At 71.1% G+C, this 57671-nt stretch carries 52 protein-coding genes (1 of these 52 running past the window's edge); 22 read left to right on the forward strand and 30 right to left on the reverse strand.

The features are described from left to right. Positions 1–432: 432 nt before the first annotated feature. A complete protein-coding gene (locus tag BIU90_RS01430) occupies positions 433–1731 on the forward strand; it encodes a sodium:proton exchanger (RefSeq protein WP_254786902.1) in 1299 nt (432 codons plus the stop codon). A 500-nt stretch (positions 1732–2231) separates the two neighbouring features. Here the strand turns inward: BIU90_RS01430 and BIU90_RS01435 are convergent, their stop codons facing one another. After that, a complete protein-coding gene (locus BIU90_RS01435) occupies positions 2232–2921 on the reverse strand; it encodes a metal-dependent transcriptional regulator (RefSeq protein ID WP_071298471.1) in 690 nt (229 codons plus the stop codon). A gap of 21 nt (positions 2922–2942) precedes the next feature. Between BIU90_RS01435 and BIU90_RS01440 the strand changes: the two genes are divergently transcribed. The 3 genes from BIU90_RS01440 to BIU90_RS01450 all read left to right on the forward strand — a co-directional run bounded on the left by BIU90_RS01440 (position 2943) and on the right by BIU90_RS01450 (position 6786). Next, positions 2943–3887: a CPBP family intramembrane glutamic endopeptidase gene (locus BIU90_RS01440; protein WP_175470105.1), complete on the forward strand. Its 945-nt coding sequence runs from the start codon at positions 2943–2945 to the stop codon at positions 3885–3887. A gap of 140 nt (positions 3888–4027) precedes the next feature. Further along, on the forward strand, positions 4028–5788 hold the full coding sequence (locus BIU90_RS01445) for a phosphatase PAP2 family protein (RefSeq protein WP_217640884.1): 1761 nt from the start codon (positions 4028–4030) through the stop codon (positions 5786–5788). A gap of 125 nt (positions 5789–5913) precedes the next feature. Then, positions 5914–6786 (forward strand): L,D-transpeptidase, encoded by an 873-nt coding sequence (locus BIU90_RS01450; protein ID WP_254786903.1) that lies wholly within the window; start codon positions 5914–5916, stop codon positions 6784–6786. A 54-nt stretch (positions 6787–6840) separates the two neighbouring features. On the opposite strand, the gene BIU90_RS01455 is transcribed toward BIU90_RS01450, so the two are convergent. From BIU90_RS01455 to BIU90_RS01465, 3 genes are read right to left on the reverse strand one after another with little or no spacing between them, the layout of a single operon-like run. Beyond that, positions 6841–7464 carry a nucleotidyltransferase domain-containing protein gene (locus tag BIU90_RS01455; protein ID WP_071298474.1) on the reverse strand — a complete coding sequence of 208 codons (624 nt, stop codon included), beginning with the start codon at positions 7462–7464 and terminating at the stop codon, positions 6841–6843. A gap of 23 nt (positions 7465–7487) precedes the next feature. Further along, entirely contained in the window at positions 7488–8276 is a 789-nt protein-coding gene (locus BIU90_RS01460; RefSeq protein WP_071298475.1) for a trans-aconitate 2-methyltransferase, read from the reverse strand. Position 8277: 1 nt separating this feature from the next. Next, a complete protein-coding gene (locus tag BIU90_RS01465; RefSeq protein WP_071298476.1) occupies positions 8278–9075 on the reverse strand; it encodes an HAD-IIA family hydrolase in 798 nt (265 codons plus the stop codon). Positions 9076–9167: 92 nt separating this feature from the next. On the opposite strand from BIU90_RS01465, the gene BIU90_RS01470 reads away from it, so the two are divergent. The 3 genes from BIU90_RS01470 to BIU90_RS01480 all read left to right on the forward strand — a co-directional run bounded on the left by BIU90_RS01470 (position 9168) and on the right by BIU90_RS01480 (position 11313). Further along, positions 9168–9866, forward strand: a complete 699-nt coding sequence (locus BIU90_RS01470) for a TetR/AcrR family transcriptional regulator C-terminal domain-containing protein (protein WP_175470106.1) — start codon at positions 9168–9170, stop codon at positions 9864–9866. Between the two features lie 64 nt (positions 9867–9930). Beyond that, complete coding sequence (locus tag BIU90_RS01475; RefSeq protein WP_139195057.1) at positions 9931–10599, forward strand: hypothetical protein; 669 nt, start codon at positions 9931–9933, stop codon at positions 10597–10599. Between the two features lie 39 nt (positions 10600–10638). Then, entirely contained in the window at positions 10639–11313 is a 675-nt protein-coding gene (locus tag BIU90_RS01480; RefSeq protein WP_071298478.1) for a TrmH family RNA methyltransferase, read from the forward strand. A gap of 200 nt (positions 11314–11513) precedes the next feature. Here BIU90_RS01480 and BIU90_RS01485 read toward each other — a convergent pair whose 3' ends face one another. The 5 genes from BIU90_RS01485 to BIU90_RS01505 form a co-directional block, all read right to left on the reverse strand. Next, a complete protein-coding gene (locus tag BIU90_RS01485; RefSeq protein ID WP_083403625.1) occupies positions 11514–12512 on the reverse strand; it encodes a LacI family DNA-binding transcriptional regulator in 999 nt (332 codons plus the stop codon). Between the two features lie 69 nt (positions 12513–12581). Continuing rightward, a complete protein-coding gene (locus tag BIU90_RS01490; RefSeq protein WP_071298480.1) occupies positions 12582–13385 on the reverse strand; it encodes an NAD(P)-dependent oxidoreductase in 804 nt (267 codons plus the stop codon). 226 nt (positions 13386–13611) lie between these two features. Next, the gene (locus tag BIU90_RS01495) at positions 13612–15681 is read right to left on the reverse strand and encodes a YhgE/Pip domain-containing protein (RefSeq protein WP_071298481.1); all 2070 of its coding nucleotides are present in this window, start codon (positions 15679–15681) and stop codon (positions 13612–13614) included. Further along, on the reverse strand, positions 15678–16406 hold the full coding sequence (locus BIU90_RS01500) for a hypothetical protein (protein ID WP_071298482.1): 729 nt from the start codon (positions 16404–16406) through the stop codon (positions 15678–15680). The genes BIU90_RS01495 and BIU90_RS01500 overlap by 4 nt, the downstream gene beginning before the upstream one ends. Further along, positions 16403–17080, reverse strand: a complete 678-nt coding sequence (locus BIU90_RS01505) for a TetR/AcrR family transcriptional regulator (RefSeq protein WP_083403626.1) — start codon at positions 17078–17080, stop codon at positions 16403–16405. Before BIU90_RS01505 ends, BIU90_RS01500 begins: the two co-directional genes overlap by 4 nt. A 156-nt stretch (positions 17081–17236) precedes the next feature. On the opposite strand from BIU90_RS01505, the gene BIU90_RS01510 reads away from it, so the two are divergent. The 5 genes from BIU90_RS01510 to BIU90_RS01525 all read left to right on the forward strand — a co-directional run bounded on the left by BIU90_RS01510 (position 17237) and on the right by BIU90_RS01525 (position 23696). Beyond that, entirely contained in the window at positions 17237–20818 is a 3582-nt protein-coding gene (locus BIU90_RS01510; RefSeq protein WP_071298484.1) for a S8 family serine peptidase, read from the forward strand. A gap of 139 nt (positions 20819–20957) precedes the next feature. Beyond that, entirely contained in the window at positions 20958–21128 is a 171-nt protein-coding gene (locus BIU90_RS18555; protein ID WP_175470107.1) for a hypothetical protein, read from the forward strand. A 166-nt stretch (positions 21129–21294) separates the two neighbouring features. After that, a complete protein-coding gene (locus tag BIU90_RS01515; RefSeq protein ID WP_071298485.1) occupies positions 21295–22584 on the forward strand; it encodes an adenylosuccinate synthase in 1290 nt (429 codons plus the stop codon). A 2-nt stretch (positions 22585–22586) separates the two neighbouring features. Beyond that, complete coding sequence (locus BIU90_RS01520; protein ID WP_071298486.1) at positions 22587–23144, forward strand: hypothetical protein; 558 nt, start codon at positions 22587–22589, stop codon at positions 23142–23144. A 219-nt stretch (positions 23145–23363) separates the two neighbouring features. Then, a complete protein-coding gene (locus tag BIU90_RS01525; protein WP_071298487.1) occupies positions 23364–23696 on the forward strand; it encodes a hypothetical protein in 333 nt (110 codons plus the stop codon). Positions 23697–23708: 12 nt separating this feature from the next. On the opposite strand, the gene BIU90_RS01530 is transcribed toward BIU90_RS01525, so the two are convergent. From BIU90_RS01530 to BIU90_RS01545, 4 genes are all read right to left on the reverse strand, one after another. Then, positions 23709–24677, reverse strand: coding sequence for a GDP-mannose 4,6-dehydratase (locus BIU90_RS01530; RefSeq protein WP_071298488.1), 969 nt, complete (start codon positions 24675–24677; stop codon positions 23709–23711). Continuing rightward, entirely contained in the window at positions 24677–25666 is a 990-nt protein-coding gene (locus BIU90_RS01535) for a GDP-mannose 4,6-dehydratase (RefSeq protein ID WP_071298489.1), read from the reverse strand. The genes BIU90_RS01530 and BIU90_RS01535 overlap by 1 nt, the downstream gene beginning before the upstream one ends. A 60-nt stretch (positions 25667–25726) precedes the next feature. Further along, the gene (locus BIU90_RS01540; RefSeq protein ID WP_071298490.1) at positions 25727–27103 is read right to left on the reverse strand and encodes a PP2C family protein-serine/threonine phosphatase; all 1377 of its coding nucleotides are present in this window, start codon (positions 27101–27103) and stop codon (positions 25727–25729) included. A 124-nt stretch (positions 27104–27227) separates the two neighbouring features. Beyond that, entirely contained in the window at positions 27228–27950 is a 723-nt protein-coding gene (locus BIU90_RS01545) for a CPBP family intramembrane glutamic endopeptidase (RefSeq protein WP_071298491.1), read from the reverse strand. 156 nt (positions 27951–28106) lie between these two features. Here BIU90_RS01545 and BIU90_RS01550 point away from each other — a divergent pair, with 156 nt between their 5' ends. Further along, positions 28107–29549 carry a polysaccharide biosynthesis tyrosine autokinase gene (locus BIU90_RS01550; RefSeq protein WP_071298492.1) on the forward strand — a complete coding sequence of 481 codons (1443 nt, stop codon included), beginning with the start codon at positions 28107–28109 and terminating at the stop codon, positions 29547–29549. A 966-nt stretch (positions 29550–30515) separates the two neighbouring features. After that, positions 30516–31997, forward strand: a complete 1482-nt coding sequence (locus BIU90_RS01560) for a sugar transferase (protein WP_254786904.1) — start codon at positions 30516–30518, stop codon at positions 31995–31997. Here the strand turns inward: BIU90_RS01560 and BIU90_RS17775 are convergent. The 10 genes from BIU90_RS17775 to BIU90_RS01605 form a co-directional block, all read right to left on the reverse strand. Then, positions 31983–32381 (reverse strand): hypothetical protein, encoded by a 399-nt coding sequence (locus tag BIU90_RS17775; protein WP_083403594.1) that lies wholly within the window; start codon positions 32379–32381, stop codon positions 31983–31985. The genes BIU90_RS01560 and BIU90_RS17775 overlap by 15 nt on opposite strands. A 156-nt stretch (positions 32382–32537) precedes the next feature. Continuing rightward, on the reverse strand, positions 32538–33002 hold the full coding sequence (locus BIU90_RS17780) for an acyltransferase (protein ID WP_175470108.1): 465 nt from the start codon (positions 33000–33002) through the stop codon (positions 32538–32540). Between the two features lie 122 nt (positions 33003–33124). Then, positions 33125–34414, reverse strand: coding sequence for a hypothetical protein (locus BIU90_RS01570; protein ID WP_217640885.1), 1290 nt, complete (start codon positions 34412–34414; stop codon positions 33125–33127). A gap of 1 nt (position 34415) precedes the next feature. Further along, positions 34416–34940 (reverse strand): DapH/DapD/GlmU-related protein, encoded by a 525-nt coding sequence (locus tag BIU90_RS01575; RefSeq protein ID WP_071298496.1) that lies wholly within the window; start codon positions 34938–34940, stop codon positions 34416–34418. Then, complete coding sequence (locus BIU90_RS01580; protein ID WP_071298497.1) at positions 34937–36169, reverse strand: hypothetical protein; 1233 nt, start codon at positions 36167–36169, stop codon at positions 34937–34939. The genes BIU90_RS01575 and BIU90_RS01580 overlap by 4 nt, the downstream gene beginning before the upstream one ends. Further along, positions 36166–37401, reverse strand: a complete 1236-nt coding sequence (locus tag BIU90_RS01585) for a glycosyltransferase family 4 protein (protein WP_175470109.1) — start codon at positions 37399–37401, stop codon at positions 36166–36168. The genes BIU90_RS01580 and BIU90_RS01585 overlap by 4 nt, the downstream gene beginning before the upstream one ends. Further along, positions 37398–38324, reverse strand: coding sequence for a glycosyltransferase (locus tag BIU90_RS01590; RefSeq protein WP_071298499.1), 927 nt, complete (start codon positions 38322–38324; stop codon positions 37398–37400). Before BIU90_RS01590 ends, BIU90_RS01585 begins: the two co-directional genes overlap by 4 nt. Next, entirely contained in the window at positions 38317–38853 is a 537-nt protein-coding gene (locus BIU90_RS01595; RefSeq protein ID WP_217640886.1) for a DapH/DapD/GlmU-related protein, read from the reverse strand. Before BIU90_RS01595 ends, BIU90_RS01590 begins: the two co-directional genes overlap by 8 nt. A 172-nt stretch (positions 38854–39025) precedes the next feature. Beyond that, positions 39026–40087, reverse strand: a complete 1062-nt coding sequence (locus tag BIU90_RS01600; protein ID WP_083403598.1) for a glycosyltransferase family 1 protein — start codon at positions 40085–40087, stop codon at positions 39026–39028. Next, positions 40084–41274, reverse strand: coding sequence for a glycosyltransferase (locus BIU90_RS01605; RefSeq protein WP_368086266.1), 1191 nt, complete (start codon positions 41272–41274; stop codon positions 40084–40086). The genes BIU90_RS01600 and BIU90_RS01605 overlap by 4 nt, the downstream gene beginning before the upstream one ends. 113 nt (positions 41275–41387) lie before the next feature. On the opposite strand from BIU90_RS01605, the gene BIU90_RS01610 reads away from it, so the two are divergent. Continuing rightward, entirely contained in the window at positions 41388–43202 is a 1815-nt protein-coding gene (locus tag BIU90_RS01610; protein ID WP_071298501.1) for a DUF4012 domain-containing protein, read from the forward strand. A gap of 427 nt (positions 43203–43629) precedes the next feature. Next, a complete protein-coding gene (locus BIU90_RS01615; RefSeq protein ID WP_071298502.1) occupies positions 43630–44172 on the forward strand; it encodes a hypothetical protein in 543 nt (180 codons plus the stop codon). 60 nt (positions 44173–44232) lie between these two features. On the opposite strand, the gene BIU90_RS19130 is transcribed toward BIU90_RS01615, so the two are convergent. Continuing rightward, positions 44233–44364, reverse strand: a complete 132-nt coding sequence (locus BIU90_RS19130; RefSeq protein WP_302847381.1) for a hypothetical protein — start codon at positions 44362–44364, stop codon at positions 44233–44235. A gap of 272 nt (positions 44365–44636) precedes the next feature. Here BIU90_RS19130 and BIU90_RS01620 point away from each other — a divergent pair, with 272 nt between their 5' ends. Next, positions 44637–44963: a hypothetical protein gene (locus tag BIU90_RS01620; RefSeq protein WP_071298503.1), complete on the forward strand. Its 327-nt coding sequence runs from the start codon at positions 44637–44639 to the stop codon at positions 44961–44963. A 27-nt stretch (positions 44964–44990) separates the two neighbouring features. On the opposite strand, the gene BIU90_RS01625 is transcribed toward BIU90_RS01620, so the two are convergent. Continuing rightward, positions 44991–45908, reverse strand: a complete 918-nt coding sequence (locus BIU90_RS01625) for a VanZ family protein (protein WP_217640888.1) — start codon at positions 45906–45908, stop codon at positions 44991–44993. A 272-nt stretch (positions 45909–46180) separates the two neighbouring features. On the opposite strand from BIU90_RS01625, the gene BIU90_RS01630 reads away from it, so the two are divergent. Then, a complete protein-coding gene (locus BIU90_RS01630) occupies positions 46181–51565 on the forward strand; it encodes an Ig-like domain-containing protein (RefSeq protein ID WP_139195059.1) in 5385 nt (1794 codons plus the stop codon). 215 nt (positions 51566–51780) lie between these two features. Here BIU90_RS01630 and BIU90_RS01635 read toward each other — a convergent pair whose 3' ends face one another. The 4 genes from BIU90_RS01635 to BIU90_RS01650 all read right to left on the reverse strand — a co-directional run bounded on the left by BIU90_RS01635 (position 51781) and on the right by BIU90_RS01650 (position 54708). Continuing rightward, a complete protein-coding gene (locus BIU90_RS01635) occupies positions 51781–52440 on the reverse strand; it encodes a peroxiredoxin-like family protein (RefSeq protein WP_071298657.1) in 660 nt (219 codons plus the stop codon). Between the two features lie 124 nt (positions 52441–52564). Continuing rightward, positions 52565–53350, reverse strand: coding sequence for an SOS response-associated peptidase (locus BIU90_RS01640; protein ID WP_071298506.1), 786 nt, complete (start codon positions 53348–53350; stop codon positions 52565–52567). An 83-nt stretch (positions 53351–53433) separates the two neighbouring features. Further along, positions 53434–54021: a hypothetical protein gene (locus BIU90_RS01645; protein WP_071298507.1), complete on the reverse strand. Its 588-nt coding sequence runs from the start codon at positions 54019–54021 to the stop codon at positions 53434–53436. A 6-nt stretch (positions 54022–54027) separates the two neighbouring features. Beyond that, entirely contained in the window at positions 54028–54708 is a 681-nt protein-coding gene (locus BIU90_RS01650) for a hypothetical protein (protein WP_139195060.1), read from the reverse strand. A 121-nt stretch (positions 54709–54829) separates the two neighbouring features. On the opposite strand from BIU90_RS01650, the gene BIU90_RS01655 reads away from it, so the two are divergent. From BIU90_RS01655 to BIU90_RS01665, 3 genes are read left to right on the forward strand one after another with little or no spacing between them, the layout of a single operon-like run. Beyond that, positions 54830–55255 (forward strand): organic hydroperoxide resistance protein, encoded by a 426-nt coding sequence (locus tag BIU90_RS01655; protein ID WP_071298509.1) that lies wholly within the window; start codon positions 54830–54832, stop codon positions 55253–55255. A gap of 26 nt (positions 55256–55281) precedes the next feature. Continuing rightward, complete coding sequence (locus BIU90_RS01660) at positions 55282–55665, forward strand: YchJ family protein (RefSeq protein ID WP_083403600.1); 384 nt, start codon at positions 55282–55284, stop codon at positions 55663–55665. A 14-nt stretch (positions 55666–55679) separates the two neighbouring features. Further along, positions 55680–56630 carry an SDR family NAD(P)-dependent oxidoreductase gene (locus BIU90_RS01665; RefSeq protein ID WP_071298510.1) on the forward strand — a complete coding sequence of 317 codons (951 nt, stop codon included), beginning with the start codon at positions 55680–55682 and terminating at the stop codon, positions 56628–56630. A 37-nt stretch (positions 56631–56667) separates the two neighbouring features. Here BIU90_RS01665 and BIU90_RS01670 read toward each other — a convergent pair whose 3' ends face one another. Beyond that, complete coding sequence (locus tag BIU90_RS01670; protein ID WP_071298511.1) at positions 56668–57558, reverse strand: shikimate dehydrogenase; 891 nt, start codon at positions 57556–57558, stop codon at positions 56668–56670. 58 nt (positions 57559–57616) lie between these two features. Here BIU90_RS01670 and BIU90_RS01675 point away from each other — a divergent pair, with 58 nt between their 5' ends. Further along, positions 57617–57671: the 5' portion of an iron-siderophore ABC transporter substrate-binding protein gene (locus tag BIU90_RS01675; RefSeq protein WP_254786907.1), read on the forward strand. The gene runs 959 nt beyond the window's last position; 55 of the gene's 1014 nt are visible here — the first part of the coding sequence; the start codon lies at positions 57617–57619; its stop codon lies off the right edge, out of view.

The following is a 57671-nucleotide window of genomic DNA, read 5'->3' on the forward strand; positions in this document are numbered from 1 at the left end:
CGGGCGCCGTGCGGGCGCCGGCGCCGGCGCGATCTGCGCGCCGGAACGACAAGTGCGCGCGTGGGAACGCGCGCACTTGTCGTCGCGACGCTCATGTCGCGTGGGGTGCACGGGACGGGAGGCGCGTGGCGGGGTCGCGCCGGGCCTCCAGGCCGACCCGCGGCGGCACGGGGCGGGCGCACCAAGACCCGGATTCGGCGCGGCGAACAGGCCGGATCGGCTTGCACATGCGGATCGGAGCGCGCCAGAGTGGGTGCCGAAGGGGAGTAGCTCCCAGCGCGCGCATCGACACAATGGCCATCACGACGATCGGCCCGGTGCGCCACTCCGACCGGCCCGTCTGCGGTGGTCGGAGCGAGCGAGACCTTCGGCCGTTCCGCTGTGGCCGAAGCCTCCCGTGTGCTTCGTCATGGCTCGACCACGAGGACCACCATGACCGACACCATCGCCGTGCAGCGCGCCGATACCGGTGCCCCCGCACCCGCTCCCCGCATGGGCGCCAGCGCCTGGGCCCGGATCGCGATCTGCTTCGCCATCGCCCTTCCCGCCGTCGTCTTCCGGGTGACCGGCTTCGCCCCGAACCCCGTCGTCGACCTGCTCGTGTTCGGTGCGGCCGTCGTCGCCGCGTCGTTCCTGCTCGCGTGGGCCGCGGAGGCCGCCCAGAAGGACATCGCCGGCGCGCTGGCCATCGCGATCCTGGCGCTCATCGCCGTGCTGCCGGAGTACGCCGTCGACCTGTACTACGCGTTCCGCTCGGGTTCCGACCCCGCGTACGAGCAGTTCGCCGCCGCCAACATGACCGGCTCCAACCGGTTGCTGCTCGGGTTCGGGTGGCCGCTCGTCGTCGTCATCTCGCTGCTGGTCGCCCGCCGGTTCGTCCGCGCCGGGACCCTGCCGTCGTCGGCCACCCGGGTCCTCGAACTGTCACGGTCCGCCCGGGTCGACGTCGGGTTCCTGGCGCTGCTCGCACTGCTGGCGTTCCTGATCCCCGCGATGGGGTCGATCCCGCTGTGGTTCGGCTTCGTGCTCCTCGCCGCGTTCGTGCTGTACCTGTGGCGGGCATCGGCGACCGGGGACGACGACGATGACGACGAGGAACTGGTCGGCATGGCCGGCAACCTGGCGTCGATGCCGCAGCGGCAGCGCCGGTGGACGATCCTGGCGCTGTTCGTCGTGGCCGCCGCGGTGATCCTGGCCTCGGCCGAACCGTTCGCCGACGCCCTGGTGCAGTCCGGCAGCGCGCTCGGGATCGACAGCTACTTCCTGGTGCAGTGGCTCGCGCCGCTGGCGACCGAGGCGCCCGAGTTCATCGTCGCGGCGCTGTTCGCCCTGCGGGGGATGGGCGGCGCGGCGATCGGCACGCTGATCGCGTCGAAGGTCAACCAGTGGTCCCTGCTGGTCGGGTCGCTGCCGATCGCCCACGTGCTCGGCGGCGGGACGACGGGCGGGCTGCCGCTCGACGGTCGGCAGGTCGAGGAGTTCATGCTGACCGCCTCGCAGACCGTGCTCGGAGTGGCGATCATCATCGCGCTGCGCTTCCACCGGTGGTCGGCGATCGCGTTGGTGGCGCTGTTCGCGGTGCAGTTCGTCGTGACGGACACCAGCGGGCGGTGGATCCTCAGCGTCGTGCACCTGGTCGTGGCCGTCGTGGTGCTGTGGATCAACCGGCGCGACATCGTGCCGACGCTGGCGGCGCCGTTCCGCCGGCCGTCGCGCGCCGCGGCGGAGTAGCGCAGCGCGACTTCGCACCGTGCGCGGTTCTGCACACGGTGCGAGGGCCGCGTGCTCGCACCGTGTCCGCAACCTCGCACCGTGCCGGACGGGAGGCGCGTGGCGGGCCCGCCACGCGCCTCCCGTCGGGTGGCGGTGGCGCTGGCCCGCGCCGCGTGCGTCCGCCGCTTTGCCCGGGTCGCATGACGCGCCGCGTGCGATGCGCCGCGTGCGATGCGCCGAGGTCGCATGGTCCGTCGCTGCCGCACGCCGGGGGCGGCGCCTTCCGCGACCTGGGCGGACCTGAGCGGCATGTTGTGCGACGGCGGGCACCGGCGCGCACGGGCGGGCACCGGCGCGCACCGGCGGGCACCGGCGCGCACGGGCGGGCACCGGCGCGCACGTGCGAGGTTCTGCACACGGTGCGGGAGCCGCGTGCTTGCACCGTGTTCGCAACGTCGCACCGTGCCAAACGCGACGCATGTCGCGCACGCGGCGGGGGCACGGGCCGCGGGCGCGGGTCAGTCGGCGTCGGGCGCGAGCCAGATCGCGGCGGCGGCGGCGCTCGGCAGGTCCACCAGGGACTCGGTGCCGTCCGGGGAGCGCCGGGACACCGCGATGACGCCCGCGTAGTCCCGGACCTGTTCGACGCGCAGGTGAGTGCCGAGGCCGACACCGAGCTCGTCGAAGTAGCGCAGCAACGAGGGGTCGTCGTCGGAGACCCGGTCGACGGTCCCGCACGACCCGGGCTCGACGGTACCGAGGAGCGTCCCGGGGGAGTCCGGCACGGTGCCGTCGGCGCGCGGGATCGGATCCCCGTGCGGGTCGTGCGTCGGGTGCCCCAGGTCGGCGTCGACCCGGTCGAGGAACGTCTCCGACACGGCGTGCTCGAGGGCCTCGGCCTCGGTGTGGACCTCGTCCCACGTGTAGCCCAGGCGGGAGACCAGGAACGACTCGATCAGCCGGTGTCGTCGGACCATCGCCACGGCGACCTGCTGCCCGAGCGGGGTGAGCACGACGCCGTAGTAAGGGGTGTGCTCGATCAGGCCGTCGCGGTCGAGCTTCCGGAGGTTGCCCGAGACGGTCGAGGCCGAGACCTTCAGCGCAGCGGCGATGTCGCGGGTCGCGATGCCGGCGTCACCGCGCTCCCGGGCCTTCCAGATGAGCTTGACGTAGTCCTCGGCCATCGTCGAGAGCGAGGGGAGGCGCATACCGCAATGGTACAAACAGGCATGCCGTCACGCAGACCCCGCTGGCCGGTGCCGCCCTCGCTGCTGATCGGGGTCGCGCCGCTCGTGGCGTTCGCCGCGGTCAGCGCCTGGCGTGCACGCCCGAGTGACGACTACCCCTCGCTGGGACTGACCGTCGACAGCGTCGTGCGGGCCCTCGTCGTCCCCGAGGGCATTGCGGCCCTGGCGCTCGCCGTGGTCGTGACCGCGCTCGGCTGGTGGCGGATCGCGACGGTCGACTCCACCCGTGGGCGCCCGCGCTGGACGTGGACCGCCCCCGCGCTCATCGCCGTCGTGTGTCTGGCACGCCTGCCGCTGGTCGACTGGACGGCGCTGCCCTGGCACTACTTCGTGCTGCTCGGCGTCGGTGTGCTGTTCGTCGGGGTGTTCGAGGAACTGCTGACCCGCGGCGTGCTGCTGGTGGGCCTGCGCCGCCGCCTGCCCGAGTTCGGCGTGTGGATCGCGTCGTGCGTGCTCTTCGGGCTGCTGCACCTGCTGAACGCGTTGGCCGGCGCGGGCATCGGCCCGACGCTGATCCAGGTCGTGTTCGCGGCGTCGTTCGGGTCGACGCTCTACGTCGCCCGACGACTGACCGGCAACCTGCTGCTGCCGGTGCTGCTGCACGCGGTGTGGGACTTCGGCTCGATCGCGGTGTCGGCGACCTCGCGTCAGGGCTTCGACGACATCGCGGTCGCCGGCGCCCTCGGGTTGTTCGCCTTCGCCGTCCTGGCGCTCGGCGTGGTCGCGGGCGGGCTCGTGGCCTGGCGCGACGATCGACCCTGGCGCCTCCGTCGACGGTGGCGCGGCGTCCCCACGAACGACACGACCGACCCGGACACCGACTCCGACTCCGACACCGACGAAGCGCCTGCCGGACACCGCGAACCCGTTCCGGGCCGGAACGACCTGCGAAGCCGCACAGACACACCGACCGGTTCACCTGGCTGACCCGAGCCGTTCCTCGGACCGTCACCGAGCCTCCTTACCGTCGCCCGCGATCCCGCCCGGACATCGACGCCGGCCGGCAACAGGAAGGAGCGCCGCCCCGCCCGGGGCGGCAACCACGCATGCGCACATCCGCACGCGCCATGGCCACGGGGGTGACCGTCGCTGCGATCGCGACGTCCCTGGTCATCGGCAACCCGTTCACGGCGAACGCCGCCGACTACCCCAGCACCACCACCAAGCCGGACCTCGTCTCCCTGCTGAACGGGTACGACTCGTTCTGGAAGTCGAGCGGCTCGAACGACCTGCACGGCACCGTGGTCAGCGGCGCGACGCTCGCGCAGAACGACCAGCTGACGTCGTGGATCAACCAGAACGCCACGCCGGCGCAGCAGTTCACGGCACTGCAGGACTCGGAGTACAAGAACGCGCCGACCGGGTACGACCAGTCCTCGACGGTGGGCCAGGGGCTCGGTGACGCGCTCGAGAAGATCTACCTGCAGGGCCGACAGAGCGGCGCGCTGCCCCTGACCGAGGCGCTCATCAACAGCAACACGGGCACGACCGGTGCGTACGTCAGCACCGGCGACGCGAAGACGCACTACAGCTACCCGCGTCCGTACCTGCCGACGGACGCCTCCGCAACGCTGCCCGCGACCGACGACCAGGTGAACTGCACCCCGACTACGTGGAACGCATCCTCGCTCGCGGCGAACCGCACCGGCAAGACGTGGGCGGATGCGAAAGGCAACCTGACGATCACGCGAGTGCCCGTGCAGACCGACACCACGCACGAGTTCTCGCCGAGCGACGTCGTGCTCGACGCCGGCTACGGCACCAAGGGCATCTGCCAGGGCGGCTCCTACCCGAGCGGCCACACCACGACGGCCTACCAGGCGGGCATCACCCTCGCCACGCTCGTCCCCGAGCTCGCGCCGGAGATCCTCGCCCGTGCCTCCGAGGCCGGCAACGACCGCATCGTCCTCGGCGTGCACTACCCACTCGACATCATGGGCGGTCGCATCGACGGCGAGGCCGCCCTCGCCGCGCGCTGGTCCGACACGCAGTTCCGCACCGAGGTCCTCGAGCCCGCGCGTGCCGAGCTGACGAAGTACCTGGAGCAGCAGTGCGGCAACACGCTGGCGGCCTGCATCGCCGCCGAGCAGCCGTACCGGAACAGCCCGTACGGCGGGAAGGCGGTGCCCGGCGGCACCGCCCAGGTCGTCACCGACCGGGCCTCGGCCGTCGCCGTCTACCGCGAGCGCATGGACTACGGCTTCGCGAAGACCGGCACCACGGCGCTGGCAGCGAGCGTCCCGACCGGTGCCGAGAACCTGCTGCTCAGCACGTTCCCGACCCTGACCGACGCGCAGCGCACCGCCGTGCTGGCCCAGACCGAGATCGCCTCGGGCGACCCGCTCGACCAGTCCGGCACCACGAACGGCTCGTGGGAGCGCATCGACCTGGCGGCCGCGACCAGCGCCACCGTCGCCGTCGCCGCTGACGGGTCCGTGCAGGTCGTCGCCACCGGCGGGACCGCGAAGGTCGTCTCCGGCGTGCTCACCGCTCCTTCGGGCACCACCGTGCAGGCCGGCGCGCAGCTCGCGCTCACCGGCACCGGGCTGACCGCGGGGGCGACCTACCAGGTCGTGCTCCACAGCGACCCGACCGTCGTCGGCGCGCTGACCGCCGACGCGACGGGCAGCGCCACCGGCAGCGTGACGATCCCGGCAGCCACCGCGGCCGGCGCACACACCGTCGACCTGGTCGACGCGTCCGGAGCGACCGCCTTGGTCACGCCGCTCGCGATCACGGTGACGGCGGCACCCGCCACCGGCGGGACCGGCACGAACGGCACCAGCGGCTCGACGACCGGCATCCACCTGCCCGTCGTCAGCGGCTGATCGGTGGACCGGCCGGCGCGCAGGCGTCGGCCGGTCCTCCCGCCACCACCCACCGGACGGGAGGCCCGGCGCACCGCCGCCACGCGCCTCCCGTCCGCCCCGTCCCACCCAGGAAGCACACCCTCTTGCGCAAGCGCACCCTCTGGACCTCCGTCGGCATCGCCGCCGCAGCCGTCGTCGCCGCCGGTGTGATCACCGTCCCCCTGCTCGGGAGCGCACCCGACGCTGGTCGACCGGTGTCCGCGACCCCCACTGCCTCGGCGACGGCGACCCCGGCGGTCCCGTCCGTCAGCGCCGCCGCGCTCGCCGCCCTGCCCGAGGCCCGGTACTCCGCCGTGGTCCCCGGCCTGATGCCGTTCGCGAGCACCGTCACGCGCGACACCGTGTTCCACCTGTCGGCCGACGCGCCGCTCTTCGGCCAGGACCGCACGACCCCGGTCGCCCGGTTCGCCGCCCGGGACTTCCTGCAGCAGCCGAGCACCGTCGTCGGACTCCGTCGCGAGGGAGCGTGGGAGCTCGTCCTGACGCCGGCCCGCCAGCAGCTGCCCTCTGCCGCGGGTGAGTCAGGGGCGGCTGCGCAGACCTCCGCCTGGGTGCCGGTGTCGGCGTTGACGGCGGCTGCGACACCGACGTCGCACGTGGTCATCTCGACGGAGCACCAGACGGTGTCGATCGTCGACGCGTCCGGCGCCGTGGAGCACTCGTTCTCGGCCGGGGTCGGCACGGCGCAGACCCCGACGCCGACCGGCGTGACGGGGTACCTGGAGCAGCGGTACGTCGACGCGTCCCAGGGCACGGGCGACCACCCGATCCAGCTGACCTCGCTGCACTCGAGCGCCGCGGACGAGCCGTACGGCGGTCACGACGGCGGGCTGATCGGCATGCACTGGAACGCCGCTACTTCGGGTGCGGTGTCGCACGGCTGCGTGCGGCTGGACGCGGACGCCGTTGCCGCGGTCGACGCGCTGCCGCTCGGGACGCTGGTCACGGTCGAGTAGGGCGCGGCCGTCGGATCAGGTCCCCCTGGGCCCGGGTCTCGCCGACCAGATTGGTCAATCGGCGCGATGCAGGTCGCCGTCCGCTGGGTCAGCGGCCCAGGGCGAGTCCGGATGGGCGGTGCGGATCGACCGGGCGAGCCACTCGGCGGCCGCGGGGCCGAGCCGCGGCATCACCTGCCGACGGTCGTCCTCGTCGGTGGCGGTCGGGCTGCGGCTCTTCCACAGCAGCTGGACCTGCGGTGCGACGGTGCGGACGCCGTCCACCACGAGGACCGCGTCCGACCAGGGCAGGGTCACGGCGCTGTCGCGGCGGTACACCCAGGACGCGTCGTCCCCGACCTCCGCGTTGACCTGCAGGGACCAGCGCCCAGAGCGGTCGTCGCGACACCAGACGTTGACGACACCGGCGAGCGACGGGAGTTCGTCGAGCGGGGTGAGCCACCCGTCCTGCGCGGCGAACGGCCGGAGCGACACGGGGAGCGTCGACAGGAACGACGGCAGGTGCCCCCGCGTCACGCTGACGTCGACGTCGCCGTGCTCGCGGGTGACCCGCCCGAGCCAGTGGTCGAGCGCGACCCCTCCGGAGAGCCAGGCGGGAGTTCCTGACAGGAGTTCGGCGACCGCCGGCACGGAGAGCGGACTCCAGACGTCGACCGCGGGATCATTACGGCGGCGCATCGACGGGTCCGGGTCGGGGCGGGTCAGCGCCGGTGGGCGACGGCGAAGACGCGGCGGAACGGGAACACGGTGCCGTGCGGGCCGGCGGGGTAGGCGTGGCGCAGTCGTTCGGCGTACTCGGCCTCGAACGCGGCGGTCGTGGCTCCCGAGGGGTCGGCCGTGTCGAGCGCGGCCAGCACCGGCCGGAGCCCCGTCCCGCGCACCCACTCGAGCACCGGGTCCTCGCCGGGGAGCAGTTGGGCGTAGATGGTCTCCCACGCGGTTGCCGCGAAGCCGTTGTCCTCGAACAGCTCGAGGTAGCCCGCGGGGTCGAGCACGGGATCCGCGCGCAGGACGCCCTCGAGCGTGGACGCCCACGGACCCTCGGCCGCGACGGCCCGCATGAGCGCGTGGGACGGGGAGTCGAAGTTGCCCGGGACCTGCATCGCGAACCACGACCCGGACGGCATCGCGGCCAGCCACCCGGGCAGCAGCTCCGTGTGCGTCGGGACCCACTGCAGCGCGGCGTTCGTGACGACGACGTCGTCCTCCGGCGTGGGGGCCCAGTCCTCGATCGCGCGGCGTTCGAACGACAGACCCGGGTGCCGGTGCGTCAGGGGCTCCGCCTGCGCCAGCATGTCGGCCGAGGAGTCCATCCCGACGACGCGGGCCGACGGCCAGCGCTCGGACAGGGTGGCCGTGAGGGCCCCGGGACCGCAGCCCAGGTCGACGACGCGGCGCGGGGCCTCCCGTCCGATCTGCGCGACCAGGTCGTGGAAGGGACGTGATCGCTCGTCGCTGAAGGCCGCGTAGCGGGCTGGATCCCAGCGCACGCTACATCTCGACTTCGATGGGCTCCGAGCGGACCAGCTCGTGCACGCCGGAGATGACCTCGCTGGGGCGGAACGGGTAGCGGTCGATCTCGGCCTGGTCGCTGATGCCCGTCATGACGAGCACGGTGTGCAGGCCCGCCTCGATGCCGGCCTGCACGTCGGTGTCCATGCGGTCGCCGATCATGCCGGTGTTCTCGGAGTGCGCGCCGATGCGGTTCATCGCCGAGCGGAACATCATCGGGTTCGGCTTGCCGACCACGTAGGGCTGCTTGCCGGTGGCCTTCTCGATCATCGCGGCGATCGCACCGGTCGCGGGCAGCACGCCCTCGGCGCTCGGGCCGGTGGCGTCCGGGTTCGTGACGATGAAGCGGGCGCCGTCGCGGATGAGTCGAACGGCCTTGGTGATCGCCTCGAACGAGTAGTTGCGCGTCTCGCCGACGACGACGTAGTCGGGGGCGGTCTCGGTCATGATGAAGCCGGCCTCGTGCAGGGCGGTCGTCATGCCCGCCTCGCCGATCACGAACGCGGAGCCGCCGGGCATCTGGGACTTGCAGAAGTCCGCCGTCGCCAGGGCACTCGTCCAGATGCGGTCCTCGGGGACGTCGATGCCGGACCACCGAAGCCGGGCGCTGAGGTCACGCGGCGTGAAGATCGAGTTGTTGGTCAGGACCAGGAACTCGGTGCCCTCGTCGAGCCACTGCTGGATGAGCTCCGGCGCGCCGGGGAGGGCCTGGTTCTCGTGCACGAGCACGCCGTCCATGTCCGTCAGCCAGCACTCGACCTCGTCGCGGGATGCCATGGCTTCACCCTAGCGGCGCGTCTCGTGCCCCACATGAAGACCGACCACCGGTAGGGTTTTTTCCGGGACACGTACCGCAACCAGGAGGCCCCGTGCTCGTCGAACCGAACACCGCTGCCGTCGGCGCGTCCGCCGCGGCTGCGGCTGCCGCTGCTGGAGCTGCTGTCCCTGGTGCTGCTGCGCCGCGACGCCGAGGGCGGCCGAACGCCCTGAGCCGCGAGCAGGTGATCGAGGCCGCGACGACCATCGCGAACGAGGACGGCCTCGACCGCCTGTCGTTCCGGGCGCTCGGGCTGCGCCTCGGCGTCGCGCCGATGACCGTGCACCGGACGATCGGCGGTCTGGATGACCTGCACGCCGAACTCGTCAAGCGCACGGTCGACGAGTTCACGGCGACTTTCGTCTGGCCGGACGAGTGGCACGACGTCGTCCGGACGTTCGCCCGCACCTTCCGCGACCTGATGGTCACGCACCCGCTCGTGCTCGAGTCGCACAGTCAGCGGGCGCCGCTGGTGTCCTCCGAGTCGGACGCCGTCGTCGCGAAGGTCGTCGGGGCGCTGCAGGACGGCGGGCTCAGCGACGTCGAGGCGATGTACGCGTTCTTCGTCGTGTACGACTTCGTCGTGGGGCACGCCGGTGTGCTGGTGGGCCGCGGCGACTCCGAGGCCGGACGGCCCGAGCGGCATGCGCTGGTGGGGGAGGTCCTCGGCACGCACTCGTACGACGCGCGGTTCGAGCTCGGCCTCGACATCCTGCTGGCGGGGATCCACGCGCGGCTGCCCCAGGCCTGACCGCGCGCGCTGCCCAGGACGTGGCGGCCCGGTGGGATCGGGCGCTGCGCTAGCGTTCTGCTCCGTGGGACGACCGACGGCCGAGGAGCGTGTGGCACGTGCGCTCGCCGTGTTCGAGCGCGGCGACCGACGCGCTGCATGGGAGAGTCTGCGGACGATGGCCCGGCGTGAACCGGGTGAGCCCGCGTACCGCCGAGCGCTCGTGGCGACCTACCGTTCCATCGGAGCGCTCGACCAGTCCGCGCGGTGGGGCGCCGCTGACCCCGGGTCGCTCGACGACCGGGAGCGACGGATCCTGCGACGCCGTGCGGCCTCGGCCGCGTCGGAGAAGGAGCTGCGCGCCTACCTCGTGTTGCCCGGCGCGCTCCCGCCGGAGGTCGCCGAGGCCCTGCCGACCCGGGCCGAGCAACTCCGACGTCGTGGTGAGTCCGCAGCCGAGCAGCTCGTCCTCGCGACGTACGTCATCGCGGTGCTGTTCGGCGCACCCGCGGTGGCGATCGGTCTCGGTGTCACGATCGTGCAGGCGTTCCTGGGCCTGTCCACGGCGCACGATGCAGCGCAGGTGACCGCGACGATCGTGCTGTTCGGCATCGCGGGGCTCGGGCTGCTCCTGCTGATCGTGTCGTTGCTGCGCGGGTGGTGGGTCCGTGCGGTGATGCTGGCGATCGTCGTGGCCGCGGCCGCCGTGGTGCTCGGGCACGCGGACATGACATCGACGACGCCGTTCGCCTGAGCGGCAAGAGGAGCGCGTGCACCGCCCTACGCTGGTGCGGTGACCGATCAGCCGGAGCCGACCCCGCAGCCCGCTCCCGCTCCCGCGCCCTCGCACGAGCGCACCACGAACGGCGTCGGACCGCATCCCCGCCCGTGGCCGTCGGACCCACGGCTGGACCCGGAGCTGCTCGAGCACGGCGACACCCGCAACGTCGTCGACGGCTACCGGTACTGGTCGATGGCCGCCATCGTCGCCGACCTCGACACCCGCCGACACGGGTTCGACGTCGCGATCGAGAACTGGCAGCACGACCTGAACATCGGCTCGATCGTGCGGTCCGCCAACGCGTTCCTGGCGGGCACCGTGCACATCATCGGGCGCCGCCGCTGGAACCGCCGCGGGGCGATGGTCACCGACCGCTACCAGCACGTGCGGAACCACCCCGACGTGGAGGCGTTCCTGCAGGCGATGCGTGACGAGGGGCGGCCCGTCGTCGCGATCGACAACACCCCCGGAGCGACGATGCTCGAGTCGACCGAGCTGCCCGAGCGCTGCGTGTTCCTGTTCGGGCAGGAGGGCCCCGGCCTGACCGACGAGGCCGTCGCCGGCGCGGACGCCCACCTGGAGATCGCGCAGTACGGGTCGACGCGGAGCATCAACGCCTCCGCGGCCGCCGCGATCGTGATGCACGCGTGGATCGTGCAGCACGCCGAGGTGCCGCGCCGCCCCTGAGCCCGGCCGAGGTCGCGCGACACGCCGTCGGCCGACGCCGAGGTCGCGAGAACTGCCGCCCGCGAACGGCCCGAGCGGCACTCCATGCGACCTCGGCGGACGTGAGCGGCGCGTCGTGCGACCGGCAGAAGACCCGCGGGACAGGGGCAGGCTGAGCCGGCGGGGCGGAGGTGACCCGGGCCTCCAGGCCGGGCCGCGCGTCAGCGCGCCGCGGTGGTACGCCGCGCGACCAGCCGCGGCTCGACCAGGTACTCGCGTGCCACCACGGACGGGTCCCCGATCCTCGCGAGGAGCCGCTCCCCGGCCCCGCGCCCGATCTCGACCGACCGGTCGTCGATGCTCGTCAGCCCCACGTACCGCGTCGCCGCCACGGGGGTGTCGTCGTAGCCGATGACCGAGACGTCCTCGGGGACGCGCAGCCCACGCTCGGCCAGCGAGGACATCGCCCCCAGCGCCATCACGTCGTTGGCCGCGAACAGCGCGGTCACGTCGGGGTGCTCGTCGAAGAGCGTGCGTGCGGCGTGCAGGCCCGCGTCCTCCGTCAGCTCGTCCGGGAGGATCGTGGTGACGACCCGCGCGTCCGTCCCGCTGTCCGCCACCCCGGCCTCGAACCCCGCGCGACGTTCCACGGACGCCGCCGATCCGCCGCCGACGAAGCCGAGCGTGCGGTGGCCCAGCGCCAGCAGGTGTTCGGCGGCCATGCGGCCTCCGGCGCGGTCGTCGTTCGCGACGGTGTCGGCGCGGGGGATCGCGACGCGGCCGCCGGCGATGACGAGGGGCATGCTCGCCGGGATCGCGAGGTCGGTGTCGGGCTCGCCGGCGATGACGATGCCCTCGACGCGCATCGACAGGAAGCCCTCGACCGGTGAGGCGTCGAGCCCCGTGTTGAGGAAGCGGTCGGCCACGACCAGGCGGTGGCCCTGGTCCTGCAGCGATTCGCGGAGCCCGGTCAGCAGGTCGACGAACCACTGGTTCCGGAAGTCGTCGAGCACCACGCCGATCGTGCGGCTGCGGGTGCCTGCGAGGGAGACAGCCGCGGTGGACGGGCGGTAGTCGAGCTCCTGGATGGCCTTGAGCACAGCGGCCCGACGTTGGTCGCTCACCCGGGGGGAGCGCTGCAGCACGAGGGACACGAGCGACTTCGACACCCCCGCGCGGGCAGCGACGTCGTAGATCGTCGCGGGTTTCGCGTCAGGCATCGTCGGCATCGACCTCCAGCTCGTCCCCCGATGCTATCGGTGCGACGCTGGCCGAAGCGTGAGCGGTCGTCAGGCGCGGGGCTTCCCCAGCGCCATGTCGGCCATGCCCCCACCAAGGAACCGCATGTCCTCGTCGGGCAGGGCGTTCCGCTCGTCGGCGGTGAGCACCTGGGACGCGTCGTCCTCCGGGTGGAAGCCGATCCGCTCGCCCGCGCTCAGGTCCGCGGGGGAACCGCTGTTGCGCGACACCGCCCAGACGACGTGGTGGCCGGGCTCGGTCAGGCGCAGGGCCGCGGAGACCAGGCGTGCGAGGTCGTCCGGCGAACTCCACATCAGGAGCGCCCGGCGCGACGACGGGCGCTCGCCGAAGGCACCGATTCGGGCGGAGACGACGACCATGGGGAAGCGGTCGGCGAACATGCTGCCGAGCAGCTCCATCGCAGCCTTCGTCGCGCCGTAGTACGTGTCCGGGCGGGGGAGCCGGTCGCCGGGGACGCTGCCAGGGGCGTCGATCGACTCGGGGACGCGGCCGACGGCGTGGATGGAGCTCGCCTGCACCACGCGGGCGACACCGGCTGCGGCAGCGGCCTCGAGCACGTTCTTCGTCCCGGTGACGTTCGTGTCGAGGAGGGCTTCCCAGGTGTCCTCGGTGGGGATGCCCGCCAGGTGCACGACCATGTCCACGCCGGCACACGCGTCGTCCAGCGCCGGCCGGTCGTTCACGGAGCCCTCGACGAACCGTTCCCGCTCACGCAGGTCGGGGTGCGGAGGCCGTTCGTCGAGCAGCACCAGGTCGTGTCCCGCGTCGAGCAGCCGGGGGCGCAGCGCCGTCGCGATGCGTCCGGCCGCGCCGGTGATGAGCAACGTCGCCATGCGCGTGACCGTACTCGCCGGTGCGTGTGTCCCCACGGGGTCGGCGCGCTGGCGGGTGCGGTTCGGCGGGGCGGTGCGGTTCGGCGGTGCGGTGCGATCCGCGCTCGCACAACGGGAGGCACCCCGCACCGCCCGATTCCGTGGCGCGGAGTGCTCTCGGTTGTGCGAACCGCGCTCCCCGGCCGCGGCCGCCCGACGCGCCGGCCGCGCCCGCCCTGGCCCCCGCCTACCCGATCAGGCTCGGGCGCAGGTCGCGCAGCGTGCGGGAGCGGCCCTGGCGGGCGGCGACCACGAAGCTGACCAGCAGCGCGCCGAGCATCCAGCACGCCAGCACGCCCGCGTCCGACCACGCCGCACTCATCGACCCGCCGTACATCGTCTGGCGCAGCGCGTCGACCGAGTACGTCATCGGCAGGGCGAAGTGCAGCGCTGCCAACGGCCCGGGCAGCGTCTGCCAGGGGAACGTGCCACCGGCCGTGACGAGCTGCACGAGCATGAGCACCAGGCCGAGGAACTGCCCGACGGACCCGAGCAGCACGTTGAGCGCCATCAGGATCGCCGCGAACGTCGCCGAGGCCAGCACCATCACGCCGATCGTCGCGACGGGCAGCTGCACGCCGAGGTCGAGCGCGAACCGCACGATGAAGAACAGCGCCACCATCTGCACGACGCCGAGCACGACCGGGGTGAGCCAGCCGCCGAGCACGATCCGCAGCGGCTTGCGCACGGCGGTGATCGCACGCTTGGAGATCGGCTTGAGGATGAGGAACAGCGCGTACATGCCGATCCACGCCGCCAGGGAGATGAAGAACGGTGCCAGGCCGGCGCCGTAGTTGTCCGCCGCGGCGACGTTGTCGTCACCCACCTTGACCGGGTCGGAGATGACCGACGCCTGGTCGTTCCGGGACGACGCCGTCGACGCCGGGATCTTCGTCCGGCCCTCGTCCAGCGACGAAGCGAGCGACGCCGACCCGTCACGCAGACTGTGCAGCCCGTCCGCCAGCGATGCCGCACCGGACGACGCCGATGCCGCCCCGGTGGCGAGCGATGACGCACCGTCGGACAGCTTCGGTGCCGCAGCAGCGAGCGCCGACGTGCCCGATGCGACCTGCGACGCTCCGTTCGACAGCGTCGAGGCGCCCGACGCGGCCGACGCGATCCCCGCCGTCAGTCGCGGCGCCGCGGCGTTCAGCTGCTGGGTCCCGGCGTACAGCTGTCCGGAGCCGTCCCGGAGCTGGTCGATGCCCTGCAGCCCGGCCTTGGCCTTTGCGATGCCCTGCTGCGTCGTTGGGTCGGCGAGCCGTGCCTGCACGCCGGCCTCGATCGCGGCCTTCGCCTCGGGGGTCAGCGTGACGCCCTGGTCCGTGACGGCCTGCTCGATCGCAGCCGTCAGGCTCGCCGGGGTGAGCGCGTCGATCGTGGCGAGCGCCGGGTCGGTCGTCTGCGCGAGCGTCGTCAGGTTCTCCGAGATCGACTTCGCCCCGCTGTTCAGCTGCGCCGCCTGGTCCGGCAGCGACGCGGTCTGCTGCTGCAGCGTCGACAGGCCCGACGACAGCGAGCCGGCCCCGGTCGCGACCTGCTGCGCGCCGTCGTTCAGCTTTGCAGTCTGCGACGGCAGCGACGCCGTCCCGGAAGCGAGCGTGGACGCCCCGGTCGCCAGCTGCGCCGTCCCGGACGCCAGCTGGTCGGCACCGTCCGACGCCGTGGCGCTGCCGGACGCGAGCTGTCCGGCACCGTCGACCGCGTCGCCCAGGCTGTCGCGCACGTCGGCGAGCCCGACGAGCAGGGTCTTGGCGGCCTGTTTGCCGACCTGCTCGGCGACTGCGGTGCGCATGGTCTTGCCCGCCTGCTCCGCGATGGTCGATGCCAGGTACGAGTTGGTGTCCGCCGTCGTCATCACGAGCTCGGCGCGCTTGGGGTCGTCCGTCTGCGCGGACACCAGTGACGACGAGAAGTCGTGCGGGATCGTCACCACGAAGTCGTAGGTGCCGTTGCGCACGCCGGAGCGCGCGTCCGTCGCCGAGGTCTGCTTCCAGTCGAAGTCGGCGCCGTCGATCGCCCGCTTGGCGACGTCGGTGCCGTAGTCGACGTGCTTGCCGTCGAGGGTCGCGCCGGAGTCCTGGTTCACGATCGCGGCCGGCACCTTGTCGAGTGCGGCGTACGGGTCGCGGTTGGCCCACAGGTAGGCGCCGCCGTACAGGAGCGGCACGATCATCAGCGCGATGAACGCCAGGCGGGCGAGCGGGGTGGCGGTGAGGCGCGCCAGTTCGGCGCGGACGAGCGAGGTGGTGGTCACGAGCGGTTCTCCACAGGAGCGGTCTGGAGGCTGTTGGTGCCTCCGTCAGGGGAGGTCGCGTCGTCGGGACCGGTGGGTTCAGGGCTGCCCTCGGCGGGCAGGTCGGCCGGCGGGACCGGGATGGTCGCCAGCAGGTGTTCGGCCGTCGCCGCGGCGGCCTTCGAGGTGACCAGCACCACGGTCACGCCGCGCATCGCGACGTCACGGACGACGGCGAACCAGTCCTCGACCGCGCCGCCGTGTCGCTCGGGCGAGGTGACCACGAGCGCGGTCACGCCGTCCCGGAGCAGGGCGAGCTCGACGAGCAGCCGGATGCGCACGGCGGTCGGGACGCGCTGCATGGCGGTGTCGGCGTAGGTGGACATGCCGAGTTCGTCGAGCACGGTGGCGACCTGCTGGCGGGACGGGCGCTGCTCGGCGAACGCCAGTTCCTCGCGCACGATGCGGCGGAGCGTCATGACGGGGAAGGGCTCGGCGACACCAGGGGTGTCGACGAGGGCGACTGCCTGCCGCAGGGCGCCGGTGTCGTCGTGGCCGTCGACCAGCACCCGGCCGTGCCCTGGACGCATCCGCCCGCCGGCGACGAGCGACGCCAGCACCGGGGCCTGCTCGGTCTCGACGGCGAGGATGCCCGGGCGGTGCGGCCCGGCGACGGCGGACACGCGGGGGAGTGCCGCGCCGGGTTCGTCCCCGATGCCGACGTCCTGGATCTCGATGGTGGTCACGCGCGGGCCTCCGTGGTGGTCGTCGTGGTCGTGGACGAGGCGGCGGGTGTCGTCTCGACAGGTTCGCTGAGCAGTGCCGTCCGCCAGTCGATGCCGGCCATGCCGAGCGCCGACAGGACGACCATGCGGCGCCCGTCGGAGTCCGGCGTGCCCGACCGGGTGGCTTCGTCGAGGACGGCGATGCACGCGCCCTCGACCAGGCGGCCGAGCGTGGCGGCGTCGACGTCGGCGCGCATCGACCCGTCGGCGATCCCGAGCGCGCACGCGTCCCGCACCTGGTTCCGCAGCGGCGCGAAGACCTGCGCCACGGACTCGCCGTAGGGGCTCCGCACCGCGATCCGGGCCATCGAACGGACGTGGGAGACCTCGGACCACAGGGTGACGGCAATGGCCGCGATGCGCGCTGCAGGCGGCAGGTCGCCGAGGTCGGACGAGGTGGGCATGGCGTCGGCGACACGGGCGGCTCCGGCGGTGACGACCGCGCGGACCAGGTCGTCGCGCGAGGGGAAGTGTCCGTAGACCGCACGCCGCGAGAGCCCGGCGGCCGTGGCGATCGACTCGAGCGAGGCGTCCGGGTCCCGCTGCAGCACGGTCTTCGCGGCGTCGATGAGCGCGGCGCGGTTCTCGGTCGCGTCGCGCCTGGGGGCTCGGGTCGAAGGCTCGGGAGTGGTCACGGACCCCATCGTACTAACGTGCACAGCGCTGTGCAAGATCGCGGGTCGGGGTACGTCCCCCGGACGGGGGGTCCTGCAAAGTGCGGACTGTGCTCCCTGCGAGACCACTCATAAGTTCAGGGAACTTCCCATCCCTCACCGAGCAGGAGCACCTCCGTGCAGCAGTCCTCGAAACGGGCACCACGAATCCTCATCTCCCTCGTCGCCGCCGGCGCACTGGCCTGCGGCGGCCTCGCTGTCGGCGGCGCTGCCTCGGCAGCACCGTCCGGCCTGTCCTCGGCCGAGCTCAAGCTCGCGCAGCCGCTGCGCAACGCCAAGCCGCAGACCACGATCGCGGCGTTCGTGCGCACGACGGGCGAAGGCGCCCTCGCGGTCGACGCGAAGGCGAAGGGCGGCGACCTGACGAAATCGAAGGCCCCGTCCAGCGCCGCCAAGCAGCGCCTGTCCGCGATCACCTCGACCACCGAGCAGGTCCGTCAGGCGGTGGAGTCGGCCGACGGTGACGCGACCGAGCTCTACACGACCGAGTACACGGTGCCCGGGGTCGCGGTCGTCGCCGACGTCGAGGCCCTCCGCAAGGTCGCGGAGCGCTCGGACGTCGAGAGCGTGATCCCGCTGACGCCGAAGAAGGTCGTCCAGCCCACCGTCAGCGACAGCACGACGGCAGCCCCCAGCGGCGTCGACCCCGACCTGGTCAAGCCCGGTGCCGACGGTGTCAGCCCGAAGAACGCCGCGAGTGACGTCTACACGCGGGCGCTCGACGCCTGGCAGCAGACCGGGCACACCGGGAAGGGCGTCAACGTCGCCGTGCTCGACACCGGCCTCGACTACACCCAGGCCGACTTCGGCGGACCGGGCACGGCAGAGGCCTACGCCGCGGCGCTGGCGAACACCGGGGCTCCGGCCGCCGGGTCGTACGACCCCGAGAAGTTCCTCGGCGGCTACGACTTCGCCGGCCCCACCTACAACGCCGACCCGTCGAGCGCCGCGTACCAGCCCGTCCCGGCACCCGACGACAACCCCATCGACGGCAAGGGCGGCGACCACGGCACGCACGTGTCCGGCACCATCGCCGGGTACGGCCTGGGCGCCGACAAGAAGACCTTCACCGGTGACTACAAGTCGCTCACCACGCAGACCGTGCAGGACATGTGGATCGGCCCGGGCACCGCGCCCGAGGCCGGGCTCTACGCACTCAAGGTCTTCGGTGACGCCGGCGGATCGACCGACGTCACCGGTGCCGCCCTCGACTGGGTCGGCCAGGCGCTGACCGAGGGCAAGGACATCAACGTCCTGAACCTGTCCCTCGGTTCGGACTACGGCGCACCGGACGACCCCGACAACGCGAAGATCGACGCGCTCACCGCCCGCGGTGTCCTGCCCGTCATCGCCTCCGGCAACGCCGACGACTTCACCGACATCGGCGGTTCGCCGGGCAACGCGGAAGGTGCCCTGACGGTCGCCGCCAGCGCCACCGGCCAGAGCCTGTACGACGGCGTCAAGGCGACCGCCCCGGCGGACGTCGCGAACACCTACCGCGCGCAGTACTCGCAGAACTACCAGGGTGCCCTGCCGGTCGAGGGCGACGTCGTCGCGCCGACCACGAACATCGACGGCTGCGCGGCGTTCAGCGCCGACGAGGCCGCCAAGGTGAAGGGCAAGGTCGTCTGGCTCAAGTGGACGGACGCGCAGCTCGAGTGCGGTTCGGGTGTCCGCTTCACCAACGTGCAGGCAGCCGGCGGTGTCGGCGTCCTGCTCGCCGGGACGATCAACACCTTCGACTCCGGCATCGCCGGCAACACGACCATCCCGGGTGCCGAGCTGACCCGTGACAGTGCTGCGAGCCTCCAGGCCGCCGCCGTGGCCGGGACCCTGCACGTGCAGTTCGCCGCCGAGCTCAAGGGCTTCCAGCTCGCGACCGACGCCGACACCGTGAACACGCTCGCGTCGTTCACCAGCCGTGGTGTGCACGGGTCGTACGACGACATCGTCAAGCCGGACATCGCCGGCCCCGGGGTCAACGTGATCTCCGCGGCCAACGGCACCGGTGACGGGCGCATGTCGATGAGCGGCACCTCGATGGCCACCCCGGACGTCGCGGGCATCGCCGCGCTGACGTTCGAGTCGCACCCGACGTGGTCGGCGCCGGACGTCAAGGCGACGCTGATGAACACCGCCACGCACGACGTGCGCGACGGTGACGGCGACGCGACCCTGCTCCGTCAGGGCACGGGCCGGGTCGACGCGCTGCAGGCGGTCACAGCCGGCACCACGGTGCGCAGCGTCGAGAACGACCAGCTCGTCACGGCGTCGTTCGGCGTCGTCGAGGTCGCCTCGCCCACCACCGAGAAGCGCACGCTGCAGATCAACAACACCGACGGTCGACCCCACACGTACGACGTGGCCTACCAGTCGCGCGTCGCCCAGACCGGGGTCGCGTTCTCGATCGACAAGCAGCGCGTCACGGTCGTCCCGCACGGCACCGCCACCGTCACCCTGACGATGACGATCGCCGACCCGACGAAGCTCACCCGCACGATCGACCCCACGCAGGAGTCGGTCCAGCAGGGCTACGAGCGGGAGTTCGTCGCCGCGGCCACCGGCCTGGTGACCTTCACCCCGACCGAGTCGAAGTACAACCCGCTGCGCCTGGCGACCTACGCCGCCCCCAAGGCGGTCAGCGCGGTGCACGGCAAGGACGTCACCTTCGCCGCCGACCAGACCACGGCGGACCTCGCCCTGGCCGGTCGCGGCGTGACCGGCGCCCTGGTGGCACCGTTCGTGCTCGGTGGGACGGACCCGCAGGAGTCGTTCCCGGACGGCTCGGCGAAGCAGTCCCTGCAGGCCGCTGACGTCCGCGCATTCGGTGCGAGTGCGGCAGCCGGCACGCTGGCCTTCGGTGTCCAGACGACCGGTCCCGACGCCAACCCCGGCGCCGTGACCAACGTCGAGGTGCTCATCGACGCGAACCGCGACGGCACGCCGGACTACCTGGTGTACGACGCCAAGTCGGCCGCGGTCGACGCCACGTTCGCGACGACGATCGACCTGGCCACCGGGGAGACGCTCGACTCGCAGCCGCTGAACGGTGGGGCGCCCGGACAGGACGTCAACACGTTCGACAGCGCGGTGAAGGTGCTGACCGTGTCGCAGCAGGCGATCGGCGTCACCGGGGCGTTCGACTACTCGGTGCTGACCGAGTCGTCCTACGCACCGTCGCTCGCCACGAGCGGTTCGTACACGGTCGACGACACCACGACGGCCACGTTCGACCCGTCGGCTCCGGCGCTGTCCTTCGGGCAGGGCGGGACCGCCGGGGTGCTGTTCTCCGACACCGGGTCGCTCCAGGTGACCCGCGCCGCCGACGCCACCACGACGCCGCGCGTGCTGCTGCTGCACCTGCACAACGCGGTCGGCGACCAGGCGGACACGCTGGCGACCTCGGTCGCACTGCCCGTCCTGGCGCTCCGCGAGGGCAGCGCGGTCACCGTGTCGGGCACGCCGACGGTCGGCAAGAAGCTGACCGCCAAGCCCGGCAACTGGGACGGCCGCGGGGTCACCTACGCCTACCAGTGGCTCCGTGACGGCACCGCCGTCGAGGGCGCCGACGAGAAGACGTACAAGCTCGGCTCGTCCGACGCGGGGCACACGTTCCAGGTGCGCGTGACGGCGTCGGCCAAGGGCTACCAGGACGGTTCGGCCACCTCGGCCGCCACCGCGAAGGTCGCCCGCCGCTAGCGGCACGGACCGTCAGGTCCATCCGGAAGGCGCCGGGTCCCGTTCGGGACTCGGCGCTTTCCGTCTGTCCGGGGGCCATCGGGTTCGGTTCGCGGACAAGTAGTTAGACAAACTAGTGATTCGATGACACGGTGTTCCCATGCGAACGCAGAACGACCTCCACCAGCTCCGCTCCAACCCGATGGAGTGGCGTCGACGTGGGCTGACCCCGCCGGACGTCATCCAGGCCATGGTCGAGCAACGTCTCGCCGAGCCGGGCCACAGCCCGCTCGTGGGCGACCCGAGCTACGCCGACTTCTTCCGCGGCTGATCCGCGGACGTCCCGACCTGACCGACGGGAGGCACGGTGCCAGCTGGCACCGTGCCTCCCGTCTGTCATGTGAAGGGTGACATCCGGAGGGGGTCTGTGTGTAGGCTGAGGTGGACCACCGGCCCGACGGTCGCGTGAGGTCCTCCGCCAACGTGAGGAGAACCAGATGCCCGCAGCAGTCATCATCGGCGCCCAGTGGGGTGACGAGGGCAAGGGGAAGGCCACCGACCTCCTCGGCAGCCGTATCGACTACGTCGTCAAGTTCAACGGCGGCAACAACGCCGGCCACACCGTGGTCGTCGGCGGCGAGAAGTACGCGCTGCACCTGCTGCCCTCCGGCATCCTCACCCCGGGCGTGACCCCGGTCATCGGCAACGGCGTCGTCGTCGACATCGAGGTGCTCTTCCAGGAACTCGATGCCCTCAAGGCCCGCGGGGTCGACGTCTCCAAGCTCCGCGTCTCGGCGAACGCCCACGTCATCACGCACTACCACCGCACCATCGACAAGGTGACCGAGCGCTTCCTCGGCAAGCGCCAGATCGGCACCACCGGGCGTGGCATCGGCCCGACCTACGCGGACAAGATCAACCGCGTCGGCATCCGGATCCAGGACATCTTCGACGAGAACATCCTGCGCCAGAAGGTCGAAGCCGCGCTCGACCAGAAGAACCACCTGCTGGTCAAGGTCTTCAACCGTCGCGCGATCGACGTGGACGAGGTGGTCGAGTCGCTGCTGTCGTTCGCCGACCGCCTGCGCCCGATGGTCGCCGACACCGCGCTCGAGATCCACCAGGCGCTCGAGCGGGGCGACACCGTCCTGTTCGAAGCCGGCCAGGCCACGATGCTCGACGTCGACCACGGCACCTACCCGTTCGTGACCTCTTCGTCCGCCACCGCGGGCGGGGCGGCCACGGGCTCCGGCATCGGCCCGGGCAAGCTCGAGCGCATCATCGGCATCGTCAAGGCGTACACGACCCGTGTCGGCGCCGGCCCGTTCCCGACCGAGCTGTTCGACGCGTCGGGCGAGTTCCTGCGCGCCAACGGCTTCGAGTTCGGCACCACCACCGGCCGTCCCCGCCGCTGCGGCTGGTACGACGCCCCGATCGCCCGGTACACGGCGCGCATCAACGGCGTGACGGACTTCGTGCTCACCAAGCTCGACGTCCTGACCGGGCTCGAGACCATCCCGGTCTGCGTGGCGTACGACGTCGACGGCGAGCGCGTGGAAGAAGTGCCCGTCAACCAGTCGGACTTCCACCACGCGAAGCCGATCTACCAGGAGTTCCCCGGCTGGACCGAGGACATCACCGGTGCCCGCTCGTTCGAGGACCTGCCGCAGAACGCGCAGGACTACGTGCTGGCGGTCGAGGCGATGTCCGGCGCCCGGATCTCGGCCATCGGCGTCGGCCCCGGGCGTGACGCGATCGTCGTCCGGCACGACCTGCTGGACTCCTGAGCATGCGGATCCTGTTCGTCTGCAGCGGCAACATCTGCCGGTCGCCGCTCGGCGCACAGGTCCTCCGGGCACGCCTGGGTGACGCGGCGTCGGCGTTCGACATCGAGTCGGCCGGCACGATCGCCGACGACGGTGCCGCGATGGACGGGGCGGCTGCGGCGCAGTCGTCCCGTCTCGGCGGCGACCCGTCGACCCACGCCTCGCGGTACCTGACGCCCGAGATCGTCTCCGCCGCCGACCTGGTGCTGACGGCCGAGCGCTCCCACCGTGCCGCGGTGGCGCAACTCGTCCCGAGGGCCTCGAAGCGGTCCTTCACGATCAAGCAGTTCGCGCGCGTGCTGCAGTCGCTCGAGCCTGGTGACCTGAACGACGTCACCACCCCGCAGGGACTGGTCGAACGTGTGGCTCGGCTGCGCGGGACGGTGCGGCCACCGGTCAACCCCGCGGACGACGACGTCGACGACCCGTACCGCCGCTCCGACGCCACGCACGAGCGCGTCGCCGACGAGATCGACCGCGCACTCACCGTCATCGCCGACGCCCTACGCGCCGTCGCCTGACCCGGTCGCGGCCAGTCCGGTCTGCGCTGGTGCACCGCGGTCGGATCGGGGGACATGTACCCCGATGTGCCCCGGATCGACCGCGGCGTTCCGGGTGTCGGGCGAACAAGCGATGAACGGAAGCCGTGAATCGACGGGGGTGCATGGCGCTGTCCGGGATCGACGCCCTAGGTTCGAGGTACCGCACGACGTACCCCGAACCGCGACAGGAGCACGGCCATGAGCACCACCGCCAGCACCACCACGACGCAGCGTGAACTGACCCTCGACACCGACACGGTGGACACCATCGCCGTGCTCGAGGCAGAAGCGGTCAGCAGCACCCGCCCCGCCCGCGCCAAGCTCACCTGGTCGTCGGAGTCCGAGGGGGAGTGGATCGCCAACTACGGCGGCTACTTCGGTGGCTCGGTCGACAAGCTCGGCGGCCGCTACGTCGCCTCGGACACCTTCGGCATGGTCGTCGGCGACTTCGGGTCGCTCGAGGACGCCCAGGCCAACCTGGCCGACCGCCTGCACGTCATGCTGCCCCCGGTCATCCGTCCCGTCGACTGACCCGGTCGCGACTCAGCGCGTCGACCCCGCGGTCGCGCTGAGCGCCACGGCCTGGTCGTGGGCGAGCATGCGGCCGACGATGTCCTCGAACGGCACTGTCGGGCTCCACCCCAGTGCGTCCCGGATCTTGCGGGCATCACCCCGCAGCTCGGCCGCGTCGGCGGGGCGGACGTACGCTGCATCGGTGTCGACGTGGTCCCGCCAGTCCGCGATCCCTGCAGCGGCGAACGCAGCCTGCACGAAGTCCTGGATGCTGTGTGACACCCCCGTCGCCACGACGTAGTCGTCGGGGTGATCGCTGTCCACCATCCGGACGATGGCATCTGCGAAGTCGGGAGCCCATCCCCAGTCGCGTCGCACCGTGAGGTCACCGAGGACCAGGCGGTCCTGCAGGCCGGCCGCGATGCGGGCGACCGACGACGTGATCTTCCGGGTGACGAACGTCTCGGGTCGGCGCGGTGACTCGTGGTTGAAGAGGATCGCGTTCGACGCATGGAGTCCGGCTGCGCGATGTGCCTGGACGAGCAGGTGTGCGTGCGCCTTCGCCGCCCCGTACGGGTTGACCGGAGCGATGGGCGTCCGCTCGTCCTGCGGTGACTCGGCGGACCGGCCGAACACCTCGGCGCTCGAAGCCTGCACGAAGCGCACCGGAGCGCCCTCGGCGGCCAGTCGTCCGACGGCGTGGAGCAGGTTGGCGACTGCGGTCCCGTTCACCTGGGCCGTCGCGACCGGGTTCGTCCAGGACAGCGCCACCGAGCTCATCGCCGCCAGGTTCACGACCGCGGTGGGCCGGAGCCGTTGGACGATCGCCGTGATGCGTGCGTGGTCGTCCAGGTCGGCGAGGTGTCGGTGGACGCCCGTCGGGAGCACGTCGTCGACGTCCCGCACGACTCCGTGCACCGACCAGCCTGCCCGGACCAGCTGCTCACCGAGGTAACTCCCGGTCTGGCCGGCGGCGCCGGTGACCAGAGCAGTGCGCATCAGCGGGCGCCGACGAGTCCGTGCTCGGACAGGTCCGCCGTCACCATCATCCGGACGAGGTCCGCGAAACCGACGGTGGGCTCCCAACCCAGCGTCGTCCGGGCCTTGGTGGCGTCGCCCATGAGCAGGTCGACCTCGGCCGGGCGGAGGAACCGGGCGTCCTGGGTCACGTGCCGCTGCCAGTCGGTGATCCCGACGTGCTCGAACGCGATCTCCAGGTACTCGCGGACGGAGTGGGTCTCGTTCGTCGAGACCACGTAGTCGTCCGCGGTGTCCTGCTGCACCATCCGCCACATGGCGTCGACGTAGTCGCCGGCGAATCCCCAGTCACGCTGCGCGTCGAGGTTGCCGAGCACCAGTTGGTCCTGCAGGCCGAGCGCGATGCGCGCGACCGCCGAGGAGATCTTCCGGGTGACGAACTCCGGGCCGCGCAGCGGTGACTCGTGGTTGAAGAGGATGCCGCTGGACGCGTGCATGCCGTAGGACTCGCGGTAGTTGATCGTCATGTGGTGTCCGAACGCCTTCGCCACCCCGTACGGCGAGCGCGGCCAGAGCAGGGTGGTCTCGCGTTGCGGGACCTCTTGCACGCGACCGAACATCTCCGAGCTGGACGCCTGGTAGAACCGGACCTTGCCGATGTCCGTACCGGCGTGGAGCCGGATTGCCTCGAGCAGGTTCAGGACTCCCATGCCGGTGACCTGGCTGGTCAGGTGTGCGTTCTCCCACGAGTACGCGACGAACGAGATCGCCCCGAGGTTGTAGACCTCGTCCGGTTGCGCCTGGCCGAGTGCCCGGAGGAGCGACGACTGGTCCTGCAGGTCGCCGGTGATCACGCGGACTTCCGGGGCCCAGTCGTGCAGCGCCTGGATCTTCGGGTTGTTCTGTCCCCGGACCAGGCCGAAGACCGTGTAGCCCTTCGACAGCAGGAGACGGGCCAGGTACATCCCGTCCTGTCCGGTGACGCCGGTGATCAACGCGCGTTTGGTCATGAGGGTCCTCTTCTCCGATCGCCACAGCGGCAGTGGAGAAGACCATACCATATTGAAATATCAAGTGATGGGAGAACCGCATGCCGAGGGGGCGGCCCTGCCGGTCTCCGCGATCGCGACCGGCGCGACCTGGTGACCCGGGCCTCCCGTCCGGTCCTGCCGCTCCGCGGCCACCGCAGCCCGGCGCAAAGCGACGACCGTGACGTCGTCGCCGTGCTCCACCGAACCGGACAGCGCGGTGAACCGCTCGACGACCGCCTCGGGACGCATGTCCTGGCGGGTGATCTCGACGACGTGGTCGAGGGCCTCGAGGTCGCCGCCGAACAGGTCGAGCACGCCGTCGCTGATGCAGACCAGCGTGTCCTCCGGGCCCAGGTGGGTCTCGGCGGCGAACCACTGCTCGTCCGGGTCGAGGCCGAGCCCGATCGGCAGCTGCGACGAGGCGAGGTGTTCGGCCGTCCCGTCCCGCCGCACGATGACCGTCAGCCCGTGTCCCGCGTCGACCCAGCGCAGGCGGTCGCCGTCGAGTCGGGCGTGGAAGAGCGTCGTGAACCCCGACGACGTGCCGGAGCTGGTCGGGTCGACCGCGAGCCCCTGTGACGCTCGCGTCACCGCAGCGGCCGGGTCCGCATCCGTCCGGCAGCTCCGCAGGACCGCTCGCACCGCGGCGGCCAGCAGGCCAGCCCCGACGCCCTTGCCCATCACGTCGCCCAGGGTGAGCGCCAGGCCCCCGTCGGTCTCGTACCAGTCGAGGAAGTCGCCGCCGACCGTCCTGGCCGGGAGGCACGTGCCGGCCACCGTGAACCCGGTCGCGTCCGCGAGGGGCTGGGGGAGCAGCGAGCGCTGCACCTGCGCGGCGCGTTCGATCTCCGTGCGCTGCTGCGCCTCGCGGTCGCGGGACCGCCGCAGCTGCTTCAGGTGCAGGCGCGTGAGCTGGTTCACCACGAGCGCGAGCGTGCCGTACGAGACGATCACCACGCCCAGGCGCACGAGTTCGGTCGTCGCGGCGACCTCTGAGATGTCGAAGACGAACGGCGTCAGGATCGTCACCGCGGTGCCCGCCGCTGCCAGGACGACGTTCCGTCTGGGTTCCTGGGCGGCGATCCACACCACCGGCAGGACGACGAGCGCGGTGAAGACCGACGTCGAGGTGCCCGTCGCCCAGCGCAGCAGTCCCAGCGCCAGGAAGTCGAGTGCCGGGACGAGTCCGACGAGCACCGCGACCGAGGGCCAGCGCACCGTCACCACGGCGGACCACGCCGTCGCCACGATCGTCAGCACGATGGCGACGAACAGGCCGGCCCCCTCGCGGACGCCGAGCTCGGGGACCGTCAGCGACAGGGCCGCGGCCAGTGCGACGAGCACGGCGAACGGTGCCTGCTTGACGAGCGGTGTGAGCGACCAGCGCTCGCTCCAGGTGAGTGTCGTCCGCGTCATCTGGTCCTCCAGATCCTGATCCGTGTCCTGGTGATGAACACGTGTGGGGTTCGGAGTCGACGTGAGTGTCGCTCGCTCCGGGCCGGGGGTGTCGTGCCCCCAGAGGAGGGCACATGCTGCTCGTTCAGCGCGGCCAGGTGGCGACGACCGCCACCGCGTTGAACAGCACGTGCGCCAGGATTGCGCCCCCGATGCGGCCGGTCATCGCCACCAGGGTGCCGGTGAGCAGGCCGAGCAGGAACGTCGTGACGAAGACCTCGAACCCGAGCAGCGAGGTCGCCGGGCTGCCGATCAGCAGGTGCACGAGGGCGAACAAGAACGCCGTCAGCAGCACCGCAAGGAACCGCGTGCGCGGTGTGAGCGCGTCCGCCAGGCGCCGCTGGAACAGGCCGCGGAACACCACTTCTTCCAGGAAGGGGCTGACCACGACCACACCGATCGCCGAGACGATCAGCAGTCCGACGTCCGGCGTCCCGAGTGTCGGCACCGGGGCGAGGCCAGTCGATCCCGTGAACGCGATCGACATCGCCGCGTCCACCCCGCGGCACACGATCACGATCCCGATCGCGAAGACCGCGTCGCCCCACCCCAGTCCGAGGCGCACGGCCGCCTTCGGCCAGGAGGCCCGGCGCAGCACCCACAGGGCGCCTGCGGCCAGCGGGATCCACACCGCCAGGTCCGCGGTCACCACCTGCAGGACCGGTGCCGGGATGCCGCCGCTCCGGGCGAAGCCGGTGACGAACCGCTCGAGCACGGCCGCCACGACCATCGCGATCAGCAGGACGACCAGGTCGCGGTGTCGTGCCGCTTCGACGTCGGTGGTGGTCGGCTCCGGAGCGGTGCTCATGTCGTCACCGTAGAGGACTCGGGCCCCGGAACGCGGAAAGCACCCGAGCGTGACTCATTCGTGTGACAGTATTTGCCTGCTGGTTGCTGGGAGAACCCCGGCGCGTCCGTGCAGGGGCATCGGACGAACAGGGAACCTTCGGGGAAGGCGGGCCGCGTGGAACTGCGCGACTACATCTCGGTGCTGCGCAAGGGCTGGGCACTCATCCTGGTGCTCGCGCTGGTCGGCGTCGCTGCCGCGGCCGGGTTCTCGCTGCTCAAGCAGCCGGTCTACTCCGCGTCGGCGCAGGTCTTCGTGTCGACGCAGACGTCGGGCAGCGCGAGCGACCTGGCGCAGGGGAACACCTTCACCCAGCAGCGGGTGCTGACGTACTCGAACCTCGTCACGACGCCGATCGTGCTGCTGCCAGTGATCTCGAGTCTGAAGCTCGACATGACGTCGGACCAGTTGGCGAAGCTGGTCACCGCGGATGCGCCGCTCAACACCACGCTCATCGCGATCTCGGTGAACGACACCAACGCCGCGCAGGCCGCGGACATCGCCAACGCCACCTCGCAGAGCCTGACCAACGTCGTGCAGAACATCGAGGCCACCGACGCGAACGGCGAGAGCACTGTGAAGCTCACGCGGGTGAAGGAAGCACAGGTCCCGAGCAGCCCGGTCAGCCCCAACGTCCCCGTCAACGTCGCGCTCGGTCTGCTCATCGGGCTGGCGATCGGCGTCGGCTTGGCCGTGCTCCGCGAGGCACTCGACAACCGTGTCCGCACCGAGGCCGACGTGGAGAAGATCAGCGACAAGCCGATCGTCGGTGGCATCGCCTTCGACAACAAGGCCGCCGAGCGTCCGCTCATCGTGCAGGTCGACCCGCGGAGTCCGCGTGCCGAGTCGTTCCGCACGCTCCGCACGAACCTGCAGTTCGTCGACATCGGCACCGGTGCTCGCACGTTCGTCATGACGTCCTCGGTGCAGTCCGAGGGCAAGAGCACCACGGTGGCCAACCTGGCGATCGCGCTCGACAGCGCCGGCTTCCGCGTCATCCTGATCGACGCCGACCTGCGCCGCCCACGTGTAGCCGAGTACATGGACGTCGAGAGCAACGCCGGTCTGACCGACGTGCTCATCGGCCGCGCGGCGCTCGACGACGTGGCGGCGCCCTGGGGTCGCGGCAACATGGTCGTGCTGCCAGCCGGTCCGATCCCGCCGAACCCGTCCGAGCTGCTCGGTTCCCGCGCGATGCAGGACCTCATCACCACGCTCGAGGGGCAGTTCGACTACGTGCTCTTCGACGCACCGCCGCTGCTGCCCGTCACCGATGCTGCGATCCTGGCGAAGAAGGCGTCCGGCGCGATCGTCGTGGTGGCGTCGGGCAAGACCTTGAAGGGGCAGCTGGCCGGTGCTGTCCAGTCGCTCGAGAACGTCGGCGCGCCGATCGCCGGCTTCGTCATGACGATGATGCCGACCAAGGGCCCAGGAGCCTACGGGTACGGACGCTACGGCTACGCGTACGGCTACGGAATCGACGAGGACGTGGACCGCCCCAAAGCGCCGAAGGAGCCACGACGGGGACGGCTCCGAACCGCTCGCGGCGCGGAGCGATGACGGAGAACCGGGCGTGACTTCGCCCCGGAGGCTCCGCGGCCTCGGTGGTCCACGCACTCGGCGGTCCCTCGTCGTCGTGGCGGTCGTCGTGGTCGCGCTCGTGGTGCTCGACGTCGTGATGATCGCACTCGCGCTTGCCCGCACGGCTCCGGAGTCGAACGGCACGCCGGGACCGGTTCCGACCTTCACCAGCTCGCCGATGGCGACCGCCTCGGCGACGGCGAGCTCTGCTCCGCCCACCTCCGGCAGCACCGCGGCCGCGGGGTCGACTGGGAGTCGACACATGCTCACGGCGAGCGATGCGGAGAATGCCTGGCGAGCCTCAAGCGGTTCCTGTGCTGACCGTTCGGCCACTGTGGAACGGACCACGGACGGTGGCGCCAGCTGGCAGCCTGTCGACCTGGGGGGTGACGTGCGCACAGTGCTCGCTCTCCGTGCCGACGGTGCGACCATCTCGGCGATGACGGGCACGGGCGACACCTGCACGCCCGTGGTCCGCACGTCCGTGGACGGTGGATCGACCTGGGTGGTCGCTCCGGCAGGGGCAGCCGGAGCTGCCGTAGGCCCCGACGGTCTGATCCTGTCATCAGGCGTGATCGCGTCGCCCTGCGGCGCTCCGAGGGAGGTGTACCAGGGGCAGTACACCACGGCAGTCGTCTGTACGGAGTCCGTCGAATGGCGACGCGGAGCCGGCGCGTGGGTGTCGGTGCCGGTCGACGGCGTCCGGTCGCTGGCCGACGCCGGCGACGCGTACACGATCGCCCGATCGGGTGTCAGTGGATGTGTCGGAGTCCGCGTCGACTCGATGCGGGCGACCGGTGTGACGCCCGAGACCTCCACGACGCAGCTGGGTTGCGCGGCTGGGATCGAGCCCGGCGACGAGGTCGTGGTTGCTCGCGCCGCGCAAGCCGTGTGGCTGTGGGCGGGGGATGACGTGCGAGTGTCCACCGACGGGGGAGTGACCTGGTGACGCAGGAGCCCGGCCTGGCCGCTGAGCGGAGCCCTGCATCGGTTCGGGACCCGGGCGACGAGTGGAGCCGCACCTACGCGCGTCGCGTGCTCTTCACCGACTTCCTGGTCCTGGTCTGGGTCGTGTTCGGCGTCCAGATCGCGTGGCTCGGGATCGACTCCCGACTCGCGACGAACCAGAGCGAACTCCGTCTCAGCTACACCGGTATCTCGATCATCGTCATCCTGGTGTGGTTGGCCGCACTCGCGGTGTACGACACCAGAGGTGCCCGCGTGATCGGTCTCGGCAGTTCCGAGTACCGCCTCGTCGCGGACTCGAGCGCCCGGGTGTTCGGCCTGATCGCCATCGCGGCCTTCCTGCTCAACGTGGACCTCGCGCGTGGGTACGTGCTGATCGCCTTCCCGATCGGCATCCTCGTCCTGCTCGTCTCTCGCTGGATGTGGCGGCAGTGGTTGGTCGCGAAGCGGCGGAGTGGTGATTACTCGGCACGCGTCCTCCTCGTCGGATCGACCGCGAGCGTGCTCCACATCGCAGGGGAGCTCACGAGGACACCCGCGGCGGGTTACCGCGTCCTCGGCGCGGTGGTCTCGTCCGGGATCCGAGGGGTCATCCCGGGTTCGACCATCCGCGGACACGGGGGCTTCGATGACATCCTCCAGGCTGTTGACGAGACCGGTGCCGACACCATCGTCATCACCAGTGCTGATGACCTGCCGCCGGAACGAGTCCGTCAGCTGAGCTGGGCCCTCGAGCCGGGTGAGCAGCACCTGGTCGTCGCGCCGAGCCTGACCGACATCGGCGGGCCGAGGATCCACACCCGTCCCGTGCAGGGACTCCCACTCATCCACGTGGAGACCCCGACGTACGGTGGTCGGCGTCGCTACACGAAGCGCGCGCTGGACATCGTCGGCTCGGCGGTGTTGATCATCGTCCTGTCCCCGGCGTTTGCGCTCCTCGCTCTGTTGGTGAAGTGCACCTCACCCGGTCCGGTGCTGTTTCGACAGGAACGGGTCGGTCTCAACGGGCAACCGTTCGACATGATCAAGTTCCGGTCGATGGTGGTCGACGCCGAAGCGCGTCTCCAGGAGCTCAGCGCCCTCGATCGCGCCGAGGGCAACGACGTCCTCTTCAAGATGCGAGCGGATCCGAGGATCACCACGGTCGGCGCGTTCATGCGCCGATTCAGTCTGGACGAGCTGACACAGCTCTTCAACGTGCTCGCCGGCAACATGTCGTTGGTCGGGCCACGACCACCACTCCGGCGCGAGGTCGATCGGTACGACGTCCACGTGCATCGCCGGTTCCTGGTCAAGCCCGGGATGACCGGCTTGTGGCAGGTCAGCGGCAGGTCCGACCTGTCGTGGGAGGACTCGGTGCGACTCGACCTTTACTACGTGGAGAACTGGTCGATGATGGGCGACCTCGTGCTGTTGTGGCGGACCGCTCGGGCCGTTGTGAGCTCGTCAGGGGCGTACTGACGCACGCGCCGATTCACCGGTCCTGGGTCCCGACAGACGTCGCCCCAGCCGTATCGACGGGATCTCGACGACCCGGTGCAGCACCCACGCCACGAGCAAGGAAGCGAGGATGACGACGGGGAACGCCACCGCGGCTGGGGCCTCTACCCGGCGAACCACCTCGATCACCGAAGCGTGCGCGAGGTACAGAGCGTAACTGATCGACCCCAGCCAGAGGACCAAAGGGTGAACCGCTCGGGCCCGCAGCGCCAAGAACCCGAGGAAGAGTACGACTCCGACGGCGTGGGAGAGATTAAACCCGAACGGACCCCAGGCGAGATCCGTCGTTGCCTGCGACGAGAGCAGCGGGATGCTCAAGGCTGGGACAATGACGAGAACGCTCACGGCGTACCCTATCCACGCCCGCGAGGGCCCTTGGTCTCGTAGCTACAGGCTGTAGCCGCACGATGCGAAGAACAGCATGAGCGGGACGATGGCCGTGTACGTGGTCTGGCGTGTCGCATTCGACAGTGCCATGACGCCGTAGAGCGCAAGCCACACCTAGCCGAGGTACACAGAGCCCCGAAGGACATTCGCTTGCTTCGCGACCGCGGTCTGCACGTAGAAGAGGAGCTCAGCGCCGAGTGTCCACGCGGGCCCGAGGATACCGACGAGACCGGGGATGGCACCCTGGAGCATCGTGACGTTGACGGCGATGACGAAGAGGCTGTAGCTCGATGACGGATCGGTGTCCGGCAGATCGACCAGGACCCAGATGATCGTCGCGAGCCAGTAGATCGGGGAGAGGCGCCAGAAGCGTCGGATCGCGAACGTCCGCACCGGCTGGTGCGACAAGGTGAGCCCGATCACATAGCCGCTGACCATGAAGAAGGCCACGATCCCGACCCGACCGATGTTCACGGTGTCGATGGACCACTGCGTGTATCCCGGTACCCAGGCTTCCGCCGTGTGCTCGATCACGACGAGGAACGCCGCTACTCCTCGGATGCCGTCCAGGAACTCCAAACGGCCCCGTCGATACGCGGAACTGCCGACCCGTGCTTCCCCAATGAGACCCCCTCATGAAAGATAACATGAGGGGTCCTTCATCGTGAGTGTTCGGCAACTGTGCGCTCGCGGCCGTCATCTCAGGACCGGAGCGCGACCTCTTCGGTTGCTGGCAGCGACCCCGCTGGGTCTGTCTTGGATCGGACCCTGCGCGTGAACAGGAGCCCGATGGAGACGGCGAAGATCAGACGATCGAGGTTCCCCATCGGGCTGAAGAGGAGATCCCAACCTCCAGCGAGCGTGGCGAAGGCAAGGAGCGCCCCGCCGGTCCGGATGGTGGACAGGGCCAACGGCAGTGACGCGAGCAGCAGCAACGCGATCGTCGCGACCAGCAGCACTCCGCCGATCCCGAAGTGGTACCAGAGGTCTGCAGTCATCGAGTGGAGGTCGACGCGCGCACCGAAGACGTCCACGAGGAAGTAGCTCGACGAGTAGTCACCTCCCACGCTCTGCACCTGCGTGATCGCCTCACGTGCGAGTCCGCCGTTGGTCACCTCGCCGATGCCGAATCCCCAGGGATGCGACGAGAAGAGCTGCAGTGTGGCTGCCCACTCCGTGCGCGCTGCTTCGACCCAGGACCGGCCGCCGACGAACTGGTTCTGGGTCCGGAGGGCGATTGCTCGGCCCAACAGACCCGACTGCATCGCGAGGATCGCCCCGCGTGCGAGCAGCAACAGCGCACCGACTGCCAGGAGGCTCCAACGAATCGGATGGCGTGCGAATGCCTGGCGTACTGACGGTCCGACGAAGGTCGCAACCACCGTCAACATCGCGACGAGCGCCATGTACCGCGCATCGTTGATCGCGCTGAGAACGGCAGAGACGACGAGGACGCCGCGGGTGAAGAGCATCGACCGGTCCCAGACGAGTGCGAGCACGAGGAGCGTCACGTAGACGCCCAGGCTGCCTTTCCACGCGAGCGGTTCGTTGAGCACAGCGCTGATGATCCCGCTCGTGGCAAGCACGATCGCAACGCCCCTGATGGACAGCGCCCTCCCGGCCCAGAGGATGAAGGCGACGAGGAGAGGGATGCACAGCAGCCAAGCGCACAGCGTCACCGCTACGAAGGCGGTTCCGGGTCGGCCTGCCGTCGCTGGTGTGTAGGCGGCCGTGAAGAAGCCGGAGACGAACGCGCAGAGCCCGGCCCCGGCAAGGAGCAACAGTCGTTTGTCTCGTCGACCGTCGCGGACGACGAGAGGACTCAGTGCAAGTGCCAGGAGCAGTCCTGGCGCCGGGAACAGTGAGGTTCCGGGGATCTTCACGAGCGCGACGACCAGGAACAGGCCCATCAACCACGGGGGCGATGTGGCGGCTCCGGGGATCTGCGCGACAGTCGGTGCAAGCGGTCGAGCCGCTGTTCGTTCGCTCATGTCACCGTCCTTCATCGGAGCTCGCGAGGAGTCGAGCTGGAACTCCACCCACGGTTTCCAGTGCACCCACAGTCTGCGTCACGACGGCTCCGGCGGCCACGATGGCACCGCGGCCGATCGTCACGCCCGGCATGATCGTCGCACGTGCTCCGATCCAAGCGCCGTCCTCGACCACGATCGGGCGGGAGATCTCGTCCCCGGCGCGCTGTTCGGCCGACCCGATCTCGTGGGAACCCGTGACGAACAGGACCTGCATCCCTATCCGGACGTTCTTCCCGACTGTGATCGGTGCGGACCCGTCGAAGAAGCACCCGTAGTTGATGAACGTGCCCTTCCCGATGGCGATGTTCCGTGCGCCGAAGAAGCACCGCGCCTGGATGAAGCACCGTTCGACCTGCATCCCGGCAGCTCGGAGGAGGCGCCAGCGCTCCCGCGGCGGGACCGCGCTGCTGGCGATCACGCCGTTCAGCGAGGCGTCACGAGCCGCACGCTTGAGTTCCTTCGTGAGTCCCAGGATCGCGCTCAATCTCGTCTCGATTCCATGTCGGGCTGCGGGCGGGTCTGACGTCGGAAGATCATCGCACCGACGATGAACTTCACGAGGGCCATCGCGACGAGTGCGGCGATCAGACCGTTGAGGCCCAGCGTCAGGGTGAACGTGAGTTGGACGGCGAGGTCGACAGCGACCACTACGAGCCGGATCCGGTGCGGAACACGGGAATCCGCGTTGAAACGGAGCAGGAGGAGCGCGGTGTCGAGGACGAGGTTGCCCGCCAAGGCTGCTCCGACCGGCACCAGGAAGGGCGCCGTGTGACCGTACGTGGGACCAGCGACCCCGGTCGCGGCGACCAGCCACCCGACTAGACCGGACAGGACAACGCCGCCGAGTCCACTGATGATCCACAGGGAGGCGATGCGCGGCCGACGAGACCCGCTCTTCGATCCGAGATCGCTCATCTTCACGAGGAGCAGCGGCGTCAGGGCCTGGATGATGCTGAAGACCGGGGCGAAGACGACCGAGTAGGCCAAGCGGATCCCCGCGGTGGCCGCGGGCACCGCGACGAGGAAGATGATGAGGATGCCGAGTTGTGACCCGAGTGCCGAGTAGAGCGCTTCGCCCGAGATCCGGAGCGACGTCCCAGTCACCTCCGGGACCCTCCTCGCCGTCCGCGGAAGCCGCGAGCTCGCGAGCCAAGAGAGGGAACACGCGATCGCGAGGCCGATCATCCAGACCACGACGACCGGTGATCCGGGGAGCGCCACGGACAGGGTGACTGCGAGCAGGCTCGCGGCGGCGTACGGCAGCGCACCGAGGATCGCGGACGCGAACCGTCCCCGGAGCGTCAGCAGGTAGTGCGGTCCGTCCGCGAGCACGACGAGCGCCGCCAGCGCGGTCAGGACGAAGTCAGGGCGGTCCGAGCCGAGGGCGAGCCAACCGCCACTCGCGAGCACAGCGGCGGCGGCGAACGCGACCGATGTCCACGCGACGGACCGAGACGAGAGGGCCTCCGTGACGCTGATCCCGGCTCTGGCTCCCGCGACGATCCGACCGTCCATGGCGAAGGCCCGCGAACATGCGGCGGCGATGACCCCGATCGAGGTCACGACCGTCAGGCTCGCGAACTCCGATGTGCCGAGGACGTGGCTCGAGGTCAGCGTGAACAGGAAGAACGCGACCGACCAGGACCCCTGGTCCACGAGACGGAGTGCGATCGGATGGGCGACTGCCCCGCGGACGCGGGCGACGATGGTCACCTGGGGCTCCGATGGGCGGCTGCGCGGTCGAGCAACTCCCGCTCCTTGTCGATGAGCCGCGTCTCGCTCCAGACACCGCTCGGACGTCGGGGCAGTCGCGCCGCATCGACGATCGCGGACGCAATGGTCTGGCTGGTCCGCGGCACGTCGGTACCGATCGTGATCCCCGGTGCCCCTGCGAACTCGAGGACGGCGGCGGCTCCCGTCCCAGCGAAGGCCACCACGGGGAGACCCACGGCGGTGGCTTCGCCCACGACTCCGGACCCGCCTTCGCGCGCTGAGAGGTGGATGAGGACGTCCGCCTTGGTCATCTCCTCGACCACGATCTCCCTCGGTACCTGGCCGATGAACGTCACCCGGTCCATCACGCCGAGCTGTTCAGCGAGTTGCCGGAGCGTGTTGTCCTGCCCGGGTGCCGGCTTCCCGGCGACACGCAGCGACGCGCGGCTCAGCTCGGGGTGCGCCAGCGCGGAGATCGCGAGTTCGAACCGTTTGAGGGGAACCAGGTTCCCCACGCAGAGCAGCCGCAGCCTGCCCAGGTCGACCGGGGGTCGATCGGTCGTTCCTGCGGCATTGATCGGTCGCGTGTTCGGGAACACCTCGGCCTTGCCGCCCGCCCGGCGAACTCGTCGCGCGAGGACTTCCGAGGTCGTCAGCGTGAGGTCGACCTTCCTGGTGGAACGCCGAGCGGACCACCAGCTCAGCAGATCGCGCAGACGCTGGACGAGGTACCGCTTCCGCCAGTCGGCGGGCCGTGGCGGAAAGAGGTACGCGTCCGCTCGGCCAGTGGACCCGACGGGCCCCCACACCGAGTAGGCACTCGGCGGAAGCCAGGTGATCGGAGGCGCGAGGAGCTCGCTCGCGAAGGTGACGTGGCGGGCGAGGACGATGTCCTCGACTGCGACCGCGCGCCGGACAGCAGCGGGTGTCCGCCAAGCCCAGACGATGTGTTCGATCCTCGTCATCCGGTGGTGCCCGAGGAAGGCGAGGAAGCGAGGTTCGGGTGGACTCACGATCGTCAGTCGCGTCGAGTCGATGCCGGTCGATCGGAGCCGGTCAGAGGTCGCTGAGCGGGACCGCTGGTTCATGACGGCCACGACGTGCAGGTCTCGTTCCTCCGCCACCGCCAGCCAGCCGGTGACGTACTCCCACCCGATGGTCGGTTCACTCGGGAGCCGAGGGTCGCTCGCGAAGGCCGTGACGAGGACGACCGGCACTCTCGAATGGCTCACCGGTCGGCCTTGAGCAGAGCTGCACTGTAGGAGCGGAGGCTCCGGGCTGCCGCGTCCCTCGGGCCTCGTCGTGCCGCCGCGACAGCCGCTCGGGACGCCAGACCTCCCGCAACGACGACCGTCCAGAGCAGCGCACCGAACGGCAGCCGACGGAGGTCGGTGGTGTAGAACTCGCGGAGGTTCAACACCCATGCTGGGTTCGTGGACATGGAGTGCGTGCTGTCGCTGCCACCCACGAGGTGCTTCGCTCGCGATTCCGGGACGAGCCAGACATTGCGACCGGACAACCCGATTCGATGGCAGAACTCGATGTCCTCCGCGTACATGAACCAGCGCTCTGACAAGCCACGGAGTTCCCGCCAGGTCGACATCGGCACGACCAGAACTGCGCCCGTCGCCCACTCGACGCGACGAGCTGCCGTCGCTTGCGACGGCAGTAGGTAGTGACCCTCCAGCGCTCCGACCCGCCGCGCGATGCGCGAGAGTCCCGAGTAGTGCGTCAACATCCGCCAGATCGTGGGCATCCGTCCGGCGGAGACGATCCGCTGCGGTGCTGGTTGTTCGATGAACGGTGCCACGACGTCGCGGGGATGATCCGCCGAGGCGCGCATCAGGACCGCGAGGTCGACGTCGCTGATCGTGGCGTCGGGGTTGAACAGCATGAGCGTTGCGCCACGAGCCCGCTCCGATGCGCGGTTGACGGCTCGAGCGAAACCGATGTTCTCGTCGCCCTCGATCAGGTCGATGCCGGGGTGCTTCGACCTGATGAGGTCCGGAGTGCCGTCCGTCGACGCGTTGTCGAACACGATCACCTGGGTGCGTGGTCGTGCGGCGAGCAGCGCGAGGTTCTCGGAGAGGACATGCCGGCTGTTGAAGGTCACGATCACGACCGAGAGCTCGATGTGCGTCGTCGCCTCAGCCATCGCTGCTCCCAGCCGATCCGGACCGAGGACCCCGGTCGCGCGCCGGGACGCCGGCGACGATGCGGAACGGTGCAACGTCCTTCGTCACGATCGAGCCCGCAGCGATCACCGCACCCGTTCCGATCGAGACGCCCTTGAGGATCGTTGCCCCGGCTCCGATCCAGACGTCGTCCCCGATCGTGATGGGCTGGCGTCGTGAGCCTTGCTGCCGGATGAGCGCGTTCGGGTCGGCGAACACGTGGTCCTCGCTGATGAGGGTGACGTTGGGTCCGAGGAGGCAGTCCGCGCCGATCGTGACCCCACCCTGTCCCCAGATGAGGTTCCCGGCTCCGACCGCAGTTCGATCACCGATCAGGATGTGCTCGCCGGGCTCACTGACGACCCCGCTCCCTAGCAGACGGGCGCCGGGGCCGACGGTGACGTTCGCGCCGAGGGAGACCCCTCGCCGACAGAACGCGTCGATCACGACGCCGTCCCCGAGCGCGACGCCGGCACCGATCCGCAGACGGCCGACGTTGCGGATCTTCACGCGAGCACCTCGGAACCGAAGCCCTGCTCGCTCTGACCGGCGGGGGAGTGAGATGCCGCGGAACGCGTCGAGTCCCTTGTCCAGGACCAACCTGCCGACGACCGGTGCCGGGAGGTCTGCCGGGAGCGGACGGCCTCGAAGCCGCTCGTAGACACTGGCGATGATCTGCATGTCAGCTCGCTGCTGCCTCTCGAGCGGTCTCGACCAGCCGGGTCCAGCTGGTCCGTTCTGGGGGGAGTGCCGTCTGCGTCCGGCGGGCTGCGGTCAGGAGCGTCATCATCGTCCGACCGATCTCGGCGACGTCTCGAGGTGGTGCATAGGTCGCAGCCGCTCCGAGCGTCTCGCGGAACACCGGTCGGTCGCTCACCAGCACCGGCGCCCCCAAGCTGACTGCCTCGATCGGTGGCAGACCCCAACCTTCATCGAGCGACATGAAGACGAACAGCCTGCAGTGCTCGTAGAGCCAACGGAGTTGAGCGTCCGAGACCCCGCCGAGGAACTGTACCGAGCCGCTCGCCACGCTCGCGAGGACGGCCTCCGAGAGGTGTTCTTCCCGCCCTGACGCTTCGCCGACGACGATGAGTGGTCGCTCGACGGTGGCAGCACCGGAACCGACGGCCGCTTCGATCGTCGTCGCGAGGTTCTTCCGGACGTTGAGCCGGCCGACCGCCAGCAGGAAGCGGTCGGGGATCAGCCCGTCGACGGGTTCCGCTGGAGCGCGACCGGTCAGGGCCGCCGCGATGCCGAGCCCGACGGGATCGACAGCTGAGACGCCCGGGTTGTGCGCGAGGATCCGGTTGGCCTCGTTGGCCGAACTCGTCATCACCGTGGTCGCCCTCGTCAGGAGCATCGGTATCAATGAAAGGTAGAGCCGTTCCGACCGTGTGAACCACCGCGGGTTCGTCTGGAAGAGCACGTCATGGACGAAGACCGCGGACGGCACACGTTTCGAGAGCGGAGCGAAGTTCTGCGTCACGACGAGGTCCGCGCCCGAACGGCGGGCGACACGCGGCAGCGTCACGGCGTTGACCAACGGGTGCAGGCGCAGCGACGTCCCGACAACGGTCGCACTGGTGAACTCCGCTGCGACGTCGGCCACATGCTGGTCGTGGACGACCAACACGAGATCGTCTCCCGGGTGCTCCCGAAGCCACGCGGCCACCATCTCGCGCACGACCATGCGGCCGGACGGAGGGCCGTCGGGCAGCCAGAGCGCGTCGACCACGACCCTCATCCGGTCGGCCCTCGACGGAGCTCCTCGAGAGCGTTCGAGTACGCAGCGCCTACGCGTTCCCACGTGTACTCCGTTCGGGCTCGAGCTCGAGCGGCCGCGCTCAACGCCTCCTGCTGATCGGCCGACGCCAACACGGCGCTGATGGCGGCGACGATGCTCCGAGCGTCGGGTTGGACGAAGACGCCGGTGTCGCCGAGTACCTCGCGGGTGTACACCGTGTCCCGTGCCACCGTCGGTGCTCCGGAGGCCATTGCCTGCACGAGAGCGGGATTGGTGCCGCCGACGCTGTGGCCATGGAAGTAGGCCCCCGCGTCCTCCCACAGGCGGTGGAGGTATGCATCGTCCCGGACGTGCCCGAGCCAGTGCACCCTGGGATGGGTGGCACTCAGGCGCTTCGCTGCCTCGTCGATGGGTCCGCCGTACCCTGACGAACCGACGATGACGACGTCGTGGTGTTCCGCGAGTTCCGGAGCGGCTTCGAGGAACTCCTCGATGGTGTTCTCCGGGACGAGCCGCGCAACGACGAGCACGTACCGGCGCCGTTCGAAGGGGATCGAGGATGCCGGTGCCGGTGTGAAGTCGCCGCCGTACGGGATGAAGACGCTCGCGCGGCGGTACCTGCGCTTCCAGTGGTCGCCGAGGGCGCGGGCATCCACCACGAGGCGATCGGCGAACTTGCCGGTCATCCACGCGCCTGCTCGGAAGACTGCCTTCGCGAGTGCGCCCCACTTGGCGCGTTCCCACTCGATGCCGTCGACGTTGACGATCACTCGGATGCCTCGGAGTTTCAGGAGCGGGAGCCATGGGCCGTTGGCCACGTTCATGACGAGTGCGACATCGGGCTTCTTCCACACGGCGTGCAGCACCGCGGTCAAGCCGTACGTCAGGGTGCTCGCCGACTTCCGATCCCAACCGAAGGTCGTCACGCGACGAACGCGTGGGTCCGTGTCGGTGGTCACCGTCGTCCCCGGGCGCCCGTACACCGTGACGTCCCACCCATCGTCCGCCAAGCGCGGCGCGACATGACGGACAGCGGTCTCGAAGCCTCCGTAGTAACTGGGGTACCCCCGCGTACCGATGATCGCAACCGATCTTGCTCTCGTCTTCGCCAACGATCCCCTCGGTTCCGCGGTCCGGACAGGATCCGACCGCTCGCAGCAGGATGACCATAACGCACGCGTGCACAACCGTCTCGATGTGGCTCACCGGCTTCCGCGAAGACGTGCGCTCATCGCGCGCCCGTCGCTGCCGAGTCGTTCAGCTCACAGTCGGGCGGCTCCGCCGCACATAAGCTGAGCCCATGTCGGACCTCTCCGAGACCCGCTCGACCCCTGTCCGGTCTCGGTCGAAGCGTCGCTTCGTGCTGTGGGCATGCCTGGTGATCGCACTCGTGGTCCTCGCGGCCGTGGCGTGGGTGGCCGTTCGAGGGCTCGCTGCTCGATCCGCGCTGGAGGAGTCCGTCGCAAGCGTTGAACAGCTGCGGACGCAACTGGCGAACGGCGACGTCGCGGGAGTCGATCAGACCGCTCGGCGCCTCGAGGACTCGGCGGCTCGCGCGCGCGCGATGACCGCGGATCCTGTCTGGGGTGCGTTCCAGTACACGCCGCTGCTCGGCAGCAACTTCCGTGCTGTCCGAGAGATCACGGTGGTCGTGGACGACGTGGCGACCGGTGCGGTCCGACCGGTCGCCGGTGTCGTCGGGGACATCGACATCTCGTCGCTCGCGCCGAAGAACGGCAGAGTCGAACTCCGTCCGCTGGTGGATGCGGCACCGGCGGTGTCGAGGGCCACGAAGACGCTCCACCGAGCGGACGAGAACGCTGACGCGATCGACACGAGCGAGACGCTCTCCGTCGTCAATGGTGCCGTCGACCAGCTCCGTTCGTCGCTCGGCGCGGTGTCGCAGCAGGCTGCGCTGGCCAACCGAGTCGTGCAACTGGCGCCGGCCATGCTCGGTGACGGCGGGACGAAGCACTACCTCGTCCTCTTCCAGAACAACGCTGAGTTGCGGGCCGGGGGCGGGATCCCCGGGGCAGTTGCGGAGGTGACCGCGAGTGACGGGGCCCTGGCACTCGGGCAACAGGCGTCGACGGCGGACTTCCCAGAGCGGATGCAGCCAGTCCTCCCACTCTCGACCGACACGCAGGGCCTCTACGGTTCCATCACGGGCGAGTACATCCAAGACGTCACCCTCACTCCGAGGTTCGAGTTGTCTGCGCGGCTCGCGCGGGAGATGTGGAAGCAGCAGTACGGGACAGAAGTCGACGGCGTCGTCGCAATCGATCCGGTGACGCTCGGCTACATCCTTCGTGCGACCGGCCCGGTGTCACTCGCAACGGGTGATCAACTCACCGCGGACAACGCCGTGCCCCTCCTCTTGAGCGAGGCGTACGCGAAGTACCAGGATCCTCGTGTCCAGGACGCGTTCTTCGCTTCCGCCGCGAGTGCGGTGTTCGCCAAGGTATCGTCCGGCGGCTTCGACCCGACCGCGCTCATCGAGGCACTGACCACGGCCGCGAGCGAGGACCGGCTTCGCCTGTGGAGCGCGGACAGCGGCCAGCAGTCCCTGATCAGTGGAACAGCGGTCGCCGGGGACCTCCTGAAGAGCGACCGCACCACACAGCGGTTCGGCGTCTACCTGAATGACGCGACGGGCGCGAAGATGGACTACTACCTCCAGAAAGCGGTGTCCGTCGGGAGTTCCGTCTGCCGCAACGACGGTCGACCGACCTGGGTCGTCGAGGTGACGCTGGAGAACTCGGCGCCGGCGGACGCGGGTGCCACGCTGCCCGACTACGTGACGGGTGCCGAGAACTTCGGCGTCCCGCGGGGGTCGGTCCGCACCAACGTCGCTGTCTACGCCCCTCCCGCAGGCGTCCTGCTCGCGTCCGTGCAGGACGGGAAGCCCGCCGCGCCCCAGACCGCTCTCGACGGCGTGTACCCGGTGACCCAGTTCCAGACACTGCTGGCGCCAGGGCAGAAGACGACGTTGCGGCTCGAGTTCCTCGGACCGGAAGACAGCGCGCGGACACCGGTCGCCGCGAGCAGCACGCCGGGGGTGCGCCAGTCGGTCACGAAGCCCCTCACCGTGGACTGCCAGAGTCCGCTCGGGTGAGCGACTCCTTGCGGAGTCCTGCGGAGGATTTGCGGTCAGACGCCGCGGTATCTGGATGAACTAGCCGTCGGCATGGCCCCACAGTGGGGGACTTCCGGCCGTCGCGGGACGCGCGGATGACTCCGCTGGAGCTCAGAAATCGGGGGCCACGAACTCGGTGAAGCGGCGGAGTTCGCCTCTGATCTGGGAAAATCTTGATCACCTGCGCTCGTTGTCAACTCCGGAGGGACTAGACCGCCTCTTCTGCCAACACGGGAGTTCACGTGCTCGACACAAATTCCTTGCACGTGCGCTGTGAACGTCCGCTAGGTTGAGGGAACTTCGCCAACTGCCCGTAGGGAACCATGCCGGTCGGTTGACACAACGCGAGGGGTCAGGGCTCTGGGTCTCAGGGTCTGAAGGATCAGATCACTAGGGGAACAACTTCATGAAGAAGCTCATTGCTGCGGTCGTGCTGGCTGGCGCCGCACTCATCGCGACCCCGGCTGCTGCCAACGCTGCCGGCTACGTCCCGACGTCCAACGTCTCCGTCTCCGGCAGCACCGTCGCCGGCGGCACCACCGTCATCAACTTCGGCCCGGGGTCGTTCGTCGGCAACGAGACGGTCAACGTCTCCGTCACCGGCGCCGGCGCGGTCACCCTCGGCGCCCTGCCGACCACGACCGTCACCCGCGCGTACACGGCTTCCGCTTCGGGTGCCGTCTCGCCGCGCGTCACGCTTCCGGCCGGTGCCTCGGGCACGTACTCGCTCACCGCGACCGGCGCGACCTCGGGCAACGTCGGCACGACGGCCCTCACGGTCCGCCCGGCTGACGCGGCCGCTGCTGCTGCCTCGGGCAACGGCACCCTCGCCTTCACCGGTGGCACCATCTCCGCCCTCGCCCTCTGGGTCGGCGGCGGCGCTGTCGTCCTCGGTGGTGGCCTGCTCGTGGTCCGCAGCTCGGTCCGTCGTCAGCGCGAGACCGTCTGACCTGCACCGCACTGAACGAAGCCCCCGGAGCCACACGGCTCCGGGGGCTTCGTCGTTGCGTCACCGCGTGAGCAGTGCCAGCACCACCAGCACGACGGCAGCGACTGCCACGACGGCCAACACGACCCACAGCCACGGCGGGGTCCGTCCAGGACGCTTCGGGGGCCGAGGCGCACGATCACGGTTGCTCATGCCGAGGAGTGTGACGCACCCAGATGTGCGTCACGACGACCCCCGCGTATTCCGAGATCGCAGCAGTTGTTGGACCGTGTCCAGATCGCGAGTACCCCGCGCAGAGCGTGTACCCCGAATCTGCTTGGTACCGGCCCGGAAACACAGGGATCGAGGTGTCCCCCGCATTGACAGATCCCGTGAATCCACGGGAGCGCTCGTGTCACCCGGGGTGCAGGACATAGCGTTGAGCGCATCACAACACGTACCCCGGATCGCGAAGGAGCAGCGACATGAGCATGACCGAGACCCACCCCGCCGTCGCCGAGGTGACCCTCGACACGGAGACCATCGAGGTCATCGCTGCCATCGAAGCCGAGGTCGTGACCGCCGCCGAACCGCAGCGTGCGCGCATCCTCTGGACCCGCCCCGACACGGGCCTGTGGGCAGCGAACTACGGCGGCTACTACGGCGGCACGGTGGACAAGCAGGGGACCCACTACTTCGTGTCGGACACCTTCGGCCAGTACGTCGGTGACTTCAAGTCGCTGGCAGAGGCGCAGGCCAAGCTGGCTGAGCGACTCCACACCGTCCTGCCGGACGTGATCCGCCAGTACTGAGGCCAGCACCACAGACCACCCGCACGATCAACGCCCCGCCGCACTCCGGCGGGGCTTCGTCGTTCCCGGACCAGGACCAGGACCGGACGCCGGCGCAGCAGCACGGCGAGACCGCCCCAGCACCACCACCCCGACCAGCGCACCGATCACCGCCCCGCTGGTGTTCGCCAGGACGTCGTCGAGCGAGGCGAACCGCGACGGCACGAACAGCGCCTGCCCGATCTCGATCGTCGAGCTGACGACGAGCCCGGCAGCGGCTCCCGCCCACCACGCCCGGGTCCCCAGTCGCAGCACGACCAACAGCCCGAGCGGCACGAAGAACAGCACGTTGGCGGTGAACTCGAGCGCGGCGTACCCGAACCACGCGGGCAGCCCGAGGCGGTGCACGAGGTCGAGCGCACTCAGGATCTGCGGGTGCGCGCCGGCGTCGACGGGGGAGCCCCAGAAGCCGACGACCAGCACGCCGAGGCCGTAGAGCACGAGCAGCGCGGTCGCCAGCGTGCGGCTGCGACCCGTCGCGGAGACCGCGGGCGTGCGGGCAGCGGCGAGGACCAGGCACCCGAGCAGCACGCCGACGGTGCACGCGACCACGCCGGACACCCAGGTCTGCAGGGGTGTGGCTCCCTGCGCGGCGCGGATGCTCACGACGACCAGGCAGCACGCGGCAGCCCAGGCGGTGGCCCGCCACCCGGCGACGGCGGCAGCGCCCCGACCGGCCGCAGCGACGACCGCGGGCAGCGGTACGACGATGACGGTGACGACCATGGCGGTCACGAAGCCGTCCTCGACGGACAGGAGGCCGTGCCCGGCCCCACGGAGCGCGGCGACCCCGGCACGGAACAGCGCCACGGCCCCGGTCGCCACCCCGGGCAGCGTCGCGACCACCACGGCGGCCAGCACGCCGAACCCGAGCACGGACCGCGCGGCCACGGTCCTGGTCGGCATGTCCACGAGGCCCGACGTTACCGTCCGTGGATGCCGCACCGCGGCTGACACCCGGACGGGGAGGTCCCCACTACTGGGGACCGTCGATGACCCCACGAGCGCTCTGCGACCTGTCAGGATCGCGTCAGCGCGAACGGCCGTTCTCCAGTTCCCTGACCAGGACGACCGCCGCGACGCGCTCGAGCAACTCGACCCGGAAGAGACTCATGCTGCCTGCCCACCGGGGCACCCCTGTGCCCGCGCGCCGTCCTGGCGTCCGTTCCCTCGCGCTGTTGGCAACCGCCCTGCTGGTGGGTGCTGGTCTCAGCACCGCGACGGCCGTCGTCGCCGCAACCCCGGCCTCCGCTGCGGTGACCGCCACCACCGACGGCCACTTCGTCTGCGACCAGAACACGCTCTACGCGTCGGACAGCACCGGCAAGGTCATCGCGATCGACATCAGCTCGGGCGCCTCGAAGGGCTCGACGGTCGACGTCGCGGCCCTCGGCACCCAGGCGAACAACGGCCTCGGCATCTCCCGCGAGGGCACCGCGCTGTACGCGGCGTCGAACAACGCGAGCGCGACGCTGCGCTCCTTCGACCCGGCGACGGGTACGGCGTCGGCGCCGATCCCCACGGACAAGACGCGTGTCGTCATCCGCGGTGCGGTCGACCCGGTGTCGGGCATCTACTACTACGGCGACAACACCGGCTGGCTCGGCGCGTACGACCCGGCCAAGCAGCAGTACCTCGGGCAGGTCGGCCAGATCAACGGCCTCAAGGCGGGCAACGGCGACTTCGCGTTCAGCTCGCAGGGCCTGATGTTCATCGTCGCCGCGGACACGGTCTACCGCCTGGACAGCGAGACGGTCCCGACCACGCCGGGGTCGACGGCCCTGACGACGACCAAGATCGCGACGCTGCCGGCCGGCACGAACAGCCCGGGCATCGCGTTCTCGTCCGACGGCTACCTGTACGTGTCGAACACCGCCACGGCCAACGGCACGTCCACGACGACGATCTACCAGCTCGACCCCACCTCGGGCACGCCGGTCCGGAACTTCCCGGTCGCCGGCAACTTCAGCGCCAGCGACCTGGCGACCTGCAACTACGCCGACACGGTCACCGGCAAGGCGAGCGTCGACGCGCGCTGGAACACCGGCGACCAGTTCGGCCTCGCCATCTCCGGTGACGGCATCACCACCGCCAACTCCGGCACGAGCGCGACCACGAGCGGCTCGGACACCGGCGTGCAGGCGCAGAAGGCCGGCGCCATCCTGGTGACCCCGGACAAGCACTACACGGTGACGCAGACCGCGGCGGGCACCACCGACCTGGCGAACTACGCGACGACGTGGACCGCGAAGGACGTCACCGGCGGCGCCACGGTCGCGACGGGCACCGGGAACACCGCGTCCTTCACGTTCCCGCACGCGGTCTCGTCGAACGGCACCGACGTCGTCGTCACCTTCCAGAACGTCCTGCAGCGCACACACGTCGCGACGAAGCCGGACACCGGGGTCGCCGAGACGGGGGAGACCCTGACGGTCCCCGCGGCGCAGGGCGTGCTGGCGAACGACACCGGTGACGGGCTGGGCGTCGTGTCGAACACGAAGCCGGCGCACGGCACCGCGACGGTGAACTCCGACGGCTCGTACACGTACACCCCCGATGCCGGGTACTCCGGCACGGACTCGTTCACCTACACGGCGCAGGACGGCTCCGGCCGGACCGCGACCGGCACCGTGACGATCACGGTGACCCCCACCTCGGCGGACGACGCCATCACCGTGCACGCGGGGTCGACCGCGAAGGCCGACGCCGCGTCGGGGCTGCTGTCGAACGACACCGGCGACGGGCTGCAGGTCGTCGCCAACACCCAGCCCGCGCACGCCACCGTGACCGTGGCGGCCGACGGCAGCTACGGCTACACGCCGGCGAAGGGCTTCTCGGGACCGGACTCCTTCACCTACACGGCACAGGACACGAAGGGCCACCAGACCACCGCCACCGTGACGGTGACCGTGGTGCCGACCGCGGGGGCGGACACGCTCGCCGCGACGGCCGGGACGGCGACCACCGGAGCCGCACCGGGCCTCCTGGCCGACGACCAGGGCACCGACCTGCACGTCGCGGCGGCCACGCAGCCCGCGCACGGCTCCGTCGCCGTGGGTGCGGACGGGTCGTACACCTACACCCCGGCCGACGGCTTCTCCGGGACGGACCAGTTCGACTACACCGTCACCGACGGCACCTCGAGCGACACCGTGACGGTCACCGTGCACGTCGCACCGAAGGCCGTGGACGACGCCGCCACGACCACGGCCGGTTCGCCCGTCGTCACGACGTCCCGCGCGGACGGCGTCCTGGGCAACGACCTCGGCACCGGGCTGACCCTCGTGGGGAACTCCACCCCGTCGCACGGGTCCCTCGAGCTCGACCGGACGACCGGCGCCTACCGGTACACCCCGGCCGACGGGTTCTCGGGCACCGACACCTTCACCTACTCGGCGCAGGACGCCGCCGGTGCCCTCACCTCGGCGACGGTCACGCTGACGGTGGTCCCCGCCGCGGCGGACGACACCGCCACCACGCCGGCCAACGTCCCCGTGACGATCCCCGTGCAGGCGAACGACCGCGGCCAGCAGCTGACGACCACGATCGTGGGCGCCCCGACGGCGGGCGTCGCGGTGGTCGCCGACGACGGTTCGGTCGACTACACGCCCGACACCGGGACCTCGGGCACGGACCACTTCACGTACACGGTGACCGACGGGACCGGCCTGGTCTCGCGCACCGCGACCGTGACCGTGACCGTGACGCCCCGCGCGCTGCCGGACCACGCGGCGACCACGGCCGACCAGCCCGTGACCGTCCCGGCCTCGACGCTGACGGGGAACGACGTCGGCACCGGGCTGCACGTCACGGACGTCCGTGACCCGGAGAACGGCACGGTGGCGCTCGACGCCGACGGCGACCCGGTCTTCACCCCGGCCGCCGGGTTCTCCGGCACCGCGTCGTTCTGGTACGACGTGACCGACGGCTCCGGCCAGACCGCTTCGAGCTGGGTCGTCGTGATCGTCGGCCCGATGGCGACACCCGACACCGCGACCGCGGCAGCCGGGTCGACGCTCACCGTGTCGGCGGTGGACGGCGTCCTGTCGAACGACCGCGGCACCGGCCTGACCGCGACGGTCGACGAGGAGCCCCTGCACGGCACGCTCGCGCTGGGCTCCGACGGGTCGTACACGTACACGCCGAAGGACGGGTGGTCCGGGCCGGACTCGTTCACGTACACGGCCACGGACGGGGAGGGCGGCAAGTCGACCGGCCTGGTCAGCATCACCGTGAAGCCGACGACCGAGCCCGACGCCCTCACCACGACGGCGAACACCCCGGTCACCGTGACCTCGCGCGACCTGACGACGAACGACCACGGCACCGGGCTGACCGTCACCGCGGTCCGCGGCGCCGGCACCGGGACGGTCGTCCGGAACAGCGACGGCACCGTGACCTACACGCCGGCACCGGGGACCTCGGGCACGGACACCTTCACGTACGAGGTGACCGGCGCGAACGGCAACACCGCGACGGGCACCGTCACCGTGACGATCGACCCCGTGGTCGCCGCGTCCGGCAGCACGGCCACCGCCGACGGCGAGCTCGTCGTGCCCGCGGACCAGGGCGTGCTCGCCGGAGCGGTCGGCACCGGCCTGTCGGCTGTCTCGGCGACGGACCCGTCCCACGGCTCGGTCGTCGTCGCGAAGGACGGCGGCTACACCTACACGCCGACCGCCGGGTACTCCGGGCCGGACACGTTCGACGTGACGGTCAAGGACGACTCGGGCAACATCGCCACCGCGACGGTGACCATCACCGTGGCGCCGAAGGCCCTCGCCGACGCTGCCCGCACCACCGCGGGCACGCCGGTCGACGTGCCGGTCACCCGGAACGACAGCGGGACCGACCTGCGCGTCACCGCGGTCGGCCCGGTCACGGCGTCCGGTGCGGCTGACGGTGCCGCGGTCGGCACCGTGTCGATCTCCGGCCCGGGCACCGTCACCTTCGTCCCCGCCGACGGGTTCTCGGGCACGGCGACGTCCACCGTCACCGTGACCGACGCCACCGGAGGCACCGCCACCGCGACCGTCACCGTCGTCGTGACCCCGGTCGCGGTCGACGACGCACTGAGCACCCCGGCCGGCACCCCGCTGTCGATCCCGTCGGCCACGCTCACCGGCAACGACCACGGCACCGGCATGCACGTCACCGGACACGGGGACGCGGCACACGGCACCGTGACCGAGGACGCCGACGGCGGTCTGGTCTACACCCCCGCCGACGGCACCTCGGGCACCGACCGCTTCACCTACACGGTGACGGACGCCTCGGGGCAGACGACCACGGCGACGGTCACCGTGCTCGTCGGCACCCGCGCGGTCGACCACGAGGCGACCACCCGGACGAACGGCACCGTGACGACCTCCACCGCCACGGGCGTGCTGACGGGCGACTCCGGCACGGCGCTCCGGGCATCGGTCGACCGGAAGCCCGCGCACGGCACGCTCGTGCTGGCCGCGGACGGGTCGTACACGTACACCCCGGCCGAGGACTGGTCGGGCGTCGACTCCTTCACCTACACGGCGACCGACGCCGAGGGCGGCACCGCCACCGGCCTGGTCACGATCACCGTCGTGCCGACCGTCCGTGACGACAGCGCACGGACCAGCGCGGGCCGCACCCTCACGGTGCGCGGACCGGGCGTGCTCGGCAACGACCGCGGCAGTGCGCTGCGCGTCGTCCGTGTCGCCGCCGCCGCCCACGGGACGGTCGGCATCGCGGCGGACGGCACGCTGGTCTACACGCCCGCCGACGGGTTCTCCGGGGTCGACGAGGTCACCTACACCGCCCAGGACGCGTCCGGGCAGCAGGTCGACGGCACGGTGACGATCACGGTCGGGATCACCGCCGCTGACGACTCCGGCACCACGGTCGCCGGCGTGGCCGTCGTCCGGGACGCCCGACACGGGCTGCTCGGCAACGACCTGGGCACCGGCCTGACCGCAGCGATCGCGAAGCGGCCCGTGCACGGCACCGTGCGTCTGGCCCGGGACGGTTCGTACGTGTACACGCCGGCCGCCGGGTTCACCGGGACGGACGCCTTCACCTACACGGTGACGGACGCCTCGGGGCAGAGCACCACCGCCACGGCCACGATGACGGTCGTCGCCCACGCGGTCGCGACGGACGACTCGGTGACGGGGCAGAAGGGCGCGGCGGTCACGATCATCCCGCTCGACAACGACAGCCCCACCGGCGGCGCGACCTTCCAGCGGGCGTCCCTGCACCTGCTCGACCCGGCGACCGGCGCGAGCGTCGACCGCCTGGTCGTCGACGGGCGGGGCACGTGGACCGTGGCCGACGGGGTGGTCACCTTCACCCCGACGGCGGATCACATCGGCACGCTGCAGATCGGCTACGTCGTGACGGACAGCGACGGGCAGGTCGTCCAGGCGACCATCACCGCGGTCTACCCGGTCGGGCTCGCAGCGAAGCTGCACGCCGCACAGCTCGCCTTCACGGGCGCGACCGGGCTGGTCGGGCTCGGCCTGGCAGCGCTCGCGCTGCTGCTCGGCGGGTTCGCGCTGATGCTGCGTCGACGCCAGCAGCGCGCCTGACGTCCAACGGCTGACGGACAGGAGGCCCGGATCACCCCCGCCACACGGCGGACGTGATCCGGGCCTCCCGTCCGTCGCTGCGTGGGGCGGGTGCTGCGGGGCGGGGCGGCGCGTCTGCGGGGTGGTGTCGGCGGGCCGCCGATCCCGAACGACATGACCGCTGTCGTACGACAGCGGTGTCGTCGCGGGGACCGCGACTGCCTCTGCCGGCGGGTTCAGTCCAGCGCGTCGACCGCGGCCAGGACGGTCGCGACCTCGGTCCGCCGGGTGTAGTCGACCTGCACGTCGGCGAACCGGACGACCCCGGCTGCGTCGAGGACGAAGACCGACGGGAACGGGATCGCCGCCGTGGCGTCGGCATTGCTGTCAGCGACGTCGAAGCCCAGCGCGGTGTGGGCCTGACGAGCCTCCGGGCTCGGGGCGGTGACGATGCCGAGCGCGGACGCCAGGGCGTTGGACGGGTCGGACAGCACCGGGAAGGCCAGCTCCCCGTTCGCGATCGCCTGTTCCGACCCTTCGGGCGTCTGCGGCGAGACCGCGACGAGCTGGACGCCACGTGCGGTCAGTCCGGGCAGCAGGTCCTGCTGGTAGGTGCGGAGCGTGAGGTTGCAGTACGGGCACCAGGCGCCGCGGTAGAACACGATCACGGCCGGCGTGCCGTCGAGCACGTCGGCCAGGGCAACCGACTGCCCGATCGGCGTCACCAGGGTGGCGTCGGGGAACCGCTCACCGACGCCCCGAGCGTCTGCCGGGACGCCCTCGGCGCGGAGGGCGGCCTGCTCCTGGTCGAACACGGCTGACAGGGACGGGCCGATCTGGGCGGTGAAGCCCTCGTTGAACGAGGTGACCTGGTCGGCGAGCAGCGGTTCGGGCATCGGGGACTCCTGCAGCAGTGGACCGGCGCGGGTCGCCGGTTCCCGGAGCATAGGCAGACCGGTCCGGCCCAGGACAGGGCGGCGTCACGTGGTGTCACACGGGCGCGAGCGCGGTGCGCGCGGGTCAGAAGAGGGTGGCGCTGCCGCCCGCCGACGGGGACACGGCGGAGGGGTCCACCGGCTCGATCAGCTGCGGGCCGTCGTTGCGCACGCTGTTGACGGTGCGCGCCACCTCGTACTGCTGCAGACCCGCCGCGACCGCGAGCGACTCGTGGTCCAGCAGCGCGAGCAGCTCGTCGGGGGAACGGTCGTCGTCCGCCCCGCCGAGCCACGCGTCGTAGCCGTCCGGAGTGAGGAACGCCGGCATGCGGTCATGCACCTCGCCCGGGGCGACGTGGGCGTCCCGCGTGATGATCGCCAGCGAGAGCCGCCACTTGTCCGGGTCGTCCTCGGGCTTGGTCGGGTCGGGCCAGGCGCTCACGACACCGGCCATCGCCAGCGCGCCGCCGGGTTCGTGGACGAAGTGGGGCTCCTTGCCGTCCTCGCGCACGACCCACTCGTAGTAGCCGAGGGCCGGCACGATGCACCGGTTCGTCGCGAAGGCGCGCTTGAACATCCCGCTCGTGGCGACGGTCTCGATCCGGGCGTTGATCGGCTTCGGGCGCTGCTTGGTGAAGTCCTTCGCCCAGCTCGGCACGAAGCCCCAGCTGATGCGGGGGAGTTCGCGCTCACCATGCCGCTGCCGTACCGCGGCGACGGGGTCGGTCGGCGCGACGTTCCAGCTCGGGACCAGGCCCGTGCCGACGACGCCCGTGTCCTCGTCCACGTGCTCGGTGCGGTCGGCGAGCTCGCCGAGCAGTTCGGGGAGCAGGTCGGCGGTGGTGTCGGAGACGACGAAGCGGCCACACATGCGCCCAGTGTGCTCGCCGCCGCCGACAGGCGTGCGGCGGTGGAGGCCGGCGGGCGACCCGGCGGACCCGCGCGCACGTCGCGTCAGGGGAGCGGGGCGAGCGACTCCGCGGTCCGACGCGCACGCTCGGCGCGCCCGAGCTTGAGCAGGGCCCCCGGCAGGTTCGCCGCGTACACGACCAACAGCACCGGCCACAGGCGCGTGGCCCCCATCACCGCACCAGCGGTGCCCGCGAGGAAGCCGGCCGCGAGCGCCGTGGTGCCGCGCACGATGTCGAGGGTCACCCCTCGTCGGAGGAGCGCCGTGTCGGTCAGCACCGCCTCGCGGTCGTCCTGGTCCATCATCGGCGGCCGACGTCCGAGGTACGGCTGGACGGACCACCGGACGGTCCGGGCGGTGTCGGCACGGACCTGGCGACCGTTGATCGTCGCGCGCGGCTCGACCGGTCGGCTGAGTGGACAGCACGCGAACGCCGCCAGCCCGACGGCGACCGTGAACAGCGCCACGACCACCACCGAGCCCGCCCAGTGGGTCGCGACTTCGAGCGCCGTCAGACCCGCGGCAGCGAGCACCGTGGCCAGGACGGCGACCACGACCGCGCGACGCAAGCGCTCGGGCGCGACGACGTCACCGACGTGCCGCCAGAAGGTCTGCCACCCGAGTCGGAGCATCGCGCGCTACCGGTCGTCGCCGGGCAGGGCGAGCTTCGACCCGGACGGGGTACCCGGACGCCCGGGTCGCACGGGACCCGGGGTGCGCTGTGGCGGGACGTCGGGCAGAGCCGCTGCCAGTGCGCGGGCCCGTTCGACACGGCCGAGCCGGCCCACGTCGCTCACGACGCGGACGACCACGATCAGCGACACCCAGACCGGCCAGGCTCCTGGTACCTGGAGCAGGGCCACGGCGCTGAACGCCAGGACCGCCACGACCGAGACCAGGACGGCGCGGTACACCTCGGGCACCACGCCGGCACGGACGACGTCGGCCTCGCGCAGGACGGCGGCACGGTCCGCGGGGGCGATCGTCGGCGCGGGCCCACTGCGGAAGTACCGCTCGATCGGATCCGGCGCCTGCATGCCCATGCCGGACCAGTACACCCGCGAGCCGTCGACCGTCCGGGGGCGCAGCGGGACCAGGGCCGCGCCGAACACCCCGACCGCCAGGGCGAGCAGGACGAGCGCGACCACCGCGACGGCGCTGCCGAGGTCCGGCCAGCCGAACGCCAGTCCGGTCGCGACCAGCCCAGCGGCGGCCACGACGGCGACGACGACGCCCACGAGCACCGATCGACGGCGACGATCCGCAGGGACGGCCCGCCCGACGTGGTCGCGGAAGACACGCCACCCCAACGAGTACATGCCCCCTGTGTACTCGCGCCGCGCCCGGACACGCCCGGCCTGCGGGACACCGTGCGGGACCCCGCCGCGGCCGTGCGGGTCGCATCAGCGATCGTCCAGGCAGGGGCGCTCACCTGCTGCCATGAGTCTCGACATCGTCTACACCGCCGTCGCCCACGCCTCCGGGGGCGGCCGCGACGGACACGTCCGCAGCGAGGACGACCGCCTGGACCTCGACACCCGTCCGCCGAAGGAGATGGGCGGCAGCGGCGAGGGCACCAACCCCGAGCAGCTCTTCGCCGCCGGGTACGCCGCGTGCTTCCTGGGCGCACTGCACGCCGCGGGCAAGGAGCTCGAGGTCGACACCACCGGCGCCGAGGTCTCGGCCGAGGTCGGCATCGGCGGGAACGGCAGTGGCGGCTTCGGCCTGGCGGTCGAGCTCGACGTGTACACGCCGAACGTCGAGGCGACGAAGCGGCAGCGTGCCGTCGAGCGCGCGCACGAGATCTGCCCGTACTCGAACGCCACCCGCGGCAACATCACGGTGACGCTGTCGCTGGTCGACTGACCCGGCTGCCTGGCACGCTGATCGGCATGGACCCCGCGTCGCGCTGCCCCTGCCTGAGCGGGAACCCGTACGGCGAGTGCTGCGGCCCCCTGCACGACGGGGCCGCGGCACCCACCGCCGAGCGGCTGATGCGGTCGCGGTTCTCGGCCTTCGCCCTCGGCCTGCCCGAGTACCTGCTCCGGACGTGGCACCCGACCACGCGTCCGGCCACGCTCGAGCTCGACCCGGACCAGCGATGGACGCGGCTCGACGTCACGGCGACCCGGTCGGGAGGCCCGTTCGACTCCCGGGGCACGGTCGCCTTCCGCGCATGGTGGCGCACCGACACCGAGCGTGGCACGCTCGAGGAGACGAGCGAGTTCGTCCGCGAGCACGGCCGCTGGTCCTACGTGGACGGCACCGTCACCTGACACGGAAGGGCACCATGCCCCGCGACATCACCGCCTTCGGCGCGAAGACCACCGCTGCCCAGGTGCTGGACGGCATCGACCTGACCGGCAGCACGGCGGTCGTCACCGGCGCCGCGTCCGGCATCGGCGTCGAGACGGCCCGGGCGCTCGCCGGCGCCGGTGCCACCGTGACCCTGGCCGTGCGCGACCTCGCCGCCGGGCAGCGCGTCGCCGAGGACATCGCAGCGACGACGGGCAGGGCAGCACCCGCCGTGGCGGAACTGCACCTGGACCGACCGACCTCGGTCGAGGCGTTCACGACGGCCTGGCAGGGGCCGCTCGACGTCCTGGTGAACAACGCCGGCATCATGGACGCTCCCGAGACGTACACGTCCGCCGGGTGGGAGTCGCAGTTCGCCACGAACCACCTCGGCCACTTCGCGCTGGCCCTCGGGCTGCACGAGGCCATGGCGGCGGCGGGGAACGCCCGGATCGTGTCCGTGTCGTCGAGCGGGCACGGCTCGTCGCCCGTCGTGTTCGACGACCTGTTCTTCCGTCGGCGCCCGTACGAGCCCGGTCTGGCGTACGCCCAGTCGAAGACCGCGAACGCCCTGTTCGCCGTCGGGGTCGGACTCCGCTGGGGCGACGACGGCATCACCGCGAACTCCTGCATGCCCGGTGGCATCTGGACCGGGCTGCAGAAGCACTGGGACCCGGACGTCCTGGCGGCGACGAAGATCGCCGCGGCCGACGTCGTGAAGACCCCGGCGCAGGGAGCGGCCACGTCCGTGCTCCTGGCGACGGCGCCCGAGCTCGCCGACGTCACCGGCCGGTACTTCGAGGACTGCCACGAGTCCGCCGTGGTCGACGCCGTGCAGGACGGCCTGTACGGCGTGCTGCCCTGGGCGCTCGACACCCGCGACGCCGACCGGCTGTGGGACGTGTCCGTCGCACTGCTCGATGCCGAGGCGCGCTCCCGACGCTGACGCGAGCCGCGTGGCCGCGTGCTGACGCGCCCCGCGCTCAGCCGCCGATCGTGTCCGGCAGCCGCACGGCCCGACGCATCGCCCGGCGCACCGCGGCCTCGTCGGGCAGCAGCTCGTCCTCGTCGCCCGTCAGGAAGAACCGGATCTGCCCGATCGCCTGCTCGGTGAGCATGTCGAGGCCGTTGAGCACCCGGCCCCCGGCGTCCGACCATGCCCGCGACGCCGCTGTCGGCCACGGCTCGTACGCCACGTCGAACAGCACCGCGTCGGGACCGCTCGGCACCAGCGGGAGCCCGTCGGCCGCACCGCCGGGCAACGTCGACACGACGAACCCGAGCGGTCCGGCCGCAGCCAGGTCGGCGAGCGGGTGCACCTCGAGCGTGACCCCGAGTCGGGTCGCCAGGGTCACCAGGTTGCCGGCGCGCGCGGGGTCCCGCGCGAAGACCCGGACCACCGAGGCGCCCAGACGCAGGGACGCGGTCAGGGCGCTCGCCGCGGTCGCGCCGCTGCCCAGGATCGTGGCCGTGCCGCCGTGGCGGAGTCCGGGCAGGTGCCCCAGTGCTGCGACCGGGCGGACCAGCCCCTCGACGTCGGTGTTCGCGCCGTGGAGCAGCACCCGGTCGCCCGAGGTCCGGAACGCCACGGTGTTCGCGACACCGAGCTCGTCGACCAGAGGCGTCGTCCGGTCCAGGAGCGGCAGCACCTCGCGCTTGAGCGGCATCGTCAGGCTGAGCCCGCGCTGCTCCGGGCCCAGCCCCGCGACGAACGCGTCGAGCCCGCCGGACGCGACCTCGTGCCTCCCGTACGTGAAGGGGACCCCGAGCACCACGTACGCCGCCAGGTGCAGCGTGGGGGAGAGCGAGTGCGCGATGGGGGAGCCGAGCACCGCGAGCGCGGTCCGGTCCGGTTCGTGCCAGGGGTGGGTCACGGTCTGAGAGCCTACCCAGCCGAGCCGGGCGGGACGTGCTTAGGGTAGCCTCACCTATGTGATCCGATCCTCTTCCCCTTCTTCGCGCGTGCGCCGCGTGCTGGCTGCCGCAG

Origin of the sequence: Curtobacterium sp. MCBA15_001 (genome assembly GCF_001864835.1) — a bacterium.
In the GTDB taxonomy this organism is placed as follows: Bacteria; Actinomycetota; Actinomycetes; order Actinomycetales; family Microbacteriaceae; genus Curtobacterium.

What these genes read in the sequence shown, in the direction of transcription:
- BIU90_RS01525 (WP_071298487.1), top strand. Translation starts at nt 23,364, where the DNA reads ATGAGCACCACCGCCAGCACCACCACGACGCAGCGTGAACTGACCCTC.
- BIU90_RS01635 (WP_071298657.1), bottom strand. Translation starts at nt 52,440, where the DNA reads ATGCCCGAACCGCTGCTCGCCGACCAGGTCACCTCGTTCAACGAGGGC.
- BIU90_RS01570 (WP_217640885.1), bottom strand. Translation starts at nt 34,414, where the DNA reads ATGAGCGAACGAACAGCGGCTCGACCGCTTGCACCGACTGTCGCGCAG.
- BIU90_RS01660 (WP_083403600.1), top strand. Translation starts at nt 55,282, where the DNA reads ATGGACCCCGCGTCGCGCTGCCCCTGCCTGAGCGGGAACCCGTACGGC.
- BIU90_RS01530 (WP_071298488.1), bottom strand. Translation starts at nt 24,677, where the DNA reads ATGCGCACTGCTCTGGTCACCGGCGCCGCCGGCCAGACCGGGAGTTAC.
- BIU90_RS01455 (WP_071298474.1), bottom strand. Translation starts at nt 7,464, where the DNA reads ATGCGCCGCCGTAATGATCCCGCGGTCGACGTCTGGAGTCCGCTCTCC.
- BIU90_RS01540 (WP_071298490.1), bottom strand. Translation starts at nt 27,103, where the DNA reads ATGACGCGGACGACACTCACCTGGAGCGAGCGCTGGTCGCTCACACCG.
- BIU90_RS01485 (WP_083403625.1), bottom strand. Translation starts at nt 12,512, where the DNA reads ATGCCTGACGCGAAACCCGCGACGATCTACGACGTCGCTGCCCGCGCG.
- BIU90_RS01610 (WP_071298501.1), top strand. Translation starts at nt 41,388, where the DNA reads ATGTCGGACCTCTCCGAGACCCGCTCGACCCCTGTCCGGTCTCGGTCG.
- BIU90_RS01650 (WP_139195060.1), bottom strand. Translation starts at nt 54,708, where the DNA reads ATGTACTCGTTGGGGTGGCGTGTCTTCCGCGACCACGTCGGGCGGGCC.
- BIU90_RS01430 (WP_254786902.1), top strand. Translation starts at nt 433, where the DNA reads ATGACCGACACCATCGCCGTGCAGCGCGCCGATACCGGTGCCCCCGCA.
- BIU90_RS01655 (WP_071298509.1), top strand. Translation starts at nt 54,830, where the DNA reads ATGAGTCTCGACATCGTCTACACCGCCGTCGCCCACGCCTCCGGGGGC.
- BIU90_RS01600 (WP_083403598.1), bottom strand. Translation starts at nt 40,087, where the DNA reads ATGAGGGTCGTGGTCGACGCGCTCTGGCTGCCCGACGGCCCTCCGTCC.
- BIU90_RS01545 (WP_071298491.1), bottom strand. Translation starts at nt 27,950, where the DNA reads ATGAGCACCGCTCCGGAGCCGACCACCACCGACGTCGAAGCGGCACGA.
- BIU90_RS01665 (WP_071298510.1), top strand. Translation starts at nt 55,680, where the DNA reads ATGCCCCGCGACATCACCGCCTTCGGCGCGAAGACCACCGCTGCCCAG.
- BIU90_RS01435 (WP_071298471.1), bottom strand. Translation starts at nt 2,921, where the DNA reads ATGCGCCTCCCCTCGCTCTCGACGATGGCCGAGGACTACGTCAAGCTC.
- BIU90_RS01645 (WP_071298507.1), bottom strand. Translation starts at nt 54,021, where the DNA reads ATGCTCCGACTCGGGTGGCAGACCTTCTGGCGGCACGTCGGTGACGTC.
- BIU90_RS01440 (WP_175470105.1), top strand. Translation starts at nt 2,943, where the DNA reads ATGCCGTCACGCAGACCCCGCTGGCCGGTGCCGCCCTCGCTGCTGATC.
- BIU90_RS01465 (WP_071298476.1), bottom strand. Translation starts at nt 9,075, where the DNA reads ATGGCATCCCGCGACGAGGTCGAGTGCTGGCTGACGGACATGGACGGC.
- BIU90_RS01520 (WP_071298486.1), top strand. Translation starts at nt 22,587, where the DNA reads ATGCGGATCCTGTTCGTCTGCAGCGGCAACATCTGCCGGTCGCCGCTC.
- BIU90_RS01445 (WP_217640884.1), top strand. Translation starts at nt 4,028, where the DNA reads ATGGCCACGGGGGTGACCGTCGCTGCGATCGCGACGTCCCTGGTCATC.
- BIU90_RS01515 (WP_071298485.1), top strand. Translation starts at nt 21,295, where the DNA reads ATGCCCGCAGCAGTCATCATCGGCGCCCAGTGGGGTGACGAGGGCAAG.
- BIU90_RS01625 (WP_217640888.1), bottom strand. Translation starts at nt 45,908, where the DNA reads ATGCCGACCAGGACCGTGGCCGCGCGGTCCGTGCTCGGGTTCGGCGTG.
- BIU90_RS01490 (WP_071298480.1), bottom strand. Translation starts at nt 13,385, where the DNA reads ATGGCGACGTTGCTCATCACCGGCGCGGCCGGACGCATCGCGACGGCG.
- BIU90_RS01615 (WP_071298502.1), top strand. Translation starts at nt 43,630, where the DNA reads ATGAAGAAGCTCATTGCTGCGGTCGTGCTGGCTGGCGCCGCACTCATC.
- BIU90_RS01620 (WP_071298503.1), top strand. Translation starts at nt 44,637, where the DNA reads ATGAGCATGACCGAGACCCACCCCGCCGTCGCCGAGGTGACCCTCGAC.
- BIU90_RS01535 (WP_071298489.1), bottom strand. Translation starts at nt 25,666, where the DNA reads ATGACCAAACGCGCGTTGATCACCGGCGTCACCGGACAGGACGGGATG.
- BIU90_RS19130 (WP_302847381.1), bottom strand. Translation starts at nt 44,364, where the DNA reads ATGAGCAACCGTGATCGTGCGCCTCGGCCCCCGAAGCGTCCTGGACGG.
- BIU90_RS01640 (WP_071298506.1), bottom strand. Translation starts at nt 53,350, where the DNA reads ATGTGTGGCCGCTTCGTCGTCTCCGACACCACCGCCGACCTGCTCCCC.
- BIU90_RS18555 (WP_175470107.1), top strand. Translation starts at nt 20,958, where the DNA reads ATGCGAACGCAGAACGACCTCCACCAGCTCCGCTCCAACCCGATGGAG.
- BIU90_RS01590 (WP_071298499.1), bottom strand. Translation starts at nt 38,324, where the DNA reads ATGGCTGAGGCGACGACGCACATCGAGCTCTCGGTCGTGATCGTGACC.